Annotated in this window: 63 protein-coding genes and 3 tRNA genes (2 of these 66 only partly in view); 41 read left to right on the top strand and 25 right to left on the bottom strand. The window is 66.8% G+C overall.

Annotation, left to right across the window (positions count from 1 at the left end; translation table 11 throughout):
* Positions 1-155: the 5' portion of a GNAT family N-acetyltransferase gene (locus tag HGK58_RS01895; protein WP_168625852.1), read on the bottom strand. The gene continues 130 nt to the left of window position 1, outside the view; only the first 155 of its 285 coding nucleotides appear in the window; it begins with the start codon at positions 153-155; the stop codon falls past the left edge of the window.
* Between the two features lie 55 nt (positions 156-210).
* Here HGK58_RS01895 and HGK58_RS01890 point away from each other — a divergent pair, with 55 nt between their 5' ends.
* On the top strand, positions 211-1,086 hold the full coding sequence (locus HGK58_RS01890) for a site-specific DNA-methyltransferase (RefSeq protein ID WP_168625851.1): 876 nt from the start codon (positions 211-213) through the stop codon (positions 1,084-1,086).
* Positions 1,087-1,095: 9 nt separating this feature from the next.
* On the top strand, positions 1,096-2,034 hold the full coding sequence (pheA, locus tag HGK58_RS01885) for a prephenate dehydratase (RefSeq protein ID WP_168625850.1): 939 nt from the start codon (positions 1,096-1,098) through the stop codon (positions 2,032-2,034).
* 8 nt (positions 2,035-2,042) lie between these two features.
* Here the strand turns inward: pheA and HGK58_RS01880 are convergent, their stop codons facing one another.
* Complete coding sequence (locus tag HGK58_RS01880) at positions 2,043-3,029, bottom strand: diacylglycerol kinase family protein (RefSeq protein WP_168625849.1); 987 nt, start codon at positions 3,027-3,029, stop codon at positions 2,043-2,045.
* 42 nt (positions 3,030-3,071) lie between these two features.
* Between HGK58_RS01880 and serS the strand changes: the two genes are divergently transcribed.
* Positions 3,072-4,334 (top strand): serine--tRNA ligase, encoded by a 1,263-nt coding sequence (gene serS, locus HGK58_RS01875; protein ID WP_168625848.1) that lies wholly within the window; start codon positions 3,072-3,074, stop codon positions 4,332-4,334.
* A gap of 3 nt (positions 4,335-4,337) precedes the next feature.
* Positions 4,338-5,150 (top strand): HAD hydrolase family protein, encoded by an 813-nt coding sequence (locus tag HGK58_RS01870; RefSeq protein ID WP_168625847.1) that lies wholly within the window; start codon positions 4,338-4,340, stop codon positions 5,148-5,150.
* A 14-nt stretch (positions 5,151-5,164) separates the two neighbouring features.
* Here the strand turns inward: HGK58_RS01870 and HGK58_RS01865 are convergent, their stop codons facing one another.
* The gene (locus tag HGK58_RS01865; RefSeq protein ID WP_168625846.1) at positions 5,165-6,253 is read right to left on the bottom strand and encodes an HNH endonuclease signature motif containing protein; all 1,089 of its coding nucleotides are present in this window, start codon (positions 6,251-6,253) and stop codon (positions 5,165-5,167) included.
* A 179-nt stretch (positions 6,254-6,432) separates the two neighbouring features.
* Between HGK58_RS01865 and HGK58_RS01860 the strand changes: the two genes are divergently transcribed.
* From HGK58_RS01860 to HGK58_RS01845, 4 genes are all read left to right on the top strand, one after another.
* Positions 6,433-6,517 (top strand) — tRNA-Ser (locus HGK58_RS01860).
* A gap of 25 nt (positions 6,518-6,542) precedes the next feature.
* Positions 6,543-7,796, top strand: coding sequence for an LCP family protein (locus HGK58_RS01855; protein WP_168625845.1), 1,254 nt, complete (start codon positions 6,543-6,545; stop codon positions 7,794-7,796).
* A 50-nt stretch (positions 7,797-7,846) separates the two neighbouring features.
* Positions 7,847-7,938 (top strand) — tRNA-Ser (locus tag HGK58_RS01850).
* Positions 7,939-8,101: 163 nt separating this feature from the next.
* A complete protein-coding gene (locus tag HGK58_RS01845; RefSeq protein WP_349236096.1) occupies positions 8,102-9,658 on the top strand; it encodes an FAD-binding dehydrogenase in 1,557 nt (518 codons plus the stop codon).
* Between the two features lie 16 nt (positions 9,659-9,674).
* Here the strand turns inward: HGK58_RS01845 and HGK58_RS01840 are convergent, their stop codons facing one another.
* Complete coding sequence (locus HGK58_RS01840) at positions 9,675-10,103, bottom strand: hypothetical protein (protein WP_227411713.1); 429 nt, start codon at positions 10,101-10,103, stop codon at positions 9,675-9,677.
* A gap of 127 nt (positions 10,104-10,230) precedes the next feature.
* Positions 10,231-12,816, bottom strand: coding sequence for a LuxR C-terminal-related transcriptional regulator (locus HGK58_RS01835; RefSeq protein ID WP_168625843.1), 2,586 nt, complete (start codon positions 12,814-12,816; stop codon positions 10,231-10,233).
* A gap of 125 nt (positions 12,817-12,941) precedes the next feature.
* Here HGK58_RS01835 and HGK58_RS01830 point away from each other — a divergent pair, with 125 nt between their 5' ends.
* Genes HGK58_RS01830 through HGK58_RS01815 form a run of 4 tightly spaced genes read left to right on the top strand, consistent with a single transcriptional unit; the run spans position 12,942 to position 14,473 of the window.
* Entirely contained in the window at positions 12,942-13,199 is a 258-nt protein-coding gene (locus HGK58_RS01830; RefSeq protein ID WP_168625842.1) for a hypothetical protein, read from the top strand.
* Between the two features lie 49 nt (positions 13,200-13,248).
* On the top strand, positions 13,249-13,659 hold the full coding sequence (locus tag HGK58_RS01825; protein ID WP_168625841.1) for an SHOCT domain-containing protein: 411 nt from the start codon (positions 13,249-13,251) through the stop codon (positions 13,657-13,659).
* Positions 13,660-13,686: 27 nt separating this feature from the next.
* Entirely contained in the window at positions 13,687-14,106 is a 420-nt protein-coding gene (locus HGK58_RS01820) for a DUF6325 family protein (protein WP_168625840.1), read from the top strand.
* Between the two features lie 13 nt (positions 14,107-14,119).
* On the top strand, positions 14,120-14,473 hold the full coding sequence (locus HGK58_RS01815) for an SHOCT domain-containing protein (RefSeq protein ID WP_168625839.1): 354 nt from the start codon (positions 14,120-14,122) through the stop codon (positions 14,471-14,473).
* 17 nt (positions 14,474-14,490) lie between these two features.
* On the opposite strand, the gene HGK58_RS01810 is transcribed toward HGK58_RS01815, so the two are convergent.
* Both HGK58_RS01810 and HGK58_RS01805 read right to left on the bottom strand, forming a co-directional pair.
* Positions 14,491-14,970 (bottom strand): hypothetical protein, encoded by a 480-nt coding sequence (locus tag HGK58_RS01810; protein ID WP_168625838.1) that lies wholly within the window; start codon positions 14,968-14,970, stop codon positions 14,491-14,493.
* A gap of 179 nt (positions 14,971-15,149) precedes the next feature.
* Positions 15,150-15,656: a VOC family protein gene (locus HGK58_RS01805; protein WP_349236095.1), complete on the bottom strand. Its 507-nt coding sequence runs from the start codon at positions 15,654-15,656 to the stop codon at positions 15,150-15,152.
* 201 nt (positions 15,657-15,857) lie between these two features.
* On the opposite strand from HGK58_RS01805, the gene HGK58_RS01800 reads away from it, so the two are divergent.
* The gene (locus HGK58_RS01800; protein WP_168625837.1) at positions 15,858-16,205 is read left to right on the top strand and encodes a metalloregulator ArsR/SmtB family transcription factor; all 348 of its coding nucleotides are present in this window, start codon (positions 15,858-15,860) and stop codon (positions 16,203-16,205) included.
* A 6-nt stretch (positions 16,206-16,211) separates the two neighbouring features.
* Here HGK58_RS01800 and HGK58_RS01795 read toward each other — a convergent pair whose 3' ends face one another.
* On the bottom strand, positions 16,212-16,871 hold the full coding sequence (locus tag HGK58_RS01795) for an O-methyltransferase (RefSeq protein ID WP_168625836.1): 660 nt from the start codon (positions 16,869-16,871) through the stop codon (positions 16,212-16,214).
* A 135-nt stretch (positions 16,872-17,006) separates the two neighbouring features.
* Here HGK58_RS01795 and HGK58_RS01790 point away from each other — a divergent pair.
* Positions 17,007-17,079: transfer RNA gene (locus HGK58_RS01790), tRNA-Arg, on the top strand.
* Positions 17,080-17,233: 154 nt separating this feature from the next.
* Here the strand turns inward: HGK58_RS01790 and HGK58_RS01785 are convergent.
* The 3 genes from HGK58_RS01785 to HGK58_RS01775 form a co-directional block, all read right to left on the bottom strand.
* Complete coding sequence (locus HGK58_RS01785; RefSeq protein WP_210422579.1) at positions 17,234-18,610, bottom strand: FAD-dependent oxidoreductase; 1,377 nt, start codon at positions 18,608-18,610, stop codon at positions 17,234-17,236.
* Between the two features lie 193 nt (positions 18,611-18,803).
* Complete coding sequence (locus HGK58_RS01780; RefSeq protein ID WP_210422578.1) at positions 18,804-19,808, bottom strand: DUF1524 domain-containing protein; 1,005 nt, start codon at positions 19,806-19,808, stop codon at positions 18,804-18,806.
* A gap of 186 nt (positions 19,809-19,994) precedes the next feature.
* Positions 19,995-20,315: a hypothetical protein gene (locus HGK58_RS01775; RefSeq protein ID WP_168625835.1), complete on the bottom strand. Its 321-nt coding sequence runs from the start codon at positions 20,313-20,315 to the stop codon at positions 19,995-19,997.
* Between the two features lie 97 nt (positions 20,316-20,412).
* Between HGK58_RS01775 and HGK58_RS01770 the strand changes: the two genes are divergently transcribed.
* Together HGK58_RS01770 and HGK58_RS01765 are read left to right on the top strand one after the other, a co-directional pair.
* A complete protein-coding gene (locus tag HGK58_RS01770; protein WP_168625834.1) occupies positions 20,413-21,330 on the top strand; it encodes a pseudouridine-5'-phosphate glycosidase in 918 nt (305 codons plus the stop codon).
* 5 nt (positions 21,331-21,335) lie between these two features.
* Complete coding sequence (locus HGK58_RS01765; RefSeq protein ID WP_168625833.1) at positions 21,336-22,220, top strand: PfkB family carbohydrate kinase; 885 nt, start codon at positions 21,336-21,338, stop codon at positions 22,218-22,220.
* Here the strand turns inward: HGK58_RS01765 and HGK58_RS01760 are convergent.
* The 3 genes from HGK58_RS01760 to upp all read right to left on the bottom strand — a co-directional run bounded on the left by HGK58_RS01760 (position 22,217) and on the right by upp (position 24,601).
* Positions 22,217-22,681, bottom strand: coding sequence for a MarR family transcriptional regulator (locus tag HGK58_RS01760; protein WP_168625832.1), 465 nt, complete (start codon positions 22,679-22,681; stop codon positions 22,217-22,219). The two genes, HGK58_RS01765 and HGK58_RS01760, sit on opposite strands and share 4 nt — an antisense overlap.
* 267 nt (positions 22,682-22,948) lie before the next feature.
* A complete protein-coding gene (locus HGK58_RS01755) occupies positions 22,949-23,653 on the bottom strand; it encodes a winged helix-turn-helix domain-containing protein (RefSeq protein ID WP_168625831.1) in 705 nt (234 codons plus the stop codon).
* A 312-nt stretch (positions 23,654-23,965) separates the two neighbouring features.
* Positions 23,966-24,601, bottom strand: a complete 636-nt coding sequence (gene upp, locus HGK58_RS01750) for a uracil phosphoribosyltransferase (RefSeq protein WP_168625830.1) — start codon at positions 24,599-24,601, stop codon at positions 23,966-23,968.
* An 87-nt stretch (positions 24,602-24,688) separates the two neighbouring features.
* Between upp and tadA the strand changes: the two genes are divergently transcribed.
* Positions 24,689-25,120 (top strand): tRNA adenosine(34) deaminase TadA, encoded by a 432-nt coding sequence (gene tadA, locus HGK58_RS01745; protein ID WP_210422655.1) that lies wholly within the window; start codon positions 24,689-24,691, stop codon positions 25,118-25,120.
* On the opposite strand, the gene HGK58_RS01740 is transcribed toward tadA, so the two are convergent.
* Together HGK58_RS01740 and HGK58_RS01735 are read right to left on the bottom strand one after the other, a co-directional pair.
* Complete coding sequence (locus HGK58_RS01740; protein ID WP_168625828.1) at positions 25,092-25,811, bottom strand: gamma-glutamyl-gamma-aminobutyrate hydrolase family protein; 720 nt, start codon at positions 25,809-25,811, stop codon at positions 25,092-25,094. The genes tadA and HGK58_RS01740 overlap by 29 nt on opposite strands.
* Positions 25,808-26,770: a cation diffusion facilitator family transporter gene (locus HGK58_RS01735; protein ID WP_168625827.1), complete on the bottom strand. Its 963-nt coding sequence runs from the start codon at positions 26,768-26,770 to the stop codon at positions 25,808-25,810. Before HGK58_RS01735 ends, HGK58_RS01740 begins: the two co-directional genes overlap by 4 nt.
* Positions 26,771-26,816: 46 nt before the next feature.
* Between HGK58_RS01735 and proC the strand changes: the two genes are divergently transcribed.
* A complete protein-coding gene (gene proC, locus HGK58_RS01730; protein ID WP_168625826.1) occupies positions 26,817-27,653 on the top strand; it encodes a pyrroline-5-carboxylate reductase in 837 nt (278 codons plus the stop codon).
* A 5-nt stretch (positions 27,654-27,658) separates the two neighbouring features.
* Here the strand turns inward: proC and HGK58_RS01725 are convergent, their stop codons facing one another.
* Both HGK58_RS01725 and HGK58_RS01720 read right to left on the bottom strand, forming a co-directional pair.
* Positions 27,659-28,330: a TrkA family potassium uptake protein gene (locus tag HGK58_RS01725; RefSeq protein ID WP_168625825.1), complete on the bottom strand. Its 672-nt coding sequence runs from the start codon at positions 28,328-28,330 to the stop codon at positions 27,659-27,661.
* Positions 28,323-29,747: a potassium transporter TrkG gene (locus HGK58_RS01720; protein ID WP_168625824.1), complete on the bottom strand. Its 1,425-nt coding sequence runs from the start codon at positions 29,745-29,747 to the stop codon at positions 28,323-28,325. Before HGK58_RS01720 ends, HGK58_RS01725 begins: the two co-directional genes overlap by 8 nt.
* An 83-nt stretch (positions 29,748-29,830) precedes the next feature.
* Between HGK58_RS01720 and HGK58_RS01715 the strand changes: the two genes are divergently transcribed.
* The 3 genes from HGK58_RS01715 (at position 29,831) to HGK58_RS01705 (ending at position 30,917) form a co-directional block, all read left to right on the top strand.
* Positions 29,831-30,367: a metalloregulator ArsR/SmtB family transcription factor gene (locus HGK58_RS01715; protein WP_168625823.1), complete on the top strand. Its 537-nt coding sequence runs from the start codon at positions 29,831-29,833 to the stop codon at positions 30,365-30,367.
* A 130-nt stretch (positions 30,368-30,497) separates the two neighbouring features.
* Entirely contained in the window at positions 30,498-30,704 is a 207-nt protein-coding gene (locus HGK58_RS01710) for a helix-turn-helix domain-containing protein (protein ID WP_168626836.1), read from the top strand.
* A 114-nt stretch (positions 30,705-30,818) separates the two neighbouring features.
* Positions 30,819-30,917, top strand: a complete 99-nt coding sequence (locus HGK58_RS01705; protein WP_003792170.1) for an AURKAIP1/COX24 domain-containing protein — start codon at positions 30,819-30,821, stop codon at positions 30,915-30,917.
* A gap of 51 nt (positions 30,918-30,968) precedes the next feature.
* Here HGK58_RS01705 and HGK58_RS01700 read toward each other — a convergent pair whose 3' ends face one another.
* The gene (locus HGK58_RS01700) at positions 30,969-31,715 is read right to left on the bottom strand and encodes an HAD family hydrolase (RefSeq protein WP_246865361.1); all 747 of its coding nucleotides are present in this window, start codon (positions 31,713-31,715) and stop codon (positions 30,969-30,971) included.
* A gap of 43 nt (positions 31,716-31,758) precedes the next feature.
* Between HGK58_RS01700 and HGK58_RS01695 the strand changes: the two genes are divergently transcribed.
* A complete protein-coding gene (locus tag HGK58_RS01695) occupies positions 31,759-32,022 on the top strand; it encodes a glutaredoxin family protein (protein ID WP_168625822.1) in 264 nt (87 codons plus the stop codon).
* 85 nt (positions 32,023-32,107) lie between these two features.
* Here the strand turns inward: HGK58_RS01695 and aspS are convergent, their stop codons facing one another.
* Positions 32,108-33,418, bottom strand: a complete 1,311-nt coding sequence (aspS, locus tag HGK58_RS01690; protein ID WP_168625821.1) for an aspartate--tRNA(Asn) ligase — start codon at positions 33,416-33,418, stop codon at positions 32,108-32,110.
* A gap of 45 nt (positions 33,419-33,463) precedes the next feature.
* Between aspS and HGK58_RS01685 the strand changes: the two genes are divergently transcribed.
* From HGK58_RS01685 to HGK58_RS01660, 6 genes are all read left to right on the top strand, one after another.
* Entirely contained in the window at positions 33,464-34,102 is a 639-nt protein-coding gene (locus HGK58_RS01685; RefSeq protein ID WP_168625820.1) for a histidine phosphatase family protein, read from the top strand.
* Between the two features lie 8 nt (positions 34,103-34,110).
* Complete coding sequence (locus HGK58_RS01680) at positions 34,111-34,692, top strand: TlpA disulfide reductase family protein (RefSeq protein WP_168625819.1); 582 nt, start codon at positions 34,111-34,113, stop codon at positions 34,690-34,692.
* A gap of 9 nt (positions 34,693-34,701) precedes the next feature.
* Complete coding sequence (locus tag HGK58_RS01675) at positions 34,702-35,433, top strand: cytochrome c biogenesis protein CcdA (RefSeq protein WP_168626834.1); 732 nt, start codon at positions 34,702-34,704, stop codon at positions 35,431-35,433.
* Positions 35,417-37,057, top strand: coding sequence for a cytochrome c biogenesis protein ResB (locus HGK58_RS01670; protein WP_168625818.1), 1,641 nt, complete (start codon positions 35,417-35,419; stop codon positions 37,055-37,057). The genes HGK58_RS01675 and HGK58_RS01670 overlap by 17 nt, the downstream gene beginning before the upstream one ends.
* Before the next feature lie 59 nt (positions 37,058-37,116).
* A complete protein-coding gene (gene ccsB, locus HGK58_RS01665) occupies positions 37,117-38,025 on the top strand; it encodes a c-type cytochrome biogenesis protein CcsB (protein WP_168626833.1) in 909 nt (302 codons plus the stop codon).
* A gap of 74 nt (positions 38,026-38,099) precedes the next feature.
* Positions 38,100-38,663: a GNAT family protein gene (locus HGK58_RS01660; RefSeq protein WP_168625817.1), complete on the top strand. Its 564-nt coding sequence runs from the start codon at positions 38,100-38,102 to the stop codon at positions 38,661-38,663.
* On the opposite strand, the gene HGK58_RS01655 is transcribed toward HGK58_RS01660, so the two are convergent.
* Positions 38,660-39,649: an o-succinylbenzoate synthase gene (locus HGK58_RS01655; protein ID WP_168625816.1), complete on the bottom strand. Its 990-nt coding sequence runs from the start codon at positions 39,647-39,649 to the stop codon at positions 38,660-38,662. The two genes, HGK58_RS01660 and HGK58_RS01655, sit on opposite strands and share 4 nt — an antisense overlap.
* A gap of 36 nt (positions 39,650-39,685) precedes the next feature.
* Here HGK58_RS01655 and HGK58_RS01650 point away from each other — a divergent pair, with 36 nt between their 5' ends.
* From HGK58_RS01650 to HGK58_RS01635, 4 genes are all read left to right on the top strand, one after another.
* Entirely contained in the window at positions 39,686-40,072 is a 387-nt protein-coding gene (locus HGK58_RS01650; RefSeq protein WP_168625815.1) for a hypothetical protein, read from the top strand.
* A 113-nt stretch (positions 40,073-40,185) separates the two neighbouring features.
* Positions 40,186-41,109, top strand: coding sequence for a 1,4-dihydroxy-2-naphthoyl-CoA synthase (locus HGK58_RS01645; RefSeq protein ID WP_168625814.1), 924 nt, complete (start codon positions 40,186-40,188; stop codon positions 41,107-41,109).
* Positions 41,110-41,117: 8 nt separating this feature from the next.
* Positions 41,118-42,233: an AMP-binding protein gene (locus HGK58_RS01640; protein ID WP_168625813.1), complete on the top strand. Its 1,116-nt coding sequence runs from the start codon at positions 41,118-41,120 to the stop codon at positions 42,231-42,233.
* 10 nt (positions 42,234-42,243) lie between these two features.
* A complete protein-coding gene (locus HGK58_RS01635) occupies positions 42,244-43,227 on the top strand; it encodes a 1,4-dihydroxy-2-naphthoate polyprenyltransferase (protein ID WP_168625812.1) in 984 nt (327 codons plus the stop codon).
* A gap of 15 nt (positions 43,228-43,242) precedes the next feature.
* Here the strand turns inward: HGK58_RS01635 and HGK58_RS01630 are convergent, their stop codons facing one another.
* Complete coding sequence (locus tag HGK58_RS01630; protein ID WP_168625811.1) at positions 43,243-43,845, bottom strand: TetR/AcrR family transcriptional regulator; 603 nt, start codon at positions 43,843-43,845, stop codon at positions 43,243-43,245.
* A 285-nt stretch (positions 43,846-44,130) separates the two neighbouring features.
* Between HGK58_RS01630 and HGK58_RS01625 the strand changes: the two genes are divergently transcribed.
* From HGK58_RS01625 to HGK58_RS01615, 3 genes are read left to right on the top strand one after another with little or no spacing between them, the layout of a single operon-like run.
* Complete coding sequence (locus tag HGK58_RS01625; RefSeq protein ID WP_168625810.1) at positions 44,131-44,298, top strand: DUF4175 domain-containing protein; 168 nt, start codon at positions 44,131-44,133, stop codon at positions 44,296-44,298.
* 11 nt (positions 44,299-44,309) lie between these two features.
* Positions 44,310-44,594 (top strand): hypothetical protein, encoded by a 285-nt coding sequence (locus HGK58_RS01620; RefSeq protein WP_168625809.1) that lies wholly within the window; start codon positions 44,310-44,312, stop codon positions 44,592-44,594.
* A gap of 13 nt (positions 44,595-44,607) precedes the next feature.
* Positions 44,608-44,775: a hypothetical protein gene (locus HGK58_RS01615; RefSeq protein ID WP_168625808.1), complete on the top strand. Its 168-nt coding sequence runs from the start codon at positions 44,608-44,610 to the stop codon at positions 44,773-44,775.
* 10 nt (positions 44,776-44,785) lie between these two features.
* On the opposite strand, the gene HGK58_RS01610 is transcribed toward HGK58_RS01615, so the two are convergent.
* Complete coding sequence (locus HGK58_RS01610) at positions 44,786-45,052, bottom strand: DUF4229 domain-containing protein (RefSeq protein ID WP_168625807.1); 267 nt, start codon at positions 45,050-45,052, stop codon at positions 44,786-44,788.
* Positions 45,053-45,133: 81 nt separating this feature from the next.
* On the opposite strand from HGK58_RS01610, the gene HGK58_RS01605 reads away from it, so the two are divergent.
* The 3 genes from HGK58_RS01605 (at position 45,134) to HGK58_RS01595 (ending at position 48,110) form a co-directional block, all read left to right on the top strand.
* Entirely contained in the window at positions 45,134-45,469 is a 336-nt protein-coding gene (locus tag HGK58_RS01605; RefSeq protein ID WP_168625806.1) for a PLD nuclease N-terminal domain-containing protein, read from the top strand.
* The gene (menD, locus tag HGK58_RS01600; RefSeq protein ID WP_168625805.1) at positions 45,466-47,139 is read left to right on the top strand and encodes a 2-succinyl-5-enolpyruvyl-6-hydroxy-3-cyclohexene-1-carboxylic-acid synthase; all 1,674 of its coding nucleotides are present in this window, start codon (positions 45,466-45,468) and stop codon (positions 47,137-47,139) included. Before HGK58_RS01605 ends, menD begins: the two co-directional genes overlap by 4 nt.
* Before the next feature lie 110 nt (positions 47,140-47,249).
* Complete coding sequence (locus HGK58_RS01595; protein ID WP_168625804.1) at positions 47,250-48,110, top strand: polyphosphate kinase 2 family protein; 861 nt, start codon at positions 47,250-47,252, stop codon at positions 48,108-48,110.
* Here HGK58_RS01595 and HGK58_RS01590 read toward each other — a convergent pair.
* Positions 48,103-49,323, bottom strand: a complete 1,221-nt coding sequence (locus tag HGK58_RS01590; protein ID WP_349236094.1) for an isochorismate synthase — start codon at positions 49,321-49,323, stop codon at positions 48,103-48,105. The genes HGK58_RS01595 and HGK58_RS01590 overlap by 8 nt on opposite strands.
* An 86-nt stretch (positions 49,324-49,409) precedes the next feature.
* Here HGK58_RS01590 and ubiE point away from each other — a divergent pair, with 86 nt between their 5' ends.
* Genes ubiE through HGK58_RS01575 form a run of 3 tightly spaced genes read left to right on the top strand, consistent with a single transcriptional unit; the run spans position 49,410 to position 52,601 of the window.
* The gene (ubiE, locus tag HGK58_RS01585; protein ID WP_168625803.1) at positions 49,410-50,153 is read left to right on the top strand and encodes a bifunctional demethylmenaquinone methyltransferase/2-methoxy-6-polyprenyl-1,4-benzoquinol methylase UbiE; all 744 of its coding nucleotides are present in this window, start codon (positions 49,410-49,412) and stop codon (positions 50,151-50,153) included.
* Positions 50,154-50,155: 2 nt separating this feature from the next.
* Positions 50,156-51,217, top strand: a complete 1,062-nt coding sequence (locus HGK58_RS01580; RefSeq protein ID WP_168626831.1) for a polyprenyl synthetase family protein — start codon at positions 50,156-50,158, stop codon at positions 51,215-51,217.
* A gap of 25 nt (positions 51,218-51,242) precedes the next feature.
* Positions 51,243-52,601, top strand: a complete 1,359-nt coding sequence (locus HGK58_RS01575; protein WP_168625802.1) for an FAD-dependent oxidoreductase — start codon at positions 51,243-51,245, stop codon at positions 52,599-52,601.
* A gap of 42 nt (positions 52,602-52,643) precedes the next feature.
* Here the strand turns inward: HGK58_RS01575 and cls are convergent, their stop codons facing one another.
* Positions 52,644-53,329 carry the 3' end of a cardiolipin synthase gene (gene cls / locus HGK58_RS01570; RefSeq protein WP_168625801.1) on the bottom strand. Its footprint extends 781 nt past the window's final position, so only the last 686 of its 1,467 coding nucleotides appear in the window; the start codon falls outside the window, past its right edge — the gene reads right to left on this strand; the stop codon is at positions 52,644-52,646.

Raw genomic sequence — 53,329 nt, 5'->3', positions numbered from 1 at the left:
TCGACACCCTGGCCACGCAGCTGCGGCCTCACCTCGGTGTGTACCAGGCGCAACTCGTTCGGTGTCCGTTGGAAGTCGACCAGGGCAACCTCCTCGCCATCACGCAGGTACAGAACGCGGTCCTGGCCGGGCAGCCACTTGAGTTCGGTCGACATGCGGTCAGGCTAGGGACGGATTCTGGGAGGTTGCTCGAACTGCCAGAATTGGCGCATGCCGATCGAGTGGAGTGCCGAGGGTGAGAACCTGGTCCTCCACGGCGACAACCTTGCGGCCATCGCCCAGTTGCCGGATGCCGCGTTCACGGTGATCTACCTCGACCCTCCGTTCAACACTGGGCGCAGCCAGGCCAGGCAAACCACGACCAACGTGCGCAGCGCATCCGGGACCGTGATCGGCTTCCAGGGGCAGCGCTACGAGCGCATCAAGGGCGACCTCGTGAGCTACGACGACTCGTTCGAGGACTACTGGATGTTCCTCGAGCCGCGGCTGACCGAGGCGTGGCGGCTGCTCGCCGACGACGGCACCCTGTACCTGCACCTCGATTACCGCGAGGTTCACTACGCGAAGGTGCTGCTCGACGCGTTGTTCGGCCGGGAGTGCTTCTTGAACGAGATCATCTGGGCCTACGACTACGGCGGCAAGTCGAAGCGGCGCTGGCCGTCAAAGCACGACACGATCCTCGTCTACGTGAAGAACCCGGACCGCTACTTCTTCGACTCCGAGGCGGTCGACCGGGAGCCGTACATGGCGCCGGGACTGGTGACGCCGGAGAAGGCCGAGCGGGGGAAGCTGCCGACGGATGTCTGGTGGCACACCATCGTGTCGCCGACCGGTAAGGAGAAGACCGGCTACCCGACCCAGAAGCCGGAGGGAATCCTGCGGCGGATCATCCAGGCGTCGAGCCGGCCGGGGGACTGGGTACTCGACTTCTTCGCCGGCAGCGGAACGACAGGTGCGGTGGCGGCGGCGCTTGGTCGCCGGTTCGTGCTCGTGGATGAGAACCCGGAGTCGATCAGCGTCATCGACCGCCGGCTCACGGCATCCGCCACCGCCTTCCGACATCTTCCGCACCCGGGCGGGCAATAGAGTTGAGGCATGCCGGAGCCCGTTTACAGCTATCTGGGGCCGCCGGGCACGTTCACCGAGATGGCTCTCGCGCAGGTTCCGGAGGCCGCGGGTAAGCAGTGGCGGCCGGTCAACAACGTCGGCGAAGCGTTCACCGACGTGGTGAGTGGCCGTAGCGTCGCCGCGATGATCGCGATCGAGAACTCGGTCGAGGGCGGCGTGACGGCCACGCAGGATGCGCTCGCCAACATCCCCGGCCTGCGGATCAGCGGCGAGTACCTGGTGCCGATCGACTTCGTGCTGGTGGCCCGCCCCGGCACGACGCTGGCCGACGTGCGCACCGTGAACGCGCATCCGGTCGCCTACGCACAGACGCACCAGTGGCTGGAGCAGACCATCCCCGGCCACCTGCACATTCCCGCGTCGTCGAATGTGGCGGCCGCCGCGTCCCTGCTCGAGGGCAGCGAAGCGGATGCCGCAGTCGCGCCCCCCGGGATCGACCGCAGGCATGACCTCGCGGTGCTCGCCGAGGAGATCGGCGACAGCCGGAACGCGGTCACTCGGTTCGTGCTGGTCAGCCGCCCGAAGGCGCTGCCGGAGCGCACCGGCGCGGACAAGACGAGCATCATCGCCGAATTGCCGACGGATGCGCCGGGTGCGCTGCTGGAGATGCTCGAGCAGTTCGCGACCCGCGGGGTGAACCTGAGCCTGATCCAGTCTCGGCCGATCGGCGACACCCTCGGCCGGTACCGGTTCGTGATCGACATCGACGGGCACGTTGAGGACGAGCGGGTCGCTGACGCGTTGCTCGGTCTCAAGCGGTTCAGCCCGCGGGTGATCTTCCTCGGTTCGTACCCGCGGGCCGATCGGGTGAAGACCACCGAGGTGCACGATCGCTACGGCGATGAGGCATTCGTCGACGCGCGCGACTGGCTGCGCGGGCTGGTGGCGGGCGAACCCTCCGACTGACTGGTTACTTACGTCTTGTCTTCGAGTGAGGCGACCATCACACCGAGTGCGCCGGGGTCGGCCGCGCAGACCACCGACGCCACCTTGCCGAACTCGTCCCCGTCGAGCTGGAACTCTTGCGCCGCATCCAGCTCCAGCTCCAGCTTCCGGGCTTGAAAGTAGGCGACGTCCCGCACGTCCTTGGTGAGGCCGATGATCTTCCGCCCGGCCGCGCTCTTGCGCAGCACGCCGTTCTCCCAGCCGATCTTCTGCCATACGCGCAGCCAGCCGAACGGTCCGCGCGGGCGCAGTGCGGCGATGTCGAGGATGCCGTCATCCGGTTCTGCTTCCGGCATGAGCAGGATGCCGCCGGGCAGCGCGCCGCAGTTCCCGATGATCATGGTGTGCGCGGTGAGCGGCCGGGTCGGGCCGCCGTTGATGCGGTAGCGCAGTTTTAGGGGGCCGACCTCCGGCAGCGCCCGCATGGTGCCGTCGATGTAGGCAAGCCACCCGACATGCTTTTTGAGCTTCGAACTCGTCTTGGCGATCATCTTCGCGTCGAGGCCGATGCCAGCCATGACGAGGAAGGCGTGCTCCTCGGTGTCGCCGTTCTCGCGGACGATCTCGGCGATGCCGAGGTCGATCTTGCGCACGACGCCGGTGAACGCGATCCGGATCGACTCCTCGAGCTGCAGGTCGAGGTCGAGGTTGCGCGCGAGCAGGTTGCCGGTCCCGGATGGCAGCACCGCCATCGGGATGCCGCTGCCTCGTAGCGTCTCTGCCACCGCGCGCACGGTTCCGTCGCCGCCCGCGGCGAGCACGACCGCTGCGCCGGCCGCGATCGCCGCCCGGGTCGCCTCGCGGCCGAAGTCTTCCTCCGCGGACGCGAACCAGGTCGTCGGCTGGAATCCCGCGTCCTTCTCGCCGGCCTCCACCGCTTCGCGCAGTTTGTCCAGCTCAACCTTGATCGGGTTGTACACGACGGCAGCCATTCCGGTGCGAGACGTCGACGCCATGATCCAACGGTACGACACGAACCGACGAATAGACTGGAGCGTGTGATTGACCCCCAACTGCTGCGCGAGAATCCGGATGCCGTCAGGCGCTCCCAGCGGGCGAGGGGTGATTCGGTCGAGCTGGTTGACGCCGCACTGCAGGCGGATTCCGAGCGTCGCTCCGCGATCACCGAGTTCGAGGCCCTGCGCGCCGAGCAGAACCAGTTCAGCAAGACCGTCGCGGCAGCGCCGAAGGATGAGAAGCGCGAGCTGGTGGCCAAGGCTCAGGAGCTTGCCGCCCGTGTCAAGGAGGCCAACCAGCGCGCATCCGACGCCGAGGCGGAGTTCAGTCGGGTCGTCGGTTCGATCTCAAATCCGATCATCGACGGGGTTCCGGCCGGCGGCGAGGACGACTTCCTCACCCTGAAGACGGTCGGCGAGCCGGCCGCCTTCAACTTCGAGGCGCGCGATCACGTCGAGCTCGGCGAGCTGCTGGGGGCCATCGACATCACCCGCGGCACCAAGGTGTCCGGCAGCCGCTTCTACTTCCTGACCGGCATCGGCGCGCGGCTCGAGATCGCGCTCATGAACATGGCGCTGAACACCGCGCTAGAAGAGGGCTTCACACCGCTCATCACCCCGACCCTCGTGCGGCCGGAGGTCATGGCCGGCACCGGTTTCCTCGGCGAGCACTCCGACGAGGTGTATTACCTGCCGGCCGACGACCTGTATCTCACCGGCACGAGCGAGGTCGCGCTCGCCGGGTTCCACGCCGACGAGATCATCGACCCGGCCGAAGGGACGCGTTACGCCGGCTGGTCGACCTGCTACCGCCGGGAGGCAGGCTCAGCAGGCAAGGACAACCGCGGCATCCTGCGCGTGCACCAGTTCAACAAGCTGGAGATGTTCAGCTACGTGCTGCCGGAGAACGCGGAGGCGGAGCACGAGCGGCTGCTGGCGCTGCAGGAGCGGATGCTGCAAGCGTGCGAGCTCAGCTACCGCGTGATCGACGTCGCCGCCGGCGATCTCGGCACCAGCGCGGCCCGCAAGTTCGACATCGAGGCGTGGGTGCCGACGCAGGGCCGCTACCGCGAACTGACGAGCACGAGCAACTGCACGACGTTCCAGGCCCGGCGGCTCGACATCCGGTACCGCACCGACAGCGGCAAGACCGCACCGGTCGCGACCCTGAACGGCACGCTCGCCACGACCCGCTGGATCGTCGCCATCCTCGAGACGCACCAGCAGGCGGACGGTTCGGTGCGGGTGCCGGAGGCGTTGCGCCCGTATCTCGGCGGGCTCGAAGTCATGGAGCCGGTGAGATAGCTCGTGTCCTTCCAGCAGTGGCTTGTCGCCCTCGACATCGATGGCACGATCATCCACGAGGATGAGACGCTGACGCCGGCGGTGCACGATGCCGTCGGCCGGGTGCGGGACGCGGGCCACTGGGTGACCTTGGCGACCGGTCGGTCGTGGGAGATGACGCTGCCGTTCCTGCGCAGGCTGGAGCTGAACCCGGAGTACGTCGTGTGCGCCAACGGTGCGATCACCATGATGCGCGACGAGCACGCACCGGATGGGTACCGGCGCGAGCTGGTGGAGACCTTCGACCCCGGGCCGGTGCTCGAGCAGATTCGGTTCGGGCTGCCGGAGGGCAGGTTCCTGGTGGAGGACCCGACCGGCTTCCGGCTGTACACCAAAGGCATGCAGGACTGGAACCTCGACAACGCGCGGCAGGTGGAGTTCGAGGAGCTGTCGCACACGCCGGTGACTCGGCTGGTCGTCGTCTCGCCCGATCATGAACCGGATGCCTTCGTCGAGCTCATCGATTCGCTCGGGCTGCACCAGGTGAGCTACGCGATCGGCTGGACGGCTTGGCTCGACATCGCACCGGAGGGCGTGAACAAGGGCACCGCGCTGGAGCGCGTGCGCGGGATCATTGACATCCCACGCGATCGCGTGCTCGTCGCCGGCGATGGTCGCAACGACATCGAGATGTTCGAGTGGGCGAGCGTCGAGGGCCGCGCTGCGGCGATGGGGCAGGCGCCGGATGAGGTCAAGGAGGTGGCCACGGAGGTCACCTTGGACGTGTGGTCGGACGGCCTGGTGCCGGTGCTCGACTCGCTGATCGCATCCGGCTGACTGAGCGGTGCCGCTCAGTTCCAGCGGGCGGGGTGGTCGGTGGCGGTGACCCCGTTGGGGCTGGTCCACTCCAGCACCCCGGGGGTGACCTGCTTGACCTTCCAGGCGCCGATCGACTTCAGGGTGTGATGGCCGCGGCACAGGTTGGCCAGGTTGTCGATCTCGGTCTTCCCGTCGTGCTGCCACTCTTCGGTGTGGTCGAGGTCGGTGCGCCACGGCGACGCGTTGCAACTGGGGAATCGGCAGCGGCCGTCTCGCCAGCGCAGGTAGCGTCGCATCTTCGCCGACGGCCGGTAACTGTCCACCGCCACCGTCATCCCGGACACCGGGTGGGTGATCAACCGCACCAGCTGGTCCGCATCCCCCGCCAGCCGTCTGGCGGTGTCCATATCGATCGGACCGCGCCCGGCCATCGACGCCGGCCCGGCGCTCTCGTCGCCGGCCAGCGCCAGCGCCGGGATCACAATGGCGACCTCGGCGCGGATGCCGACCCCGGCCCGGTGCGGGGCATCCGGATCGCCGTCGGGTTGTCCGGTGAGCAGCAGCTCGCTGAACAGGTCGGCGCGGGCCTCCGGGGTGCCGAGGTTCAGGCCGCGGTCCAGGATCACCCGGGCGTGCCCGAAGCCGATCGCGCCGCACTGCAACGCATCCAGGGTGGCCGGGAACTGGTGCACCAGCGAATAGGCGGTGCCCACCCGGGCGTCCACGGTGCGGTCGGCCAGCCGCAGCATGACCGCCAACTCGCTCACCATCCCCCGCAACGCCAAATCCCGACTCGCATAGGTCGGACCACCATCGGCCTCGGCCAGTGCCGCCAGCTCCGCCAGCGCCCGCTGCTGCTTGGCCAGCGCCCGATCCTGCTCGTATTGGAACCGCATGACGTCATCCATCAGCGACCGGCGATGCCGCTCCTCACCCTCCGTGCCGGGCGCGAATCGGTCCGACTCCGCAGCAAGAATGTAGGGGTCCTCGAAGGGACCACACACCGCCAGATACGCCTCTTCGATATCCGCGGTGCGATCCCGACCCAGCCACCCCTCCCAGTCCTCGTAAGCCCGAGCATCACGCTCCGTAGGCTCCGGATAGGCGGTCGTGATCTTCATATTTCCACTGAACAACCAACCACCGACATTGCGAACGCTATGGCCGCAGGGGTGTGGATAACTCTTCCGGGAGATGATCTCGATGGGCTCGACCCCAAAGAACGAGCGACCTTGGAGACCTTGACAACCCTGCGATTCGGCCCGATTCGGCTACAATCGCAGGCGGCGTGCACAATCCGGGAGGGCTGTCCGAGCGGCCGATGGAGCCAGTCTTGAAAACTGGTGGGCAGAAATGTCTCGTGGGTTCGAATCCCACGCCCTCCGCGTACTGACACTTTGGGGGCAGTGAATGAGTGACATCTCGCGGCGTACACTGCGCCAGAAGCATGGCTCGATCGCGCGGCACGGGCGGCTGAAGCGAGGCAACGCGTGGCTCGTGATGGCGAAGATCCTCGCGGCCACCCTGTCGGTTGTGCTGGTAAGCGGCGTATCGGTTGCCGGTATCTGGGTGTGGCAGCTCGACCGGAGCATCAAGACCGTGACGCTCGTCGGCGAGACCAACGGGCCGCCGCCCGCGCTTGGCTCGTTTGAGGGTGGCTTCAACATCCTGATCGTCGGCAGCGACGAGTGCGAGGACCCGAACGGCTGCAAGGACCGCTCGGGGGTGCTCAACGACGTGACGATCCTGCTGCACGTCGCTCAGGATCAGAGCAACGCGGTTGCCGTCAGCTTTCCACGTGACTTGGTCGTTCCAATCCCGTCGTGCCCTGCTGAGGACGGCGGCAGCTACCACGCCATGTCGGCGCAGCCGATCAACGTGACGCTGTCGTACGGCGGTCTGCCGTGCACCGTGCTGACGGTTGAGAAGCTCACCGGGCTGGACATCCAGTTCGCCGGCATGGTGACGTTCTCCGGGGTGGCACAGCTCGCAAGCGCGGTGGGCGGCGTTGACGTGTGCATCAACTCCCCGATCATCGACAAGTACAGTGGCCTCTACCTTCCGGAGGCTGGCGTGCACAAGCTTGAGGGTTGGGATGCGCTCGCGTTCCTGCGCAGCCGCCACGGCGTTGGCGACGGCAGCGACCTGGGTCGCATCAGCAGCCAGCAGGTGTACATGTCGTCGCTTGTCCGCACGCTGAAGGCGGATGGCGTGCTGAACGATTTCGGCAAGCTGTTCAACATCGCCACGGTTGCGAGCCAGACGATGACGCTCTCCAACAGCCTGAAGAACGTCAACACGATGGTGTCGATGGCGCAGGTGCTGAAGAACCTGCCGCTCGAGCGGGTGATGTTCGTGCAGTATCCCGGCGTGACCGGGCAGGATGGCGTCTACAGCGGCAAGGTTGCTCCGGTGAAGTCCGCCGCGGAGGCGCTGTTCGCGAAGATCCGCGCCGACGAGCCGTTCGCGCTGAAGGCAGACAACACCGGCCGAGGCTCTGAGGTCAATGCGGATGCCCCACCGGTCACTCCGGTTGAGCCGTCGTCCGACGCATCCGCTGGTCCGTCGGCGTCAGCCGAGCCGGCGCCGGAGGTAGAGGTGCTGCATGGTGTCCAGGGCCAGAGTGCCGCCGATCAGACCTGCTCGAAGGCGTACGGGACCTGACCCGTTCGGAACGCGCACCCGCGTGCCGCTATGATGGCTGACGAGCAACTGGAGACGTCGCATAGTCAGGCCTAGTGCACCACCCTGCTAAGGTGGAGTCCCCTTATGGGGACCGAGGGTTCAAATCCCTCCGTCTCCGCCAATGAAAAACCCGCCTTTTCAGGCGGGTTTTTTGTATGCATTCATGCCCGAGCTGCTGCGGTAGCATCATGGAAACCGCGATATTGCATGCAATTCTGGGGATCAAGCTAGCGTGGTCATTCAGAGTCCGCATAGTCGCAGCGGAGAGCCACCGGGGGATGTCGATGAAGAGTCCGGAAGTGATCGTCGTGGGCGTTGGGCTGGCCGGTCTGGTGACCGCCTCAGAATTAACCCGGGCCGGCAAGCGGGTACTCCTGCTTGACCAAGAGCCCGAGAACTCGCTCGGCGGGCAGGCGCACTGGTCCTTCGGCGGCGTGCTTATGGTCGGCACTCCGGAGCAGGAGGCGCTGGGCATCGAGGACAGTCATGAACTCGCCTTGCGCGACTGGCTCGTCACGGCGGACTTCAACCAGAATGACGACCTACCGCGCCAATGGGCCGAGAGGTACATCTCGTTCGCGGCAGGGGAGCTGGGCGACTGGCTACGTGAACACGGTGTGCAGTTCGTTCCCACGGTGACTCACCCCGAGGCGGCACCCCCTGGGGGAGGGGTGGGCAGTTCCGTTCCGCGATTCCACGTCGCCTGGGGAATGGGTCCCGGCCTGCTCAGGCCGTTCACCGAGAGACTGCGCGCGGCCTCGAGCGACGAGCCGGTCGACGTGCGATTCCGTCACCGAGTTGATTCTCTAATTGTGGAGGACGGCCGAGTTCGCGGAGTGCGCGGCAGCGTGCTCGCTCCGGATGACGTTCCCCGCGGGAGGGCAAGCAACCGCACGATCGTGGGGGAGTTCGAGCACCGCGCGGGCGATGTCGTCATCGCATCCGGGGGATTCGGCGGCAACCTCGAGCTGACGCGCGAGGTTTGGCCCACTGAACGGCTGGGCGCCGTGCCCCGGAGCCTGCTGCGGGGTGCGCCGGAACACGTCGACGGCCGGATGCTCACCATCGCAAGTGACGCCGGAGCGGCTGTCGCCAATCTCGATCGCCTGTGGCCCTACGCGGAGGGAGTGTCTCACCACACTCCGCTCTGGAGCGATCATGGCGTTCGTCTCATCGCCGGACCGCACGGTCTCTGGCTGGACGGGCGCGGCGACCGGCTTGGTGACAATCTCGTATCCGGTCGGGATTCCCAGGCGGGCCTCGCCGCTGTCCGCGCCACCGGCCTGGACCACAGCTGGCTGGTGATAACCCAGCGGATCGCCGAGACCTCGGTCGTCATCGCAGGCCAGGACCAGAATCCGCAATTCGCGAGCGTGGACGCGTTCGCCGCTCGCCCGGCCGTCAATCCGGCCGTCACTGCCTTGCTGACTGGCGGTGGGGACGTACTCATCGCCGACAACGTCGACGAGTTGATCACCAAGATGCAGACGATCGCCCCAGCGGTCGAGGGTTTGCGCGTCCGTGCGGCGGTCAGACAGTGGAGCGCTCAACCTGTCGAGGGCAACCCCACTCCGGACCTCCTCGACCCGTCCGCCGCCCCACTTGTTGCCATCCGTCTCCAAACGCTGACCCGGAAGAGCCTTGGCGGCATCGTCACCGACCTGCGCTCCCGGGTACTGGATGCGTCGGGGCAGCCCATCCCTGGACTGTATGCCGTTGGAGAGGCTGCCGGATTCGGGGGCGGCGGGATGCACGGACACCGCGCGCTGGAGGGTGGATTCCTGGGTGGCTGCATCTTCACCGGCCTCACGGCCGCTCGCGCCCTGATCGGTACGACCTGAGCGACACCGCGGTCGGTCACATCCCTGACATCCCCTGCGCCGCCTTGAGTTCGCGGCCGTGCACGGTGAGTGCGTAAATCACGAACACATCGAGGGCCAGCAGGATCAGCGACCACCACGGCTGCACCGGCAGCAGGGTGATCTGGGTGAGCGCGTTCAGGGCAACGAGGATGATCGCGACGACACGCGCCCACGTTGCACCCTGCATCAGCGCCAATGCGACCACGAGCAGGGTGATGCCGGAGATCACGTGCCACCATCCCCATCCGGAGACGTCGAGGAGGAAGAGACTCCCCTCCGTGGACACGAAGTATGCGCTGTCCGGTCCGATGATCGCGAACAGGCCGAAGACTACGTCGAAGACCCCGGCGATGAGCATCATGATCGAGGCGAAGACCGCCCAACCTGTCCAGCCGGTAACAGTCGTTTCACGCATTTCCGTCATGGCGACTCCTCGTTCTCTCATCGACCTCGCTGGATCGCGTGTGCGAGGTTACGGAGCAGAATCACCGGTCGTCCTCACCCGGCAGGGGTGATTCTGGCTCAACCGGGTCGCGCGGCTAGGCGGCAGGTCAATACAGGGAGTATGGATCCGAGGTCTCTATGAGCCCCAGTTCCACAGCACGGGTGATCGCTGCGCTGCGGTCCGGGACTTCGAGCTTTCGATAGATGTGCGCCATGTGTGTCTTGATGGTGTTGACCGACACGTAGCAGCGAGCGGCGACTTCGGCGTTCGTGAGCCGCGTCGGAAGGTAGTCGAGTATCTCCAGTTCCCTTGACGTGAGGGGTTCGATCAGGTCGCCAGAGCGTCGACGCCCCACGTTTTCGGATGACTGCACAATGGTGCGGCGGAACCGGTTCGGCAACCCGGGGATCGCATCGATGATATGCGAGACCACTGGGCCGGCTCGAAGGAACGGATGCACGAGCCACTCCGGCTCGGCAACGTCGAGCGCCACGGAGAGGTCCTCTCGGGCCCGTCCGCCGCGCCCCTCAAGGGAATGAAGCCAACCCTCGAGGATCCTGTGCTCGGTTGCGGGCACGGGAGCACGTGGATCAGGGTGGAAGGGGATGTCCGCGAGTCGCTGCCGTGCGGCCCTAACATCGCCGCCTTCCAACGCGGCTGCGATTTCCTCGAACGCGAGCCCCGACCATTCACCTTGCGGCTCGATCGGCCGCGCCTCGCCGTCAAAGCGCGCCAGCCGGTGGCTCAGCGCGAGAAGGGACTGCCTGACTATCGGCGGCGGCGTGCCCGTCGGTTGAATAGCTGATGGGTCCGTGCCGAGAGGGTCGGTCAGCTTGGAGCCTAGGTGTGCCAACCAGAGGAGCGGGTTGCGCTGGTCCGCCGCGGCTCGCAGGCTCCCCTCGTGGAGCGCGATCGCCCCGGACTGCGGCTCTCCCTTCTGGATCGCCACGAATGCGCGAGCCAAGTATGCGTCCCCTGGTGCCGGTTGGCTGAGAAGGGATAGCTCGCGCGCGAGATCCAGTGCCTCATCGGCGTGTTCGGTCGCGGCGCGAAGGCATCCGCTCCACGCTTCTGCGAGCGCCAGGCTTCCCAGCCCATGCACACGGTGAAGTCCGTAACGCCCGCCCATCGACGCGAGACCTCTCTCCAGCCACTCTCGCGACTGCTCGAGCTGATTCATGAACAGATACGCGCGACCTGCTGAGACCGCGGCCAAGGCAGCCAACTGATCCCGGTCGGTCAGTTGGAGGAGGTCGGGAATTGGAGTGTCCGGCTGCGCGTCAAGGAGCTCTATGGTGCTCAGTGCGTCCGCGAGGTAGATCTCGGGATGCGGACGGAACTGGACGACCCCTGCGACATAGGTGGAGACCACAAGGCGGTAGCCGTCGCCAGTTCGTGAATCCGACAAGAGCGCTCGGAAGATGTCTTCGCCCTCGGCCGCCCGCCCAGTCATACTGGCCAGGATCCCGTAGAGCGCTTCGGCACCTGGGCGCGCGAGGCGCACTTCGCGCGGCACGATCGACAGCCAGCGGGCGATCGTCGCGAAGCCGCCGCGTTCCCAGACGGCCCGCCCGTGTTGGAAGATGAGGTCGAGGGCGACGGGCCACATTCGCCCCCGCAGGAAGCACTCGATCGCAGAGGCGGGATCATCCGCAGCGAGATACCAATCCGCGGCAGCCTGCCGAAGCCGGGTCTCGGCTTGGGCATCGGTCGCACGCAGACGGTAGCGGAGCAGATCGCGGAACAGGTGGTGGAACCTGTACCAGTCCCTGCGTCCCGGCAAGGGCACGACGAACATGGACTCTTGCTCGAGGTCCCGCAACAGCGCTGCACCATCGGTGACGTCGGTGAGAGCCTGTACGAGCCCCGCGCTCATCTCGTCCAGCACGGACAACGCCAGAAGCGCGCGTCGTCGACTCGGCGTCTGGGCGTCTAACACCTCCTGGCTCAGGAAGTCGACGATGAGTCGATCGGTTTCAGCGAGCGTGTCGACGAGCACTTCGGGGTCAGCGTGGAAGCGAAGCGTGAGTCCGGCTAGCTGGATGCCCGCGGCCCACCCCTCCGTGTGACGCATGACAGAGACCGCGGTGATCTCATCGACCGGACGCCCGGTGATCTTCGTCAGGACGGCCCCCGTGTCGCGTTCGTCGAATGCCAGTTGAGCCTGCCGAAGCTCGACGAGACCGTGCTGCAGCCGGTGTCGGCTCCATGCGAGCCGGAGGTCGGCGCGCGAGGAGAAGACGAGGTGCGCGTTAGGTGGCAGGCGGTCGGCGAGGGCCCACAGGTCTTCGACAGTGGAACGATTCGTCAAGTTGTGCAGATCGTCGAGGATGACGACCACTTCACGACTGACATGCCCGAGCGCAGTGCCGAGCGCTTCGACCATGGCGGCGCCAAGGCCGCCCCCCGGCTCACCTAGTGGAACGATTTCACTGAGCCGGGAATCAAGCGCGCCAAGCGCGTGAACGATGCGCCGTGCGAAGTGCACTGAGTCGTCATCGGCGGATGTGACATCCAGCCATGCGACGGCAAGTTCGGGTCGCGTCGGCACCCATTGCGAGAGCAACACCGTCTTGCCCGCGCCTGCGGGTGCGACGAGCAGAGTGAGCGGGGCGGCCAGCCCGGTGTCGAGCTGATGTCGCAGTTCGGGTCTATCAACGGCGTGCGGCGGAATTCTCCGCGTCTGGGCCAAGGCAACTGCCTTCCGTGATTAACGCAATCATCCCACGGGGGTGACGGCGGCGAAAGGGTCGTGCCGCACCCTGTTGGAGAGGTGCGGCGCGGTGCCCCAGCGTCGGCCGGGGAGAAGGGCCTGACATGAGCCCTCACGTCGTAGAACTGGTCGTCCGTGGCCGTCTCGGACATGAGTTGATAGCCGCCTTGGACGGCTTCGAGGTCGCTACCGACGAGCACGGGCTCACGCACATCGTCGGGCACGTGGCGGATCAGGCCCGCCTGTTCGGTCTCCTCGACATGTTCGACGAACTTCATATCGAGGTCGTGTCGATGAACCCGGTCGACCCGGAGGGCTTCTCACCCGACGCGGGTGACGCGCAAGACACGTCCGACTCGTAGCTTGGCTCAGTGGCGAGCGTGTGGCCCGCCCCCGACGATTGGGGTCGACATGGACCTGTGGAGTTGGATCTCCTGGTTCTTCTGGAGCTTTGTCTTCATCGCCTACCTGATGGTGCTCTTTTCCATCCTCGCCGACATCTTCCGCGATCACGAGCTGAACGGATGGATGAAGGCGCTGTGGATTCTGCTGTTGGTCTTCGTCCCGTTCCTGACCGCGCTGGTCTACCTCATCGCGCGCGGCGACGGTATGACTCGTCGCTCCATGTCCCAGGCTCGCTCGATGCAGGCGGCACAGGATGAGTACATCCGGCAGACCGCCGGCTCCACCAGCTCGGTGAGCGACATCGCTACCGCGAAGTCACTGCTGGACTCCGGGGCGATCACTCAGGCGGAGTACGAAGCGCTCAAGGCTGAGGCGCTGCGGTCGCAGGGCTCGCGGCCAGCGTCAGCGATGAGCTAGCCGGTCCCCGGCTAGAGGAGGTATCCCATGACCACGTTCGACTACGGTCCCATCGAGTTCTACGCAATCGGCTTCGACGGTGATCGGCCCGGTCCCGGTGTCCTCAAGGCACTGCATGACCTTGTCGCTTCGGGCACGGTGAACGTTCTCGACCTCGTCTTTGTTCGGCGCTCTGAGGATGGCGAGCTCACCACCATGGAACTGTCGGACACGATTGATGACCCCAACGTGCCGAAACTTGATCTGGCAGGGCTCGCGGGGGAAGAGGACATCGCGGATCTCGCCGCGAATGTTCCGCCCGGGGCATCCGCGGCCATTCTCACAGTCGAACTGCTCTGGGCCAAGGCGTTCTCGGCTGCGCTATTCGATGCCGGAGGGTTCGTGGTGGCGCGGCAGGGTGTACCCGCGCCGCTGGTCAACGCGTACTTGGCCGAGCACGCAGGGTGAGAAGGAGAAGACCATGCTTCGTAGAGGTGGACGCCCGGGACTCGTCGGCATGGCGGCGCGCACCGCTGTTGTCGCCGGAACCGCAACCGCGGTCTCCGGTCGGGTCGCCGCACGCCAGGAGGGGAAGGCGCAGGACGCCGCCCAGGAGCAGGCGTGGCAGGCGCAACAGCAGCAGGATGCGATGGACGCCGCCGCGGCACAGGCCGTTGCAAACGCGCAGGCTGCCGCGCCCGCACCGGCGGCTCCGGCCGCAGCGGGCGGCGGCGACGACCTCATGGGCCAACTGAACCAACTGGGTGCCATGCACGCGCAGGGCATCCTCTCGGACGCTGAGTTCGCTGCGGCCAAGGCAAAACTGCTCGGCTGAGCACGGGTGCCCCGGTCTCAGTGCAGGAGCACCTTGAGGGCGACCATGATGAGGCCGAAAGCGGCGGTCCCGACGGCGCCGAGGAGGCAGACGGCGAGTCGTGAGCCGCGGCGCCGGAATGCGACGAAGCCGAGTATCGCCAGCACGCCGACGCACACCCATAGCGCGGCCCACTGGGCCGCATCATCTGGAACGGCCTTCGTGACTCCTAGCAGCAGGATCGCTGCGGGAATCAGCGCGGAGACCAGCAACCCCCAGGATGGCCGCAGCGCCGCGACGAACGACTCGCTCAGGCCGATCATCCGACCGCCCACCTTTCGGTGGTTAGCGACCGTTCCGGCGTAGACGTGAGCCGCCCAGAAAACGACGACGGTGGTGACGACCGTGACGAACGCCGTCAGCGCGGGCTCCGACCCGCTCACGACCACCAGGCCGGCGACGAGGATGACGCCGTACACGCCCTGCTCCGTTGCGAGATAATCGCCGACGGCGGCCATCCTCGAGCGCCTGCCCGTAGGGCCGGAGCCACCGTTCGGCCCGGGAGAAGCTTCTGTGGGTGTGGTCATCGAGGTGTCGTAGTCATCGTGGGCTCAGGGGGCGGGGGACGCCACGCTCACCATCCTCCGGTTCGGTCCTCGAGAGCGCAAGCGCTCACCAGGGAGCTTCGCGGCGCTTGTCAGCGCTCGTCGCTCGTGCCGAAGCCCTCGCGTTGGCGGCGCTCCTCGGAGTCCTCGAGCTCCTCGAACACGGTGATCTGCTGGCCGGTGGGGCTCTCCAGCCGGGAATTGAGCGAGCGCCACGGGGTCTCTCGTGGCTCCCCGATGATCGTCGCGCCGGCCGCTTCGAGGCGCCGCGTGGTTCCGCGCCCATCCGTCACCTCGAACGCGAGACGGATGCCACGGCCCTGTCGCTCACCGGTCTCGATGGTGTCGATCAGGTCCTTCTGGGCGTGGTTGGCGAGCTCGAGAGTTGCCCTGCCGGCGTCGAGGATCGCGACCCGAGCGTCGCCCTCGCCCTCGAAAGCGAGCTGCTCGTCCAGCCCGAGTGTGTCTCGGTAGAAGGCGAGTGCAGCCTCGAAGTCGTCGACCTCCATGACCACCCGCAACTGGAGGACGGGTCGTTGCTCAGCCATCAGCAGCACGCCATGGATGCTGCCGGTGCGGCGACCAGCGCGGCCGGACACGGAGTGGATGTCACCGAACTCGGGCGGCGTCCGCGGGGTGTTCTTTCCATCAGCACTCCGCGCTCCACGGCGTGAAGTCGAAGGAACCCGTTGGGGTTCAGTCCTGCCAACATCTTCGTTTCCCTTCATCGACAATGATCAATGGAAGCAGTTTCTGACATCCATCGATGTTTGTCAATGAATTGGACTAGGATTCTTTTCATGACCGATACGCGCACGCTCACCGTCGTGGATGCTTGCTCGAGCTGCGAGCCGCTGACGCGCGAGACGCTGAGCGCGGAGTCGGCTGTCGAGCTGGCGCGGGGACTCAAGGCCCTTGCCGACCCTGCCCGACTGCGTCTCATCTCGATCGTGGCCGCATCCGAGAACCAGGAAGCGTGCGTGTGTGACCTGACCGAGCCGCTCGGTCTCAGTCAGCCCACCGTGTCGCACCACCTGAAGGTGCTGTCCGACGCCGGTTTTCTCTCGCGCTCGCAGCGCGGAACCTGGGCTTACTACTCGCTCGTGCCCGGGGCACTTGACTCGGTATCGAAGTTCCTGCTCACCTGAGCGGACTTACACGACGCGGGCGATGGCGAAGCCGTCCCAGCCCTTGATACCGACGGTCTGGATGGCGGTGCCGTCGAGGCGGGGGTCGCTGGAGATGAGTTCGATCGCGGCGCGCGTGCCGACAACGGATGGGTCGCCGCCATCCTCGGACAGCACAGCGCCGCCGCGCACGACGTTGTCGATCACGATGATCGATCCCGAGCGAGTGAGCATGAGCGCCCACTCGACGTACTTCGCGTTGTTCGCCTTGTCGGCGTCGATGAAGACCATGTCGAAACGCTCGGCGCCTTCGTTGACCATCATCGCAAGCGTCTCGACCGCCGGCGCCAGTCGCACCTCGATGCGGTCGGCGAATCCGGCGCGGCGGATGTTCGCACGCGCGACCTCCGCATGCTTCGGCATCGCCTCGAGCGAGATCACCCGGCCCCCCGGCTGCAGCCCCTTGGCGAGCCAGATCGAGCTGTAGCCGCCGAGCGTTCCGATTTCGAGCACTCGGCGTGCACGGCAGATCTGCGCGAGCAGCATCAGAAACTTTCCGTGCGCCGGTGACACGTCGATCATCGGCAGGTCGGCGGATTCATTCGCCTGGAGGACGCCGGCAAGCGCCGCATCCTGCTTCACGAGTTCGCGGTTGATGTAACGGTCGACGTCGTGCCAAGTGGACATGGCCCCATTGTGTCCCGGCTAGGCGAGAGCAGGGTGAGAGTTGCTTGCGGTTCCGGATGCGGGTGGCCGGCGACCGGGGACGGCATTCCCCCAGTCGAGTCGCTGGTATAGTCATTGGGTTGGTTCTGCCGACATGCGCCCGTAGCTCAATGGATAGAGCATCTGACTACGGATCAGAAGGTTGGGGGTTCGAGTCCCTCCGGGCGCGCGTTGTGGAAGCCCCGTAGTTCGCTGGTCGAACGCCGGGGCTTCCTGCGTTTTCGGGGTGATGCAGCTCGGGTGGCTGACCCACCAGCCCGCGAAACTGCAGAGAAGTGCCCTTAGAGGCGCGTAGCTGCCGGTGTGTGCAGTCTCGGCGATGGTCAGAGCGGCCGCAGGTCGGTCAGCACCTCGTTGAGAGCTTCCGTGCTGGACGGATGCGTCCAGATCCCATCTCGCAGTTCGCTCGCTGTGACGCCTGCGCGCATCGCGAGCGCCAGTAGGTTGATCACTTCTTGCGCGTCGATCGAGAACACGGTCGCCCCGAGCACCAGATCGGTTTCCGCGTCCACGATCACCTTGATCAGCCCGTGGGTCTCGCCGACGATCTTCGGCCGCGGCATCGCCGCGATATCCGCGATCGCCTTCTTCGCCATGAGCACAGACCGACCGCTCTCGCGCGCCCGCGTCTCGTTCCACCCCACCCTGGCCAGCGGCGGGCTCAAGAAGATGGTGCTCGGCACCGCGACCCGATCGGCGGTGCTTCGCGAGCCGCCACCATTCAGTTGGCCCAGCACAATGCGGTAGTCGTCCAGCGACACATACGTGAACTGCGGCCCGCCATTGATGTCGCCCACCGCGAACACGCCGGGCACGGATGCGCGCAGGAACTCGTCGACGACAACGAAGCCGCGCTCATCCACCGCGACCCCCGCAGCATCGAGTCCGAGGGCATCCGTCGTCGCACGGCGCCCGGTTGCGAGCAGCACCCCATCCGCCTCGAGCGTCCTGGTCCTGTCGCCGATTCTCACGGTGACGGATGCCGCATCAGGGCGGTGCTGGATGCGCTCGGTCTCTGCGCCGAAGACGAACTCGACCCCCGACCCCTCGAGGAGCGCGTGGACCGCCGCCGCGACATCCGGATCCTCGCGCCGCATCAGGCGGTCGCCGCGGTCGACCAGCGTCACACGTGACCCGAAGTTCGCGAACATGCCCGCGAATTCCAGGCCGACGTATCCGCCGCCGACGATAATGAGCCGCTCAGGCAGCGGCTGCACATGCTGAATCGTGGTGGAATCGTGCACTCGCGGGCCATCAGCACCGGAGATGTCGGGGCGCGCCGGGACGGTCCCGGTGTTGATGATGATCGACTTGGCAGTGACCGCCAGCCGGTCGTCGCCTGCCGTCACCTCGATCTGGTTCGGCCCGGCGAAGCGGGCTTCGCCGTCGATGAGGGTCACGGTGTCGATGGCAGCGAGCATTGCGTGGTTCCGGGCTCGAAGCTTGTCGATCAGAGCGTCGCGCCCGGCGACCGCTTCGGTGAACCAGGACTGCGGATCGTCGCCGTCGCGCCGTGTCTCGGCGCTGTGCACGAGATCCTTCGTCGGGACGCAGTTGATGTTGATGCAGCTTCCGCCGTACATCTCGCTCGACCGCTCGACTACCGCGACGGTGCGACCCTGCCTGCCGAGTGCGCCGGCGAGCGTCTTGCCGCCCTTGCCCCAGCCGATAACGAGAGTGTCGACGTCGATTCGCTCCATGAGGTGGTCCCGCCTTCCGTCCGCCCTCAGCATCACACGCGAACCTTCGCAGGGCGGCCGCCTACCGCGCCGGAGCGCCCGCCACCCGCGCCCGCTCCGGACATCCGCTACCGGCGCAACCTAAGCGGTTGTCCGGAACTAGCGCGGGTGTCCGGAACAGGGGCATGCTGGGGCCTTGAGGCAGGCGGATCGCCTACTCGCAGCCGACGCCGTCCTTGTCGCGATCGAACTTTTCGTGCCAACCGGGCTGCCCGGGGTAGATGGGAGCAGCACCCGCTGCGCGGACCTCAGTGCAGTTCGCGTAGGAGACGGTGGGCGGAGCTGGTTCCGGAGCGGGAGCTGGTGCCGGGGCTGCCGCGGGGGGCGCCGGCTCGGGCGCCGGCTGTGCGACAACCGGAACGGGCGCGGGAGCGAACGGTGACGTGTAAGCCTGCTGGTCGGGGCAATCGGCGAGGACCGCCGCAATCTGTTCCTTCTCCGCCGCGGTGACCCACAACCCGTAGGTTGCCTTCACCGACACCTGACGCGCGACGTACTCGCACCGGAACGACTTCTGCGGAGGCAGCCAGGTCGCCGCGTCACCTGCGCCTTTTTGAGAATTCGTAGGACCGTCGGTGGCAATCAGGTTCATCGGGTCGTTCGCGAATGCGATCCGCTGCTCCTGGGTGAGTTGCTGCGCACCCTTCTGCCAGGCATCGAGCAGCGGGACGACGTGGTCGATCTGCACGAGCGTGGACGTGGTGTCGCCGCGTACGAAGTTGATCGTTGTGCCGGTGTAGGGGTCGTTCAGGATGCCCGTGAGCACCTTGCAGGCACCCGACTTCGTCTCGTCGACCAGGTCGCGATCGAGGATGTCGTTGCGGGTGTCGCAACCGTTGCGGTCGACATCCAGCCAGGCGGTGCCGAACTGGCCGGCGCGGTCGTAGCCGGTCTTCGGTGCGCGGCCCTTCACGTCGAGGGTGCCGAGCAGCTCAATCGCGCTGGTCTGGGTTGCGGAACTGTCCTCAATGACGACCGCGGGATCGGTGAGCGGTTCCGCCGCCACGTTCGCCGGCGCGTCCGGTTCCTGTTGCGGTGCGCCGCTGACGCTGCAGCCGACCAGCATGGCAGTGACGGCGACGCCGGTGACGAACGCCGCGATCATCCTGGTTCTGACGGAGGGCTTGCGGAGGGTGGGCGTTTCGCGGCTCTTATCCATGGCACCTGCGAACCTAGCGGCGAACCCGGGTCGGTCGTCCGCCCCACACCGAGGGTCACGCACCTGTTCCGGACATCCGCTACAGGCGGAACGGGCGCGGATGTCCGGAAGACCTGCGGCGGTCCGGAAGCGCCGCGGATGGCCGCAAACGAGCGCGGCTGCTCCAAACCGCGAAGCGGCAGCCGCCTACCGCCCGTTCGCCGAGCCGGCGCGCGAGTGCGAACGCACGTGGTGCAGGTGCGTCTCTCGCGCCGCGGTACGCAGCGTGCGGTAGTACCCGATCAGCTCCCGGTCCGCCGACCGAGCCGCCCAGGTCACCGCTCGGTATCCGCGCTCGCCGCCGATCTCCAGCATCCGGATGACGCCGTAGCACTCGCCGAGAGGGCTCACCATCCTCCACACCCCTGGCTCGTCCTCGACCGCAGCCAGAATCGGGTGCCACGGTCCGGCGTTGCCGCGGCGCGCGCGGGCGGCGGCGTCGATGCCGTCCTGAACACGGTGTGACATGGCCATTTCGGTGGTGCTCCAAGATCGAGCAGCCGGCCCTGCGAGAACGATTCTAGACGGCGTCGGGGACAACCAACCCCGGTAGTCTGAGGGTCTTATGTCTCAGCCATTCCACGTCTCAGAACCCGTCGCCGCGGCTCTCAACGAGGGCCGCCCGGTCGTCGCCCTCGAGTCCACGATCATCTCGCACGGACTGCCGCGGCCCCGTAACTTCGAGGCCGCCCAGGAGTTCGAGCAGCTGCTCCTCGACCGCGGCGTCACGCCCGCGACCATCGCCGTGCTCGATGGCGTACCGCAGGTCGGCCTCGACGCGGAGGGCGTCCGCCGGATCGCCGACGAGGAGATGGCGAAGGCCAGCGTCCGCGACCTTCCGATCCTGGCTGCGGCCGGCGCATCCGGTGCCACCACGGTCGCCGCAACCGCACACATCGCGGCCCTCGCAGGTGTGCGCGTCTTCGCCACCGGCGGTCTCGGCGGCGTGCACCGCGGCGCGAGCGACACCTTCGACGAGTCGGCGGACCTCACGACTCTCGCGGTCACCCCGATCACCGTTGTCAGCGCTGGCGTGAAGTCGGTGCTCGACATCGCGGCGACCCTCGAGCGGCTGGAGACCCTCAGCGTGCCGGTCGTCGGCTTCGGCACCCGGGTGTTCCCGAGCTTCTGGCTCACCGAGTCCGACTTCGACCTCGACTGGTCGGTCGAGTCCGCCGACGAGGTCGCGCGCATCATGAAGTCGCAAGACGAGCTTGGCCACGGCCAGGGCATCATCGTCGCGAACCCGATCCCGCGGGAGCAGCAGTGGGACCCTGCCGAACACGATCGGGTGCTCGCACGCGCGTTCACCGCGGCGACCGAGGCGGGCGTGCACGGCAAGGCCGTCACCCCGTTCCTGCTGAGCTACATCGTCGAGGCATCGGATGGGCGCAGCCTCGAGGTGAATCTGGATCTCGCCCGCAACAACGTCAAGCTCGCCGCGGAGATCGCAACTGCCTGGTCCTCGCTGAGCACCCGGTAGCCACGGTGGCCAAACGGATCGTCGTCTTCGGTGACGTGATCGATGACATCGTCGCTGTGCCGTCCATCCCGGTGCGCCCCGACACCGACACACCGAGTCAGATCCGGCATCGCGCCGGTGGTTCGGCGGCCAACGCGGCGGCCTGGCTCGGGCACCTCGGCGCTCAGGTCGACTTCGTCGGCCGGGTCGGAGCCGGCGACGAACTCAAGCACGCCCAGCACCTCATCGACGCAAAGGTCACCCCGCGGCTGACGGTCGACGCCGAGCTGCCGACCGGAACCATCGTGGTCATCGTCGATGGCGACCGCCGCACGATGTACACCGACCGCGGCGCCAACGCCAACCTGACCGCTGACGACGTGACCGACGAGCTCCTCGACGCCGCTGCGGTGGTGCATTTCACCGGCTACAGCGTGCTGCAGGCGCCGAGTCAGGATGCCAACCGTCGACTGATCGCGCGAGCCAACGAACGCGGGGTCGCCGTCTCGGTCGACCCGGCCTCCGCCGGCTTCATCGAGGATTTCGGCGCCGAGAAGTTCCTGTCAGCGATCGAGGGCGCGACGATCCTGTTCCCGAACCTCGACGAGGGCCGGGTGCTGACCGGCCGCGACGATCCGCTGCAGATGGCCAGCGAGCTCGGCAAGCGATTCCCGATCGTCGCGCTCACCCAGGGTCACGAGGGTGTCGTGCTCGCCCACGCTGGATTCGAGCCGATCGCCCTGGAGGCCGTCCCGGCTCGCCTGGTCGACCCGACCGGCGCGGGCGATGCGTTCTCTGCCGGCTTTCTCGCCGCCTGGGTCGAAAACGGCGACCCGCTCTCTGCCGCGGAAAGCGGAGTTCGCGCCGCCGCCCGGGCGGTCACCAACGTCGGGGCGCGGCCTCCCGTCTAGTCCGCGGCATCCGGGCTCGTATGCCCGGAAACGGATGCGCGCAGCTTGGTGGTCAGCTCGGTCAGCTGGCGCAACTCGTCAGCGCTCAGCGCCGAGGTGAGCCTCGACACGATGCCCTCCATGTGACGCACCGCAGCGCGCCGGAAAACGTCGTAGCCGTGCGGGGTCAGCTCGACGATCACGCCGCGGCCGTCCTCAGGGTCAGGCAGCTTGTTGACCAGGCCGCGGGAGGCGAGCCGCTCGATCAGCCTGCTCACACTTGGCTGGGTGAGGAGCATGTTCTCAGCGAGGTTCTTGATCCTCAGCCGCCGGTTCTCGGCCCGCGACAGCGTGAACAGCGCGTCGTAGTCGCCCATCGTGACTTCACCGGAGGGGAACTCGGCCGTCAGTTGGCGCATCACGACGACCTGCGTGCGGAACAGTGACTCCCACGCGTCGACCGCCAAGGCCGCGTCGCTCATGTCGACCCCCTTCGTGCGATCCACCTTACAAACAAGAAGAGGGTGTTAACGGATTGAGGGCCCGTCGCAGAGGCTAGCGACGGGCCCTCTTCCCTTGCACCAAGAGTGTCCTGCAATCACATTCCGCAAGAACTGCCACAGCAAACAATTCCTGCTGAGACCGACTATATAACGGACCGGTAACGAACGCTAGTTACCTTTTCGTTATTTTTGATGCGAGTTTGCCGTGAACGCCAAAAGCCCTGATCAGACGGGTTTCGAGTGGCCTCAGAAGGCGTCGGGCGAGCGTGTCGTGGCGTGGCGCAGCGAGACATCCGCGTGCCGGTCGAACCGGTAGCCGACGCCGCGCACGGTCCGCACGATGTCCTCGTAGCCGCCGAGCTTGGCGCGCAGCCGACGCACGTGCACGTCGATCGTGCGCTCGTTCGGTGCGTCATCGTCGCCGGCGCGCCACAGACCCGCGATCAGCTCGGAGCGGGCGACCGTCTTGCCGACGCGCAACACCAGGAACTGCAGCAGCTCGTACTCCTTGAACGTGAGCGGCGCGACCTCACCGTCGATCGTCACCCGCTTACGCGACAGGTCGACGATGACGCCCTCGTCGATCGGCTTCTCGTCCTCCTCGACGGTGTCCTGCTGGCGGAACTTCGCAAGTGCTGACGGGTCCTGCAGCGCGAGCCGCACGACATCGACGTCGCGGCCACCGGCACCACGTGGTGCGAGCGCCACTGCAGCGTGAGTCTGCGCGCGGGGAGCGAGTTCCGCGGTGAGGTTCTTGAGCGCGGTGACGAGCTGGCTCAGCTCGATTCCGGATGCTGCTGCGCCGGCTTCGTCGAGCCCGACGTACAGCACGAAGCCGCGCGCCTCAGTGCCTTCCGGCACCGGCCGGACGTGCGGTGCTGCCGGCCGAGCCGGTGCGGCTTCGACGGGACGTATAGGGGAGATGGGTCGGTCAAGGGTTGCGAGAGACATTGAAGGAAGTCCTTGTGTAGCGAGTGCCCGAGAGGGCCATGAGGTGAAGGCCTCTAATGAGGAGTTAATGCCTTCGTGTTGCGCGTGTGACGGATGAACGACCGGGATGAGGGCCGGCATCCGGGAACTGCAAACTCACTGTTTCAGGAGTGCAGTTCGGCGAAGGAAGCCGTTAGGCACACATTCGACAACACATGACCGCACTGACCGGCATCATGGTGCCGGCAACCCAAGAGGCCTCGCGGGAGGTCAGGGTGTGCGCGTTCAGAGTCATACCGGAATCATACGCGGCGGGGCGCGACGGCTGTCAAATCAGCCGACCGTGCCGTACAGGCGGTCGCCCGCGTCGCCGAGGCCGGGCACGATGTAGGCGTGCTCGTTGAGGCGTTCGTCGAGCGCGCCCAGCACGATGGTGACCTCGCGGCCCTCCGTGGCCTTCTCGACCGCCTCGAGTCCCTCCGGTGCGGCGATCAGGCAGATCGCGGTGACGTCCACCGCGCCGCGCTCGAACAGGTACTCGATGGCGGCCAGCAGCGATCCGCCGGTGGCGAGCATGGGGTCGAGCACGAAGCACTGGCGGTTGGAGAGGTCCTCAGGCAGGCGCTCGGCGTAGATCGCCGGCTGCAGCGTCTCCTCGTCGCGCACCATGCCGAGGAAGCCGACCTCGGCGGTGGGGACCAGCTTCACCATGCCCTCGAGCATCCCGAGCCCGGCGCGCAGGATCGGCACGACAAGCGGCCGCGGGTTGGCGATGGCGAGTCCGGTCGTCGCAGAGACGGGCGTTTCGATCTGCACCGGCTCGACACGCACCTGGCGGGTCGCCTCATAGGCGAGCAGCGTGACCAGCTCCTCGGTGAGAGCCCGAAACGTTGGCGACGGTGTGTTCTTGTCCCTCAGCACCGTGAGCTTGTGGGTGATTAGCGGATGGTCGGCAACGTGGACTCGCATAGGCTCAATCTACTTGTGCACCGGTCAACCCGGCGAGCGGAGAGGAGGCGAGGCGTGACCAAACCGCCCGCACGCTTCTCCGACTGGATGCGGTCAGCCCTGACACTCGCCGAGCAGTGCCTCGCTCACGACGATGTGCCGGTGGGCGCGATAGTCGTCGACGCGGATGGCCGAGTGATCGGCGAGGGCCGCAACGAGCGCGAGCTGCGCCAGGACCCCACCGCACACGCCGAGGTGCTCGCTCTGCGTGCGGCCGCTACGACGACCGGCGACTGGCAGCTGACGGATGCGACGCTCGTGGTCACCCTTGAGCCGTGCCCGATGTGCGCGGGCGCGATCCTCGCAGCCCGCGTGCCGACGGTCGTCTTCGGCGCGTGGGACGACAAGGCGGGGGCAGCCGGCAGCGTCTACGACCTGCTGCGCGACCGCAGGCTCCCGCACCGGGTCGAGGTGTACGGCGGCGTCGACGCCGAGCCGAGCAGCGAACTGCTCAGGGAGTTCTTCGCAGGACGTCGCTGAGCCACGCGGTGAACATCAGGCGACTCGCCACCTGCATGTGCCCGTTGTTCTTCTCCCGCTCGGCGCGCCACCAGTCGAGGTCGACGCCCTCCCGCTCGAGTTGGTCGCGCGTGTCGCCGATCCACGCCTCGTGCATCTCGTCGGTCACTTCCGGGTGGAACTGCACCGCGAGCGCGAAATCCCCAATCGAGAACGCCTCGTTCGGGTAGGCAGCGGAGCTCGCGAGAAGGGTGGCCTCGGCCGGCAGCTCGAAGTGGTCGCCGTGCCATTCGAGCATCGGGACGCCGCGCGCAAGGCCGAGCGCGGACTCGATCCCGGCATCCGTCAGCTCTAGGTCGCGATAGCTGATGTCGGGCTTGTCGCCGCGGTAGTTGCGCGCGCCGAGCGCGCCGGCCATGAGCTGCGCGCCCAGGCAGATGCCGAGCAGCGGCTTCTCGGCGTCGATGCGGGCCCGGATGAAGCGGCGCTCGTCCTCCAGGTACGGCCACTTGTCGAGGCGGTAGGCCGCCTCATGGCCGCCGAGCACGATGACCAGGTCGGCGTCCTGCGGATCCAGCCCCTCGACCTGCCCGGCCGTCGGGTCGACAACGCGCACGTCGTACCCGAACGTGTCGAGGACGGGAGCGAGATTGCCGAGCGAGATGTTGGGGTGGTGTTGGAAGACGACCGCCTTCCGCTCCGGCGCGCTCAATCCGACCCCTTGATCACGATCTTGTCTGTCGGCGGGTTCTCCGCGCCCGGCCGCACATAGACATCCGGTTCGATGTAGATGATCCGCGCTACCGGTACCGCCTCGCGCACCCGAACCTCGAGCTCGTCGATCAGGGCGGCGACGTCGCCGAGCGTCCTGCGGCTGTTGAAGGCGACCTTGGCGCCGACGAGCAGCTCCTCCGGCCCGACGTACAGCGTCTTCATGTGGATGAGCGCTTCGACATCGGGGTCGGCGTTGATGGCGTCGCGGATGCGTTCGGTATCGATGGCCGACGCGCCCTCGCCGACCAGCAGGCTCTTCGTCTCGATGCCGAGGACGATCGCGACGAGCACGAGCAGGGCGCCGATGAACAGGGTGCCGATCGCGTCCCACACCGGGTTGCCGGTGATGATGGTGAGGCTCACACCGAGGAACGCGAAGATCAGCCCGACCAGCGCGGCGATGTCCTCGAGCAGCACGACCGGGAGCTCGGGCGACTTGGAGTGGCGAACGAACTGCACCCAGGACTGCGTGCCGCGAACGTGGTTCGATTCCCGCACGGCGGTGCGCAGCGAGAACGACTCGAGGACGATCGCGATCAGCAGCACGACGATCGGCAGCCACAGTATGTCGAGCTCGTGCGGGTGCCGCAGCTTGTCGATGCCCTCGTAGATGGAGAACAGCCCGCCGACGCTGAACAGGATGATCGAGACGACGAACGCGTACACGAAGCGCTCGCGGCCGTAACCGAAGGGGTGCTCGGCGTCCGCCTGTTTCTTGGCGACCTGGCCGCCACGCAGCAGCAGGAGCTGGTTGCCGGCATCCGCCACCGAGTGCACCGCCTCCGCCAGCATCGAACTGGAACCGGAGAACGCCCACGCGATGAACTTCGTGATGGCGATGCCGGTGTTGGCGAGAAGTGCCGCCACCACTGCTTTGGTGCCGCCGCTTGCGCTCACAAGAATCTCCCTCTGGCTTCGGTGGCAACAATCCTAGGATGGTCGGATGATCACCCTTCCCGCCGTGGCGATTCTCGGAACCGGTTCCATGGGGGGAGCGATACTCGGCGGGCTGCTGAATCCGGAGGTGACGGTGAGCGGCGGGATCCGGGTCACCAACCGGACCGAGCGGAAGGCGGCTGTGTTGCGCCGAGACTCGGTGACGAGCTACTCGACCGACACCGACCCGAACGCCAACCTCGCCGCGGTCACCGGAGCGCGGGTGGTGATCGTCGCGGTCAAGCCGCCGATGGTGCCAGACCTGCTGCGCGAGATCGGGCCCTCGCTGGAGCCGGGCTCGGTGCTCATCAGTGTCGCGGTCGGTGTGACCACAGCCGCGATGGAGGCGCTGGTGCCGGACGAGGTGGCGGTGATCCGAGCGATGCCGAACACGCCGTCGCTTGTCGGTCGGGGGGTGACCGGACTGAGCGAGGGGTCGCGCGTCGGGCCGGAGCAGCTGGCGCTCGCCGAGCAGCTGTTCGCGACCGTTGGGACCGTGATCGTGGTGCCAGAGGAGAAGCTCGACGCGCTCAGCGCGATCTCCGGATCCGGCCCCGCCTACGTCTTCTATCTGGTCGAGCAGCTCACCGCGGCGGCCGTCGAGCTGGGCTTCACCCCGGATGAAGCCGCGCAGATGGTCGGGGGAACATTCGCCGGTGCGGCCGAACTGCTGAGCGCATCCGGGACCGAGCCGGCGGAACTGCGCCGCCAGGTGACCAGCCCGGGTGGCACAACAGAGCGTGCGATCGCGGAGCTGGAAGCCGCAGACCTCAAGGGACTCTTCGATCGTGCCGCGGCCGCCGCGATGGCGCGTGCTGCCGAACTGGCCGCCTCGACCCGCTAGGCGGCTCAGGCCTGCAGGCTCGCGAACTCCTCGATCTTCTGGGACTTGCCGCTGACGATGATAAGGTCCCGGTTGGTGATCACCGTCTCGGCGGTCGCGTAGGTGAAGTCTTGTCCGGGCGACTTCACACCGACAATGGTGATCCCGTACTTCTTCCGGATATTCGACTCGGACAGCGGCATGCCGCGGACAGGCTTGGGCGGGTACATCTTGACCATCGCGAAGTCGTCGTCGAACTCGATGAAGTCGAGCATCCGACCGGACACCAGGTGCGCGACGCGCTCGCCGGCTTCCGCCTCCGGATAGATCACGTGGTTGGCGCCGATGCGCGCCAGAATCTTGCCGTGACTCTGGCTGATCGCCTTCGCCCAGATCTGCGGCACCCGCAGGTCCACCAAATTCGCTGTGATGAGCACGCTCGCCTCGATCGATGACCCGACCGCGACGATCGCGACGGAGAAGTCCTGCGCGCCGATCTGGCGCAGCGATTCGATCGACCGCGCATCCGCTTGCACCGTGTGCGTGACCCGGTCGGCCCACTTCTGCACGAGGGCAGCGCTTTCGTCCACAGCCAGCACCTCGCGGCCGAGCCGATCGAGCTGGCCTGCGGCGCCTGCTCCGAACCGTCCCAGCCCGATCACGAGCACTGGGGCGTTGTGGGGGATTCTCTCAACCAACGATTGGCCTCTCTTCCGGGAGAGTGTAGAGCTGCCTGCGCTGGCTCGCCGCCAGCGCGGCGGCCAGAGTCACTGTACCAACGCGCCCCGCCCACATCGTCGCGGCGAGGATGTACTTTCCGGCATCGGGCACCTCGGCGGTGACGCCGGTGGACAGGCCGCAGGTCGCGAACGCGGAGATCACATCGAACAGCACACGGTCCATCGGCTCATCGGTCACCACCAGCAGCGCGATGGTGGCGACCGCCACGATGGTCGCGCCCCACAGCACGACGCTCACCGACAGGCGGAGCACATCCGAAGGCAGGCGCCGGTTGAACGCCTGCATATTCTCATCACCGCGCGCCTCGGCAAGCGCCGCCAGGAACAGCACCGCAAGCGTTGTCACCTTGATGCCGCCCGCGGTCGATGCCGACCCGCCACCGACGAACATGAGCATGTCCATGATCAGAAGCGTCGAGCCGTGCATCTCGTTGATGTTGACGTTCGAGAAGCCGCCGGACCTGGTCATGATCGACAAGAAGCCAGCCGTCATCGGCCGGGCCGCCGGATCCTGCGCTCCGATCGTCGCCGGATTCGCCCACTCGAGCGCGTAGATCGCGATCGCGCCGAGCACGAACAGGATGGTGGTCGTCACCAGCGTGAGCTTCACGTGAACACTCAGGCGCCCCTCGCCCCGGCTGAGCCGCGCGAGCGCGAAGATCACCGGAAAACCGAGACTGCCCAGGATCACGGCGATGCTGATAGACCCGAGCATCCACGGGTCTGTCTCGAACGGCTCGAGCCCTTCAGGGTTCGGCATGAAACCGGTGTTCGTGAAGGCGGATGAGGCGTAGTAGAAGCCCTGCCAGGTCGCCGCCCACGGGTCGAACCCGGCGAGCATGAGCCGCGGTGTGATCAACACCGTCACCGCCAACTCGATGGCGAGCACGCTGATCGCCACCGTTGAGAGCAGCCCGCCGATGTCGCCGAGCTTGACTGTCTGGCTTTCCGAGACCGGGCCGGCGTGGATGCGCTGCAGGTTCGTGTCACTTGCCGCCATCAGCTTGGCGCGCAGCCCCAGCCGGCGGGAGACGATGAGACCAAGCATGCTCGCGAGTGTCAGCACGCCGATCCCGCCGACCTGCAGGCCGATCAGGATCGCGACAGTTCCGAAGGTTGACCAGTGCGTCGCCATGTCGACGACAGACAACCCGGTGACGCAAATCGTGGAGACCGCGGTGAACAGCGCGTCGGCGAGCGGCGTTGCCGAGCGTTCGACGGTGGCGATGGGGAGCGCGAGCACCGCGGTGAGCACCAGCACCAGCGACGTGAAGATGACGGTCGCGAAACGGGCCGGAGAGGCGACCACCGCGGTGTCGACGAAGGTCCGGATGCGACGGAGCACGGGACGGCTGACTTCAGCCTGTGTGCGCATCCTGCTCCCTCGTGTCAGACCGGCGGCCCAAACAGCGACGAGTCGTCATGGTACTCCGTACCGAGGCCAAGTAGCCTGTTGCCATGGCAGACATCTTCGACGTAGTGGCCGACCCGACGCGAAGGGATCTGTTGCAGCTTCTGCTCGACCGGTACGTTTCGTCGGCTTCCGAGTCGGGCGACGTGAGCGTCGGTGAGATCGTGAATACTCTCGGGCTGAGCCAGCCGACCGTGTCGAAGCAGCTCAAGGTGCTGCGGGATGCCGAGCTGGTCACCGTGCGTGAGGTCGGCCAGCACCGTTACTACAGGCTCAACGCCGCGCCGCTCGAGGAGCTCGAGGACTGGATCATCCCGTTCCTCAGCGCCGACTTCGAGGATGATGACGCGAGCCAGACGGTGTTCGCGGCGTGGTCCGGTTCCGAGCTGCCGGGGCCGATCCGCAGGGTCGCGGACTCGATCGAGCATTCGGCGGATGCCGGTGCCGCGGTGGGACGCAGTGTCGCCGACGCATCACACCAGGTGCGCACCGCGTTCGAGGGCGCATCCGCCACCGTGGAGAAGCGTGTGATCGAGCCGCTCCGCGAGCGCCTCGGGCGCAAGGACGCCTCCCCAGCGGAGTAGACAGATCGTCAGGGTTAGCCCTAAAGTGACTCCAACGCGGAGTATCACCAGTCACAGCAGTTACAAAGCGACACTCCGTTAACATTGGCTTCAGGCGTCGGGCGTGACGCCTCTTCCCGAGGAGTTCGCGATGGCGAAGGAACTGTCTGACGTGAGGTTCCTGACGGTGGCCGAGGTTGCCGACATGATGCGCGTCTCCAAGATGACCGTCTACCGGATGGTGCACGCGGGCGATCTGCCGGCGATCCGCTTCGGCCGTTCGTTCCGGGTGCCGGAGTCGGCGGTGCAGGCAGCGATCGACACCACTGTCGCCGATCGCGGCACACAGGCCGGCTAGCCCCGCACGGACTCACGGACGGCGCACAGTGGCCGATCCGCTACACTTACCCGAGGCATTTTTTCCGCGGTTCTGAACGGACCCGGTGTCCGTAATCAGATCAGTGAGGTCCCTATGGGTTCTGTCATCAAGAAGCGCCGCAAGCGCATGGCGAAGAAGAAGCACCGCAAGCTGCTTCGCAAGACTCGTCACCAGCGTCGCAACAAGAAGTAGCGCGCGAACAACCTGAACGCCAGGCCGAAAGGTCTGGCGTTTTTGTTTGCGCTAGCGTCGCCGAGCGGCTCGAGCTTCGCGTCGCACGCGCCGCTGCGCTTCACGGATGCTCGCCGGTCGGAGCCGCAGAGTCGCCCAGCCTCGGGCATCGGCGTAGCGTTCCAGCGCGGCATCCGGGTTCACCACCACCCGGTTGCCGACCAGGTTCAGCAGCGGGATGTCGTTGCGGGAATCCGAGTACGCCCAGCAGTCGGCGAGGTCGGCGCCGAGCCGCGCCGCCAGGTCGCGGGCGGCGGATGCCTTGAGCTCGCCGTGTAGGACCTGGCCGTTAAGGCGGCCGGTCAGCACCCCGTCGACGGCTTCGATCTCGGTACCGAGTGCCCCGGTCAGCCCCAGCCTGGTGGCGATCACGCGCGCGATGTGCACCGGAGTGGCGGTGACCAGCCACACCTCGTGGCCCTTGGAGAGGTGCTCCCGGGCGAGGTCCACGGTCTCCGGCCACAGCTTGGGTTCGATGTAACGGTCGTAGACCTCCTCGGCGAGCTGGGTGAGCTCAGCCTCGGAGCGTCCGCCGGCCAGCTCGAGCGCGCGCTCGCGGGCGCTTGCCATGTGCTCGCGGTTCTCGCCGACCGCGATGAACCGCAGCTGCTGCCAGCCGAACCTGGCCAGATCGCGAAACCCCAGCATCCGGCGCCGGAACGCGCCGCGACCGAGATGGTAGATGCTTGCGCCGCGGAGGAGCGTGTTGTCTACGTCGAAGTAGGCGACGATGGCACTGGCTGTTGGCGCTTCGGGCATCCGCTCCATGCTAGCCACCCGGTGCGGCCGTTAAGCTCGACGTGTGTCTGTTCGTCTCACCATCATCGGCAAGCCCGAGTGTCACCTCTGCGACGTCGCCAAGGACGTGATCCAGGACGTGATCGGCGAGCTCGCGACCGTGCCGGCTGCGCCGGAGGTGACCGTCGAGCACAAGTCGATCCTCGACGACGACGCGCTGTACGAGCAGTACTGGGAGCAGATCCCGGTCGTGCTCGTGAACGACACGAAGCACGCGCAGTGGCGGGTCAAGCCCGAGAAGCTGCGCGCGGCGATCCTGGACGCCTGACCCTTCCATCGCCGAGCGCCGCCCAAATGTGCGAACGCACGGGATATTGCGCGCGCTCTCGCACATTTGAGCGGCGCCGGCGCGCCTACGGCAGCAGCCGGTTCGGTCCGCGGAACAGGTAGGTCGTCTCGCGCAGCGTCGACAGCCCCAGCATGAGCATCAGCACTCGGGCGAGACCCATGCCGAACCCGCCGTGCGGCGGCACGCCGTAGCGGAAGAAGTCGAGGTAGAAGTCCAGCTCCTCCGGGTCGAGTCCCTTCTCCTTCGCCTGCTCGACCAGCACATCGATGCGGTGCTCGCGCTGAGCGCCGGTGGAGATCTCGACGCCGTTGTAGATCAGGTCGTAGCTGTTGGTGAGTGTCGGGTCGCCCTCGTGACGCATGTGGTAGAACGGCCGGATGCTTGAGGCATAGTCGGTGACGAACACGAAGTCGTGCCCGAGCTCCTCCTTCGCGTACGCGGAGATCCGACGCTCGCCCTCGGGGTCCATGTCCTCATCCGCGCGCGGGATTTCGTAGCCGCGCTCCGCGACGATGCGCTTGGCCTCGGCCAGCGGGATGCGCGGGAACGGTGTCGACGGGATCTTCAGCTCGATGCCGAACGCCTCGCGCAGCGCGTCGCCATGCTTCTCCTTCACAGCTGTGATGCCGGCGACCATGAGCTGCTCGTGCATCGCCATGACATCCTCGTGGCTGGTGATCCAGCTGATTTCGGCGTCGATGCTCGTGAACTCTGTGGCGTGGCGGCTCGTGAAGCTCGGGTCGGCGCGGAACGCAGGGCCAATCTCGAACACCCGACCGAACCCGGCCGGCTGCGCCATCTGCTTGAAGAACTGCGGGCTCTGCGCGAGGTAGGCGGTGCCCTCGAAGTAGCCGACCTCGAACAGCTCCGCACGCGACTCCGACGCGCTGGCCATCAGCTTCGGGGTGTGCAGTTCGATGAAGTCACGCTCGACCCACCAGGTGCGCCACGCATGCTCGAGCGTCGTCTGCACGCGGAAGATCAGCTGGTGCTCCGGCTGGCGCAGGTCGAGGAAGCGCCAGTCGAGGCGCTTGTCGATGCTGCTGTCGTCCGCAATCGGCGTCTCCGCGATCGACTCAGTCACGACATCGAGCGTCTCGATGAGCACCTCGATGCCGCCCAGCTTCACTCGCTCGTCATGCTTGAGCTGCCCGGTCACAGTGATGAAGCTGCCGTGGGTGAGAGCAGAGATGGTGTCGGCCAGCGGATCTTCTTCAGCCGAGCGAGGGTGCACCAGCTGCAGCGCGCCCGACTCGTCGCGCAGCACCACGAACTGCACCTTCTTCTGATCGCGTACCGTGTCCACCCATCCGGAAACAGTCACGGGGCCGTCAGTCAGGGCGGCGAGGGCGTTGATCAGGGTGCGTTCAGTCACCCTGCGAGTTTAGCGACGGGTAAACGGCTACGTAGACTGGATGCCGTGTCCGCCGCCTTGATTCACCTCGTGCGCCACGGAGAAGTCCACAATCCCGAAGGCATTCTCTATGGTCGCCTGCCCGGGTACCACCTGTCCGGGTTAGGCCTCAAGATGGCGCAATCCGCAGCGGAATCCATGGACGGGCGCACCATCGAGCGGGTCTTCGCGTCGCCACTGCAGCGCGCGCAAGAGTCAGCAGAACCGTGGGCGGAGAAGTTCGATCTCGAGATCATCACCGACGAGCGGCTTATCGAGCCGACGAACCGCTTCGAGGGTGGACGCTTCGAGTTCGGCCCGCAGGTGCTGCTCAAGCCGAAGAGCTGGCCGTGGGTCGTGAACCCGTGGCTGCCCAGCTGGGGCGAGCCCTACCAGAGCGTCATCAAGCGGATGATGGCCGCGATCGAGGCGGCCTGGCACTCGGCAGACGGCGGCGAGGTGGTCATGGTGAGCCACCAGATGCCCATCGTCATGGTGCAGCGTCATGTCGCTGGACTGAAGCCGTTCCATGACCCGCGCAAGCGCCGCTGCAGCCTGTCCAGCATCACGACTTTGACCTACGACGGCACCCGTTTCGTGCAGGTCGGCTACACCGAACCTGCCGCTGCGCTGCTTGCCGAATCGATCGACCAGGGAGCAGTGTGAAATTCCGGATGACGGCAGCGGCGCTCGCCGCAGCCGCCCTCGTACTGACCGGCTGCGCAGCGAACGACCCACTCGCCCAGCAGTACCGGGACGGCAGCGACAAGAACTACATCGCCGGCGACGGCAGCGTTATGGAGGTCACCCCGGAGAACCGGGACGCTCCGATCACCTTTGAGGGCACGACAGAACTCGGTGAGACGGTGTCGAGCGAGGACTACCTCGGTGAGGTCCTCGTCGTGAACTTCTGGGCGAGCTACTGCGGCCCGTGCCGGGTTGAAGCGCCGGACCTGGAGAAGGTGTCGCAGGACTGGGCCGGGAAGGGCGCCTCGTTCATCGGCATCAACACGTACGACGGCGCCGAGCAGGCGCTCGCGTTCTCGCGCAAGTATGGCGTCAGCTACCCTTCGGTGCTCGATGCGAAGTCCGGCGAAGCGCAGCTCGCGTTCGCCGGCAAGGTCCCGCCGAGTGCGCTGCCGACGACGCTCGTGCTCGACCGCGAGGGCCGAGTCGCAGCGCGCATCCTGGGTCAGGTGCAGGCGGCGTCGATCCTTGACGCGCTGATCAAGACCGTCGCCGCAGAGGAAACCTAAGTGAACCCGATCGGCGAGATCGTCCTCAGCGGCAACCTGTTACTCGCCCTGCCGATCGCGCTGCTCGCCGGGCTGATCTCGTTCGCGTCGCCATGCATACTGCCGCTGCTCCCCGGGTACCTCGCCTACATCGGCGGGTTCGCGGGCGAACCGGACCGCGGCCAACGGCGCCGGCTGCTGCTCGGGGTCGTGTTGTTCATCGCCGGATTCAGCGTCGTCTTCATCACGCTCAACATCCTGCTCGCCACACTCGGATTCGCGCTCAAGCCATGGCTCGACCTGATCATCCGGATCGCCGGTGTCGTCGTAATCCTCATGGGTCTTGTCTTCATCGGCCAATTCAGCTTCATGCAGCGCACGTTCAAGCCGCGCTGGCGCGTCGCGACCGGTCTCGGCGGTGCGCCGCTGCTCGGTGTCGTCTTCGCTCTGGGCTGGACCCCCTGCATGGGGCCGACGCTCATCGCGGTGTTCTCACTCAGCCTCGATAGCGGCTCCCCGTGGCGCGCAGCGATCATCGGGCTTGCTTACTGCATCGGACTCGGGGTCCCGTTCCTGCTCGTCGCACTCGGTCTCAACTGGGTCACTGGTGCGGTCTCCTGGCTCAAGAGCCACATCCGGGTCATCAACGTCGTCGGCGGCCTGTTGCTCGTGCTCATCGGCGTGCTCATGGTCACCGGCCTCTGGCAGGCCATGATGTCGGCCTTCGGGGCGGTGATCGAGAGCTATGTCACGCCCCTCTGATTACGTCGACGCCGCAACCCCGGACACCGCGCGCCGCCCCGAGATCACCCAACCGGGCCTGGGGCCGCTCGGTTACCTGCGCTTCTTCTGGCGCCAGCTCACGAGCATGCGCACCGCGCTGGTACTCCTGCTGCTGCTCGCGATCGCCGCGGTGCCGGGCTCGATGTGGCCGCAACGCTCGAGCGACCCGAATGGAGTCATCCAGTTCTTTGCCGACAACCCGGATCTCGCGCCGGTGCTGGATTCGTTCCAGCTGTTCGACGTCTACACGTCGGTGTGGTTCTCGGCCATCTACCTGCTGCTGTTCGTCTCGCTCATCGGCTGCGTCATCCCGCGCACGACGCACCACCTCAAGGCGCTGCGCGCCAGCCCGCCGAAGACGCCGGCACGGCTAGAGCGTTTGCCCGGCTTCACCAGCCGCATCGAGCCGAACCTCGACGCCGCGACCGCCATCGACTCCGCGCGTGACCTGCTGCGGAGCAGCGGCTACCGAGTGCAGCTGTTCAACGGCAAGGACCTCTCCGCCTCCGCCGAACGTGGCTACCTGCGTGAGACCGGCAACCTGGTGTTTCACTCCGCGCTCGTCGGCATCCTCGTCGCTGTCGGAATCGGCGGCGGCTTCTCGTTCAGCGGCCAGAAGGTCGTCATCGAAGGTCAGCCCTTCGTCAACGTGCTCGCGGGCTACGACTCGTTCAACCCCGGCCGCTTCGCCGGTGAGCATTCGCTGGAGCCATTCCGGATGACGCTCGACGACTTCAGCGTCGTCTACGAGGAGGAGAACCTCAGGGCCTACGGAACGCCGACCGACTTCACCGCATCTGTCACCACCTACCTCCCCAGGGAGGAGGGGCAGCCCGGCGAGGTCAAGGTGAACCACCCGCTGGCGGTCGCCGGCACCAACGTGTACCTGCTCGGCAACGGCTATGCACCCACCATCACGGTGCGCGACGGTGAGGGCAACATCGCGTTCGACTCGAGCGTTCCGTTCCTTCCGCAGGACCAGAACCTCACCTCGCTCGGCGTGATCAAGGTCCCGGATGCGCTGCCGGAGCAGCTGGGGATGATCGGCTTCTTCTATCCGGCTGCGGGCGAACTGCACAGCGGTGCGCTGACCTCCGTGCACCCCGACCTGGTCAACCCGGTGCTGACGCTCCGCGTGTACACAGGTGACCTCGGGCTGGACTCGGGCGCGCCGAAATCGGTGTACTCGCTCGAAACCGACACGCTCACGGAGGTCGTAGGCGGCGACAGCGGCGTCGACACGATCGAACTGCGGCCGGGGGAGAGCGCCGAACTGCCGAACGGCCTGGGCACTGTGACTTTCGAGTCGAAGGACCCGGATGCGGGGCCGAACAACTGGGCCGACTCCGTTCCCCGCTTCGCATCGTTCGACATCCACCATGTGCCGAGTCAGGGATGGGTGCTGGTGTTCGCGATCCTCGTCCTCGGCGGATTGCTCGCGTCGCTGTTCGTGCCGCGCCGACGCATGTGGGTGAAGGCGGTCGAGTTGCCCGATGGCGGCATCCGGATCGAATACGCGGGTCTCGCCCGTGGTGAGGACCCGACCCTCGAAGACGCTGTCGCGGACATTGCCGAGCGGCACGCTCGCAAGTTGACGACGTAGGCTGGTGTGCCGTGACCGAAACGCTTGCGACCTATTCGCTCGTCGCCATTTACTCAGCGATGGCGGTGTACGCACTCGCCTTCGTGTTCTTCACCGTCGACCTGGCGAAGCGCGCGTCGCTGGCCCCTGAGCCGGTCGCCGCAACCGCTGCGACCGGCCAGCTGACCGCTGCCCGTGGGGGCACGACGACGCTCGAGCGCACCGAGACGGTGACCACCCGCAAGCGCGGACGCTTCGAGCGCGCGGGCTTCGCGTTGACCGTGATCGCCTGGCTGCTGCACCTCGGCGGTGCCGTGCTGCGTGGACTCGCCAACGGCTACGTGCCCTGGTCGAACATGTTCGAGTTCTCGCTCATGATGTCGCTCATTGTCGTGCTGGTGTTCCTGGTCATCCAGTTCTGGCTCGACCTCGGCTACCTGGGCGCGTACATCACCGGTGCCGCGCTGATCGTGCTTGGAATCGGCACGACCAACTTCTACGTCGACGTCACTCCGCTCGCCGTTCCCCTGCAGTCGGTGTGGCTGGTCATCCACGTGTTCGTCGCAATACTCGGCACGTCGTTCTTCGCGCTCGGCGCTGGGCTGTCGCTGCTGCAGCTGCTGCAGTCTCGTCGCGAGGCGAGCGGGAAGACCGACGGCTTCCTCTCCACGGTTCCGGATGCCGACAAGCTGGAGACGCTCGCGTACCGCGTCATCGTGATCGGCTTCGTATTCTGGACATTCACCCTCATCGCCGGCGCCATTTGGGCCGAGCGCGCGTGGGGACGCTACTGGGGCTGGGACACCAAGGAAGTCTGGACCTTCATCATCTGGACGATCTACGCCGGCTACATCCACGCGCGCGCGACTCGCGGTTGGCGCGGGACCCGCTCGGCGGTGCTGTCGCTCATCGGCTTCGGAGCGGTGATCTTCAACTACACGGTCGTGAACCTGTTCATGAAGGGCCTGCACGCCTACTCGGGCCTGTAGTCCTGCCGCTCGGTGGTCGAGACCCGTGGCCTTTTCGGTGGTCGAGCTAGTCGAGACCCCTTACGATCAGCAACGTGATTCCCTTTGAGCTCACCGAGCCGATCGAGACCGAGCGCCTGCGCCTGAGGCTGATGACCGAGGCCGACATCGACATCGTGCACTCGTACCAGTCGCGCGAGGATGTCTGCCGCTACCTTCTCTTCGACCCGCGCGATCGCGACACGGTCGCCGCGAAGGTGGCCGAGCACATCCGGCACACTCGGCTCGAGAGCGATGGCGACTACCTGCAGCTCGCGGTTGAGCGCAAGGACGACGGCCAGATGATCGGCGACCTGTACATCACCGTCAAGAGCGTCGAGAACGACACGGCCGAGCTGGGCTGGACCTTTCACCCCGACCACCACGGGCAGGGCTACGCGACCGAGAGTGCGAAGGCGCTGCTGGCGCTCGCATTCGACACAGTGGAGTTTCACCGGGTGATCGCCGAACTCGACCCACGCAATGACGCATCCGTGAACCTGTGCCTTCGGCTCGGGATGCGCCGCGAGGCGCACTTCGTCGAGGACCTCTGGTTCAAGGGCGAGTGGGCCGACACCGGCAGCTACGCGATGCTCGCGCGCGAGTACCGGGCAAGCTAGGCAGAGGCAAGCAGCTCGTAACAGCGGGTGAGGCGGTCGCGCCACCACTGGTCACGACCGGGGTTGGCCGCGTGCCGCTCCAGCAAGGATCGGCTGACCTCGACTCGGTGAACGGGAATCGCGCCGGCGGTCGGAACGAGCGGTTCGTCCGTCACATCGGCTGAGAGCAGCGCAGCGGTACCGAGCCCACAGTCGTACTCGAGCTCTGCAATTGATGCGGCAAGGTGGGCGCCCATGCTGATGCCGACCGACGTGTCGAGCGCGCTCGAGACAACGACCGGCAGCCCGGCCTCGGCGACGATGTCCAAGGCCGCCCGGATGCCTCCGAGCGGTTGCGCCTTGATCACCAGCAGGTCGGCGGCGCCGGCGCGGGCGACGGCGAGCGGGTCCTCCGCCTTGCGCACACTTTCATCGGCCGCAATCGGCACACCCATGTGCTTCACGCGCGAGCGGATCTCGGCGAGCTCCTCGACGCTCCCGCACGGCTGCTCGACGTACTCGAGGTCGAACTCGGCCAGCGCGTGGATCGCCCGCTCGGCCTCGTCCACGTTCCAGGCCCCGTTGGCGTCGATCCGGACGCGGCCTTCCGCGCCGAGGAATGCCCGGGCGGCCCGCACGCGGGCCACATCCTCGGCGAGTTCCTGGCCACGCTCGGCCACCTTGACCTTGACCGTCCGACAGTGGCCGAAACGCTCAAGCACGCGGGCAACCTGATCCGGGCCGACCGCAGGCAGGGTCGCGTTCACCGGGATGCTGTCGCGCAGGCGGGACGGCGCCGCCGACCAGCCGAACTCGATAGCGGCACGCAGCCACGCAGCCGCTTCGGCATCCGGGTACTCCACGAATGGTGAAAACTCTGTCCAGCCGTGCGGGCCGCGCAGCAGCATCGCCTCGCGCGAGTCGACGCCGCGGAAGCGCTGCGCCAGCGGCAGCGCGACGACGTGTGCGTCGGCGAGCAGTTCGTCGAGCGGCGGAGGAACTGTCATCCGACCAGTGTCGACGGTGGCCTATCCTTGGAGCAAATGTCGACCGGAGAAACCGCCCTGTACGAGTCGGCCCAGCCGCCGGATGGCCCCTCCCCGGATGCCCAGTCACCGGATGCCGAGTGGCCGGATGCCGAGCCCAAGCGGCGCCGCCCGTTCCCATTCGGGCTCGTGGCGCTCGTGAGCGTGCTCGTGCTCATCGCGCTCGAGGTGACCGGTGTGCTGCTCGCGGTCAGCGGTGCATACGCAGCCGCGACGTTCATCGGCCAGGCGATCATCGTGCTGACGTTCGTGCCGTTCGTGCTCGGGATCGTCGGTGTCATCCTGAACCGCGGCCGACTGACCGGCGCGATCGCGATCGTGCTCGCGGTGCTGACCAACCCGCTCGTGCTGAACACGGTGCTCGGCTTCTTCGGCGGCCGCTGACGTCCGACGCTGCTGCCGTTTGTTATCGATGCGGCGTCCACAGCACCCGCATCGATAACAAGCGGCCGCAACGTTCGCCGGGTGGGTTAGTCGGCGACGATTAGGCTGAGCGCATGGCGGAAGTCTCGGAGCTTTTCGATGCGCGGGAGTGGTCCGGCGTCGCCGGATTCGACTCACTCACCGACATCACCTATCACCACGACCGTGACGGACGCGTCGCGCGGGTCGCGTTCAACCGGCCGGAGGTGCGCAACGCCTTCCGCCCGCACACCGTCGACGAGCTCTACGCGGTACTCGATGACGCCAGGCAGAACCCGCGCATCGGCGTGGTGCTGCTCACCGGCAACGGGCCCAGCCCGAAGGACGGAGGCTGGGCGTTCTGCTCCGGCGGCGACCAGCGGATCCGAGGGCGGGCGGGGTACGAGTACGAGGGCGACGGGGTCTCGACAGCCCCGACCACCGAAAGCGGCGGCGCCGCGCGCCTCGGCCGCCTGCACATTCTCGAGGTGCAGCGCCTCATCCGCTTCATGCCCAAGGTCGTCATCGCGGTGGTGCCCGGCTGGGCGGCCGGCGGCGGCCACTCCCTCCACGTCGTATGCGACCTGACCATCGCCTCCGCAGAGCACGGCAGGTTCAAGCAGACGGATGCCGACGTCGGCTCGTTCGACGCCGGCTACGGCAGCGCCTACTTCGCGCGCCAGGTGGGGCAGAAGTTCGCGCGTGAGGTGTTCTTCCTCGCCGAGGAGTACTCCGCGCAGCGTGCCTACGACATGGGCGCCATCAACGCGGTGGTCCCGCACGCAGACCTCGAGTCGACCGCGCTCGAGTGGGCGCGCACCATCCTCACCAAGTCGCCGACCGCCATCCGGATGCTCAAGTTCGCCTTCAACGCGGTCGACGACGGACTCGTCGGTCAGCAGGTGTTCGCCGGTGAGGCCACCCGTCTCGCCTATGGCACCGACGAAGCGGTCGAGGGCCGCGACGCCTTCCTCGGCAAGCGCGACCCCGACTGGTCGCCGTACCCCTGGCAGTACTGAGCGACAAGATGCGCGACCTGCAGCCCATCGCTGGTGACGCCGCCACGGTGTTCCCCGCGCTCAGGGCTGCGCTCAGCGGTGACGGCCCGGCGATCCTGCCGCTCGCTCCCGACATGCACACCGATGGTGTGCCGGCCCGTGTGCCGCAGCGCATCGCGCTCGTGGTGCAGACCAGCGGCTCGACCGGGCGGCCCAAGCGCGTGGCGTTGAGCGCGGATGCCTTGCTCGCCGGCACCGCGGCGACCGAGTCGGCGCTCGGCGAGCCCGGCCAGTGGCTGCTCGCCCTCCCGGCTCACTACATCGCGGGCATCAACGTGCTCACCCGATCCATCGCCGCCGACACCGTCCCGGTCGTCCTCCCGCCCGGGTCGTTCGACCCCATTGTGTTCGGTGACGCGGCGTCGCGCATGGAGCATCCGGTGCGCTTCACATCCCTGGTCCCCGTCCAACTCGCGCGTCTGATGGACGAATCGGAGGTGCTCACCGAACTGCGCCGCTTCGACCGCATCCTGGTCGGCGGGCAGTCGACACCGGATGCCCTCCTCGCGCAAGCGCTCGAACTCGGCCTGAACGTGACCCGCACCTACGGATCGAGCGAGACCGCGGGCGGATGCGTCTACGACGGCATCCCGATCAGCGGCGCACGTGCGCGCGTGACCGACGGGCAGATCGAACTCGCCGGGCCGATGCTCGCGGACGGCTACCTCGACGACCCGGAACGCACCGCCGCTGCCTTCTACGACGACGCCGGTGAGCGCTGGTACCGCACCGGCGACCTCGGCGAACTAGCCGACGGCGTGCTGACGGTGACCGGGCGACGCGACGACCAGATCGTCTCGGGGGGCGTCAACGTGTCACTCGGCGCGGTCGAGCGGGTCGTCCGGGGCCTTCCGGGTTTGGCGGATGCTGTGGTGCTGTCCGCCCGCAGCGCGCGCTGGGGGGACGTGCCGATTGTCGTCAGCACGCGCAGACCCGCGCTCGATGACGTGAGGCAGGCGGTCAGCGCGCAACTCGGGCAAGCGGCCGCGCCCGCAGCGCTCTACCACGTCGGCCGGATCCCGCTGCTGGCCAGTGGCAAGCCCGACAGGGTGGCGCTTGCGCGCCTCGTGCCGGAAACGGTCTAGATTCTCTTTCGTGGCGAAGAACACCAGACCCAAGCAGCAGCGCATCGACCCGAGGACCGTGCGTCGCTCCGGGCACCCCGGTCGGAAGGTCGGTTCGCCGGTACCCGTCGTCAAGAAGGCAGGCGTCGGCGACTGGATCGCCGGCGCGCGCATCCGCACCTTGCCGCTCGGCATCGCGCCGGTCGCGCTCGGTACCGCGACCGCCTACGCAGCGAACGGCTTCGAAACCTTCGACCTCACCCTCGCGCTGCTCTGCCTGGCCGTCGCGGTCTTCCTGCAAATCGGCGTCAACTACGCCAACGACTACTCCGACGGCATCCGTGGCACCGACTCCTACCGGGTGGGACCGTCTCGGCTCACCGGGTCCGGAGCAGCCAAGCCCAGAACGGTGCTCGCGGTCGCGCTGGTCTTCTTCGCGCTGGCCGGGGCGGCCGGGCTGGCGATTGTCATCCTCACCGGCTACTACTGGCTGATCGCGGTCGGCGTCGCGTGCATGATCGCCGGCTGGTTCTACACCGGCGGCAGGCGGCCGTACGGCTACTACGGCCTCGGCGAGGTGTTCGTCTTCGTCTTCTTCGGCCTGGTCGCCACCGCGGGCACGACGTTCGTGCAGGCCGGCATGGTCACCCTGGACAGCTGGCTCGCTGGCGTTGCCACCGGCCTGTTCGCGTGCGCAGTGCTCGTGTCCAACAACCTGCGCGACCTCGAGCAGGATCGTGCAGCAGGCAAGCGGACGCTCACCGTGCTGATCGGCGACCTGCCCTCGCGCATCCTGTTCGCCGTGCTGGCGCTGGCGCCGTATGTCGTGCTGATCTACTTCGCGACCCTGTACGCCTGGGCGCCATACGTCTACTTCGTGCTGTTCCTCACCGTGCCGGCCGTGCTGATTGTGCTGACTGCCAAGACCGCGAAGGAGTTCCTGCTCGCACTGGGGCTCACCAGCCTGTCGGCGCTCGTCTTCGGCATCGGACTCGCCGCCGCAATCGCGTTCTAGGGTGTGCGGCTGGAGCTAATGCCCCGGCAGCGGTGAACTGTGCCGGTCGATGAGCATGCCGGCCATGTCGCGCGCCACCCTGGCGGCGTTCTTGTCGCCCTCAGCCGCGAGCACGATCGAGCCCTTCATCAGGATGTGCCACGCGCGCGTGAATTCCTCGACCGCGTACAGGCCGGCCTCGATCGCGAACTGCTTCACGATCGATCGGATGCGCGCGAGATGTTCGACGGATGCCTGGCCCAGCGGGTGGGTCGGGCCCATCTCCAGGAGCACGTGCACGAACGAGCACGCTTCGTAGTCGTCGCGGTGGAACCAGTCGTCGTAGATGTCGAAGATCGCAAGCAGTCGCTCGCGAGGTGACTCGCCGCGCCGGCGGGCCTCCTGCTCGACCGTTCCCAGCGTGAAGAGCTGCTCGCGGCGTTCGAGCACGGCGAGCACCAGTTCGTCCTTGGAGTGGAAGTGCCGGTAGAAGGTCGCATTGGCGACCCCAGCCGTCTGGATCAGCTCGTCGACGCCGACATCTCTGATGGCTCGATGGGTGAAGAGCTCGTACGCGGTCGCCAGGATTCTCTCGCGGGCACCGGACGGTGGGGGACTCTGCTGATCTGTTTCGAACATGACCGTAAAACCATACGCCCTTAGGACTTGCATCGGTAGAGTGATCGCTCTCTCCTTTAAGAGCTTCTATCAGTAACGAAGAAATGAATCAACCCCTTGTTCGCGTGTGGCAAAGTATGCTTACATTCAACAAGAGTGATCGTTCTCCCCACGGAGAGTGATCGTTCTTCCCCAACTCGGGGATTGTGCAGGATTGCTGTTCAAGAGCACCAACCGACACAAGAGAGATCGTTCTTCCCATCGGGGAGCTGCGACTCGAGACAGTGGAAGGAAAGGTAGGAACCAATGTCTTCACTGCTGATAATCCTGGCGCTTGTCGCCATCGTGCTTCTCTTCGTAGGCGGCTTCGTCCAGGCGGTCCAGTGGCTGCTGTGGATCGGAGTCATCCTCCTGATCATCGCCGCCATCATGTGGCTCGTTCGCTACATCGGCGGCCGTAGCACGAAGGTCTAGAGGAACCGACCATGAGCGCGCATCGGGGGACGCCTAACGGGACGCACTCGATTGAACCGCTCTCTACTGATATCTGGAGAGTCAGCGACCTTCGCTTCAGCGAGAACGATCCCCGCCGGCTGCTCGGCTTCGTCGAGCTGAAGGGCGAGGAGTTCGAGGCGATGAGTCTGGGTCGCCGTTTCTCCTGGTCGAGATTCGGCACGTTGGAGGAGGCGGCCGCCCACCTGGCCGCCGACTCCTCCGACGCACCGACTCCGGAAGAGCACGTCCTGTCCTGGATGTTGACGAACGCATGAAATGAGGTTGGACATGTATGACACAGCAGTACAGCCCAACGATGGCTTCGCCGAGCACACACCGGAACCAATTCCGGCACTGAGAGCGCCCATCGAGGAGAGGCTGGCCGACGCGCAGTCGAGCGTCATCAAGGGATGGCTCAGCGGCTTCGGCGTGGGATCAGGAACACGTCGTCACTGAAATGAGTGACCTAGCGGTCGGATGAATCGGCCGCACCGTCTTCGACCGACTCGTCCGACGAGTCGGTCGAAGTCTTTGTGCGGGTGTTCCTGGCCTGAAGCTCGTGAGCAATCGCTTCACGCTGCTTCGACAGCGCCAGGTAAGAGACGCAGACTCCGATGATCGCGGCGATGATGGCCGACAAGAGCCAATCCAAGCCGATGAGCATGAGCAGCGCGAGGGCGACTAGGAAGATGCCGATCCGAAGGACCGAGTAGAGGACGAGCTGGCGGGTCACTCATCAAGTGTAGGCCGGTTGCCGTTGCCACGATTCGGTATCGGCCAGTGCGCTCTCAGGGCTTCGGCCTACAATTCATACATGGCACGGCTCTTGATCATCCTCGCTGTTGCGGCGGTGTTCTTCACCATCTTCGCCGTTGTCGACTGTGCGATGACGGACTCCAACCGGGCGCGCGGGATCTCCAAGCCAGTGTGGGTCATCGTGATTCTCCTTCTCCCGGTGATCGGCGGCATCCTGTGGCTCACCATCGGCAAGGACCGCAGTGAGGGCAGGGGCGGGAGCCGTTTGCAGACGCCTCCGGATGACGACCCGACCTTCTTGCGCAGGCTGGGAACCGACCAAGAGCGTGAGGAGCGGATCCGTCGGCTCGAGCAGGAGCTCGCCGACCTGGATGACGATCCCAAAGACACATGAGTCTGGCCAGCGGGGCCAGTGACTTCTCGGTTGCACTGCTTGGTGAACTGATCCAGCTCGGGGTCGGCGATGTCGTGCTCGCCCCCGGGTCCCGGTCGCAGGCGCTCGCGCTCGCCGCGGCGGAGTATGAACGAGCCGGCGCCATCCGGTTGAGTGTCCGGATCGATGAGCGGGATGCCGGTTTTCTCGCGCTTGGCCTGGCCATGGAGACCGGCAGGCCGGTAGCGATCATCACCACATCGGGCACCGCCGTAGCCAACCTGCACCCGGCGGTCCTCGAGGCGCATCACGCGGGCGTGCCGCTGATCCTGCTCACCGCTGACCGCCCCGCAGAGCTGCGCGGCATAGGCACCAACCAGACCACCAACCAGCTCGGCATCTTCGCCGACGCAGTGCGCGTGCTGCGTGACGTGCAGGCGCCCGCTGTCGGCAAGTTCGACGCGGGAGAGGTGCGCGAACTGGCGCGGGAGGCGTACTCGGCGGCAGCCGGCCACTCGTCCGCTCCCGGTCCTGCGCAGCTGAACGTCGGCTTCCGCGAACCGTTGTCGGGGGCCGTCGGGGACCTCCCGGTGCTCGAGCCGCATCCGCTGCCCACCGTCGGGGCGGCGGTTCCTTTTGTCATCGAGCCGCGTTACGGCACCGTCGTCGTTGCCGGAGCGGGCGCGGGGGAGCAGGCAGAAGAGGTCGCTCGCGCACTGGGCGCTCCCCTCCTCGCCGAGGTCGCCAGCGGTGCCCGGTTTGGACCCAACCTGGTCGTCGCCTACCGCGAACTGCTCGACGACGAGGCGTTCGGCGGACAGGTGTCGCGTGTTGTCGTTTTCGGCCATCCCACGCTCAGCCGCCAGGTGCCAGCGCTCAGCGCTCGCGAGGATGTCGAAACCATCGTCGTGCGCGGCACCTCGGGCGAGGACTACAACCCGGCGCACCGTGCGCGGCACATCGTCGACGCCATCCGGGTGGGCGACGGAACACCCCCGGATCGGTCGTGGGCAGGCAGCTGGGTCGCCGCGAGTCGCGCTCTGCTCGACGACGGCGTCGCATCCGAACCGGTGAATGCGCGCACCGACGACCCTGCGGCGGTGGCCGAGTTCGGCCGCGCGCAATTGGCCGTGTTCCGTCAGCCGGTGGACCGGCGGATGCTTGTCGACGCGGTCTGGAAGGCGACCTGGCCACACGACCGGCTCGTGTTCGGAGCGTCCCGGCTCATCCGGGAGGCCGACCGGCGAGTGACAGGCAAAAAGATCCGGGTGCTGTCCAACCGCGGTTTGTCGGGCATCGATGGGACGATCTCGACCGCGGTCGGGGTGGCCATCGCGAGCCAGGGCGGCGCCGATGCCGGCGGTGTCACGCGCGTTGTGCTCGGGGATCTGGCGTTCCTGCATGATGTCGGCGGCTTGCTGTTCGGCTTCGGCGAGGACCGGCCGCGCATCCAGCTGATCGTTGGCAACGACGGTGGCGGAACGATCTTCGACGCGCTCGAGGTCGCCCAGACGGCACCGGCCCCCGACATCGACCGGGTGCTGTACACGCCGCAGCGCGTGGACATCGAATCGCTCGCGCGCGCGTACGGCTGGGAGTACGTGCACGCACCCAACCGCGGCGAACTCGATGAGGCGCTCACCGCATCCGCCCGCCCGCGCATCATCGAGGTTCCGCTGCTGCGCGCCTGACGGCGGCCGAGCGCCGCCGGAATGTGCGAGCGCTCGCGATATTGCACGCGCACTCGGAAAATTGGTCGGCGCTCGCCGCAACGAGCAACTTCGGGACGTACCATTCGCTCATGACTGCGAAGGCGTGGACCGATGACCCCGCCGACCTGCTGCGCGTCCGCGAAGGCTTCCGGATCGCCGACGTCGACACCGGGTCGACCCCCGGATTCGCGGGAGGCAAGGCGGAAGCGGAGGCCGTGTTCGCGAGGTCGGCCGACGAACTGTCTGAACTGCAAGAGCGGCTGTTCGCCGAGAGCCGCTCCGGCGGGACGAAGCGGATGCTGCTGGTGCTGCAGGCGATGGACACAGGCGGGAAGGGCGGCATCATCCGCCACGTGGTCGGTGCGGTCGACCCACAGGGCGTCAAGGTGCACGGCTTCAAGGCGCCGACCGAGGAGGAACTGAAACACGACTTCCTCTGGCGGGTGCGCCGGCAGCTTCCCGGCCCCGGCATGATCGGCGTCTTCGATCGGTCGCACTACGAGGACGTCCTCATCCAACGCGTGCGCCAGTTGGCGCCGGAGGAAACTATCGAGGAGCGCTACAGCCTGATCCGCGCGTTTGAGGATGAAATCGTGGCTGACGACACCGTGCTGATCAAGGTCATGCTGCACGTCAGCGCCGCCGAGCAGAAGAAGCGACTCACAAAAAGGCTCGAGCGGCCCGACAAGCACTGGAAGTACAACCCGGCGGACCTCGACGAGCGGCAACTGTGGCCGCAATACCAGCACGCGTATCAGTTGATGTTCGACCGCACCGCCACCGCCGATGCACCCTGGTTCGTGGTGCCGGCCGACCACAAGTGGTACGCACGGCTCGCGGTGCAGCGGCTGCTGCTTGACGCGCTTCGAAACCTGGACCCGCAATGGCCCAAGGCAGACTTCGACGTGAAGGCGGAGAAGAGGCGGCTGGCCGCCGACACGATCAGCTGAAGGCGTCCACGATCGGACGGAACTTCATGCTCGTCTCCGCGAGCTCGTGCGCTGGCACCGAGTCGACGACGATGCCCGCGCCCGCCCACGCCGTAAGCCGGTCGCCGTTGAGCTGGGCGCAGCGCAAGGCAATCGCCCACTCGCCATCGCCATCGGCGCCCACCCAGCCGACCGGACCGGCGTAGCGCTGCCGGTCGAAGGGCTCGAGACGCTCAAGCTCGGCGATCGCGTCCGCGGTCGGAGTGCCAGCCACCGCCGCGGTGGGATGCAGCGCACCGATCAGGTCGAGCGAGCTGGAGGTGTCGTCGAGGGCGCCCTCGACGTCGCTCGCCAGGTGCCACAGATTCGGCAGCTTGAGCGTGAACGGCACCTCGCTCGAGCGCACCGACGCGGAGTGCGGGCGCAGCGCGGCCATAACGCTCTGCACCGCGAACTCGTGCTCGTCCTGGTCCTTCTGCGAGGTGGCGAGGGCGACGGATGCCGCGACATCCGACGCCGCATCGGTGCCGCGCGCCGCGCTGCCGGCGAGCACGCGGGCAGAGACGGTGCCGCTGTGCACGCTCACGAGAGTCTCCGGGCTGGAGCCGATGAAGCCGTCGACCGCGAACGTCCACGTGTCCGGGTAGCCGTGGGCGAGTGAGGCGATCGCGACCCTCGGGTCGGCACCCGGCTGCAGCGTGCCGACCAGATCGCGCGCCACCACCACCTTGCTCAACCCGTTGTTGCGGATTCCGTCGATGGCAGCCTCGACCGCCTGAACGTAGCCGTCGGGCGTGAGGCTGCCTGGATGCAGGGTTGCCCGGCAGGAGCCGTCGAGCTGGTCGGGAGCGGGCAGCGCGGCTTCGGAGTTGATCCGGGTGACCCAGGAGTGACCGTCCCGGCGCCCGATGATCATCGAGGGCACGATCAGCACGCTGGTCGCGCGCGACCGGTCGGAGAAGGCAAACGTCGCGAACGCGACCAGACCGGTCCCAGGGACCGCCAGCGGGTCGGACACCGCGGCCGCTGCGGCGAGCTGCCGCCAAGTGCGTGCCGCATCCGTGAACCGGGACGCGCCGGTGAACTCGAGCCGCAACGCCTCGCCGATGCCGACAATGCCGTGCCCGCGCCGCTGCCAGAGCAGCTGGCGCTCGCGATCGAGCAACCCGATGAGTGAACCGGGATCGTCGATCGGGTGAGTCACGACGTTCAGCGCCGGCACCGGTGAATCCACGACTTAACCCTACCGACGCGTTGCCGGCGTCTGCCGCTCGCGGTACCCGGTGAGTGCCCATGTTCGTGGCGAATAGACTTGTCATCATGGTTCGAGCGGATAGCTCCAAGCAGCCTGCTGAGGTTGCGGCGATGTTCGATGAGGTCGCGAAAAAGTACGACCGCACGAACAGCGTGCTCTCCGTCGGCAACGCCTGGCTGTGGCGGTGGCACACCGTGCGCGCGATCGCGCCGCAAGACGGTGAGCGCATCCTCGATGTCGCCGCCGGCACGGGCACCTCGTCAGCGGCTGTCGCAAAGTCTGGCGCCGAAGTGGTTGCACTTGACTTCTCGGCGGGCATGATCGAGATCGGCCGCACCCGGCATCCGGATGTCGACTTTGTGCAGGGCGACGCGACAGCGCTGCCGTTCCCTGACAACTCCTTCGACGCGGTCACCATCTCGTTCGGGCTGCGCAACGTCGACAAGCCCAAGAAAGCGCTGGGAGAGATGCTCCGGGTGCTGAAGCCCGGCGGCAGGATCGTGATCTGCGAATTCTCGACGCCGCCGCGCGCGCTGATCCGCGCCGGCTACGGCGTGTACCTGAAGTATGTGATGCCGACCGTCGTCGACGTCACGAGCTCGAACCCCGAGGCCTACACCTACCTCGCGGAGTCGATCAACGAGTGGCCGGACCAGGCGACTCTCAGTCAGTGGTTGCGCGGGGCCGGCTTCACCAGGGTCGCCTACCGCAACCTCACGTCGGGCGTCGTCGCCCTTCACCGCGGACGCAAGCCTGTTCGCAAGCCCAGTCAGACTTCGAAGGCACCAGCCGGATCGGCCCAACCGTGACCATGGACCCGCGGGCGAACATCGCCCGTCGCAGAGCAACAATCACTTCCAGCCTCGGCCTCGCGGAGCGGCTCTTCGCATCCGCTGATGAGCGCCGCTTCGCCCACGCGCTCGAGGAAGGTCTCGTCGCGGTTGAAGAAGGGTTGTTGAAGGAACTGCGCTTCGGCGACCCGATCGCGGATGCCGCCGGGCGCTACCTGCTTGAGGCAGGCGGCAAGCGCGTCAGGCCGGCCCTCGCACTGCTGACCGCGCAACTCGGAGACGGCAACACGCAGGAGGTGATCGTCGCGGCGCAGACCATCGAGATCACCCACCTCGCCTCGCTCTACCACGATGACGTCATGGACGACGCGGAGCTGCGCCGTGGCGTGCCCAGCGTGCAGACGGTGTGGGGCAACTCCGTCGCGATCCTCACCGGCGACCTGCTGTTCGCGCGCGCTGCGAAGCTGATCGCGAGTCTTGGACAGAAGGCCACCCGACTGCAGGCGGTCACGTTCGAGCGACTGTGCCTCGGTCAACTGCACGAGACGCTCGGGCCGCAGCAGGGGGACGATCCGATCGATCACTACCTCCAGGTGCTGGCCGACAAGACGGGGTCGCTCATCGCGGCGGCCGCGCAGGCAGGGATCGTCTTCTCCGAGGCGCCCGAGGAGTACGAGCAGCCGATGGTGGTCTTTGGGGAGAAGATCGGGGTGGCCTTCCAACTCATCGACGATGTCATCGACCTGGCCGCGGGAGCGGACGACACCGGCAAGGAGCCGGGCACAGACATCCGGGCGGGCGTGGCGACCTTGCCGCTGCTGTACCTGCGGCGTGAGGCACAGACTGATCCGGATGCGGCGGCGCTGCTCGCCCGGATCGACAACGCCGCGAAGCGGTCCGACGACGCGGAGTTCGCGAAGGCGGTCGCCGAGCTGCGTGAGCACCCGGTGACCCAGCGGACCCTCGATGAGGCGCACCGCTGGGCGCAAGAAGCGATCGATGCGCTCGCGGTTCTGCCGGACGGACCGGTGCGCACCGCGCTGACTCGCTTCGCGCAGAGCCTCGTCGAACGATCCAACTGAGAAGAAGCAGGAGGAGAAAACCTAAGTGAGTGTGCTGCGAGTGGCCATCGTCGGAGCCGGACCGGCTGGCATCTATGCCGCCGACCTGCTGCTGAAGGCCGAGCGGAAGTTCGCCGTGTCGATCGACCTGTTCGAGCAGCTGCCCGCGCCGTATGGCCTGGTGCGGTACGGCGTCGCGCCCGATCACCCGCGCATCAAGGGCATCGTGAACGCGCTGCGCGAGGTGCTCGACGGCGGTGACATCCGGCTCTTCGCCAACGTGCGATTCGGTGAGGACATCACGCTCGAGGACCTGCAGCGCCACTACCACGCGGTCATCTTCGCGACCGGTGCTGTGCGCGACGCGGATCTGACAATCCCGGGCGTCGAGTTGCCCGGCAGCTACGGTGCTGCCGACTTCGTCAGCTGGTACGACGGGCACCCGGATGTCCCCCGCGACTGGCCGCTCGAGCACCGCGAGGTGGCGGTGATCGGCAACGGAAACGTCGCGCTCGACATCGCGCGGATGCTTGCGAAGCATCCGGAGGACCTGTTGCCGACCGAGGTGCCGGACAACGTGTATCGCGTGCTGGAAGCCAGCCCGATCACCGACGTGCACGTGTTCGGTCGCCGCGGGCCCGCACGAGTGAAGTTCACGCCGCTGGAACTGCGTGAGCTCGGCGAGCTGCGCGATGTCGACATGATCCTGTACGACGAGGACTTCGGGGTCGACCCTGCTGCCGAGGAGCTCGCGAAGACCAACAAGCAGTTGCTGGTCATCAGCCGCATTCTGAACAGCTGGCGCGAGCGCGAGACCGGCGCGGCGAGTCGGCGGCTGCACCTGCACTTCTACGCGAAGCCGCTTGAGGTCCTCGGCGACGGCAAGGTTGAGGGCTTCCGGTACGAGCGCACGAAGCCGGATGGCCAGGGCGGCGTGGTCGGGACGGGTGAGATCCGCGAGCTGCCGGTGCAGGCGCTCTACCGGGCGATCGGTTACTTCGGTTCGCCGCTGCCGGGTGTTCCGTTCGATGAGCGTCGTGGGGTCATCCCCAACCGCGGTGGGCGGGCGATCGATGACAACGACAACGAGGTTGCCGGCGTCTACGCGACCGGGTGGATCAAGCGCGGGCCGGTCGGGCTGATCGGCGCGACCAAGAGCGACGCGATGGAGACGGTGCAGAACCTGCTCAACGGGCAGGCCGGATGGTGGACGCCGGCCGAGCCGGAGCCGGATGCGATCCGCGAGCTGCTGGCGTCGCGCGGGGTGCGGTACACGGACATCCACGGCTGGCACCGGCTGGACGAGCACGAGCGCTCGCTCGGCACTGGCCGCGGTCGAGAGCGCATCAAGGTCGTGCCGCGCGACGAGATGGTGGACATCTCGGTGGGCGAAGCAGCGTCCTGAGCGCCCGCCTCGGTGGGCGAGCCTGTCGAGACCTTGCCAGACCTACTGCACCGTCGCGGTCAGCCGTGCGAAGTTGTCCAGCACCTGCGACCCGAACGACCGCGCCAGCCACTCGTCGAGCTTCAGTTCCCTGCTGTTCGCGCGGTACTCCTCCTCGACCTCCCGCAGCCCCTGCACGAACGACTCCCCGTTGACCATGACCGAGATCTCGAGGTTGAGGCTGAACGAGCGCATATCCATGTTGCTGGACCCGATGACCGCGACCTGGTCGTCGATCGTGAAGTGTTTCGGATGCAGCACGGTCGGCTCCCGGTACAGCCAGATCCTCACGCCGGCCTTCAGCAGTTCCTCGTAATAGCTCCGCTGCGCGTGGTAGACGACGGGCTGGTCGCCGATCTCGGAAACGAACAGCTGCACGTCCAGACCCTTTTGCGAGGCGGTCGTGATCGCGTAGAGCATCGACTCATCCGGCACGAAGTAGGGGCTGCAGATGATGATCCGCTCCTGCGCTGCATAGAGCAGCGAGTTGAACATTCTCAGGTTGTTCTCGCCCTCGAACGCCGGCCCGCTGGGCACGACCTGCGCGTCGACCGGATGCTTGGTCTCGGCCGGCTCCGCACGCACGGTCTCGTCGAGCAGCAGCTGCTCATCCGTTTCGCTGTACCAGTCGGTGAGGAAGAGCGCGTTGATTCCCGCGACGACCGGACCCTCGAAGCGCACCATCAGGT

Source organism: Cryobacterium sp. BB307 (genome assembly GCF_012274275.1).
In the GTDB taxonomy this organism is placed as follows: Bacteria; Actinomycetota; Actinomycetes; order Actinomycetales; family Microbacteriaceae; genus Terrimesophilobacter.
Note: the sequence above shows the minus strand (reverse complement) of the source record. Positions and strands in the feature narration are given on the sequence as shown.

Excerpts from the sequence above, each read along its gene's own strand:
- HGK58_RS01680 (WP_168625819.1), top strand. The coding sequence starts at position 34,111 with ATGACGGCAGCGGCGCTCGCCGCAGCCGCCCTCGTACTGACCGGCTGC.
- HGK58_RS01645 (WP_168625814.1), top strand. The coding sequence starts at position 40,186 with ATGGCGGAAGTCTCGGAGCTTTTCGATGCGCGGGAGTGGTCCGGCGTC.
- HGK58_RS01865 (WP_168625846.1), bottom strand. The coding sequence starts at position 6,253 with ATGAAGATCACGACCGCCTATCCGGAGCCTACGGAGCGTGATGCTCGG.
- HGK58_RS01770 (WP_168625834.1), top strand. The coding sequence starts at position 20,413 with ATGTCTCAGCCATTCCACGTCTCAGAACCCGTCGCCGCGGCTCTCAAC.
- ccsB (WP_168626833.1), top strand. The coding sequence starts at position 37,117 with ATGGCGGTGTACGCACTCGCCTTCGTGTTCTTCACCGTCGACCTGGCG.
- HGK58_RS01630 (WP_168625811.1), bottom strand. The coding sequence starts at position 43,845 with ATGTTCGAAACAGATCAGCAGAGTCCCCCACCGTCCGGTGCCCGCGAG.
- HGK58_RS01595 (WP_168625804.1), top strand. The coding sequence starts at position 47,250 with ATGACTGCGAAGGCGTGGACCGATGACCCCGCCGACCTGCTGCGCGTC.
- HGK58_RS01620 (WP_168625809.1), top strand. The coding sequence starts at position 44,310 with ATGAGCGCGCATCGGGGGACGCCTAACGGGACGCACTCGATTGAACCG.
- HGK58_RS01640 (WP_168625813.1), top strand. The coding sequence starts at position 41,118 with ATGCGCGACCTGCAGCCCATCGCTGGTGACGCCGCCACGGTGTTCCCC.
- HGK58_RS01670 (WP_168625818.1), top strand. The coding sequence starts at position 35,417 with ATGTCACGCCCCTCTGATTACGTCGACGCCGCAACCCCGGACACCGCG.
- proC (WP_168625826.1), top strand. The coding sequence starts at position 26,817 with ATGATCACCCTTCCCGCCGTGGCGATTCTCGGAACCGGTTCCATGGGG.
- HGK58_RS01580 (WP_168626831.1), top strand. The coding sequence starts at position 50,156 with ATGGACCCGCGGGCGAACATCGCCCGTCGCAGAGCAACAATCACTTCC.
- HGK58_RS01705 (WP_003792170.1), top strand. The coding sequence starts at position 30,819 with ATGGGTTCTGTCATCAAGAAGCGCCGCAAGCGCATGGCGAAGAAGAAG.
- HGK58_RS01785 (WP_210422579.1), bottom strand. The coding sequence starts at position 18,610 with ATGGAGCGAATCGACGTCGACACTCTCGTTATCGGCTGGGGCAAGGGC.
- HGK58_RS01800 (WP_168625837.1), top strand. The coding sequence starts at position 15,858 with ATGACCGATACGCGCACGCTCACCGTCGTGGATGCTTGCTCGAGCTGC.
- HGK58_RS01760 (WP_168625832.1), bottom strand. The coding sequence starts at position 22,681 with ATGAGCGACGCGGCCTTGGCGGTCGACGCGTGGGAGTCACTGTTCCGC.
- HGK58_RS01810 (WP_168625838.1), bottom strand. The coding sequence starts at position 14,970 with ATGGCCGCCGTCGGCGATTATCTCGCAACGGAGCAGGGCGTGTACGGC.
- HGK58_RS01605 (WP_168625806.1), top strand. The coding sequence starts at position 45,134 with ATGGCACGGCTCTTGATCATCCTCGCTGTTGCGGCGGTGTTCTTCACC.
- HGK58_RS01830 (WP_168625842.1), top strand. The coding sequence starts at position 12,942 with ATGAGCCCTCACGTCGTAGAACTGGTCGTCCGTGGCCGTCTCGGACAT.
- ubiE (WP_168625803.1), top strand. The coding sequence starts at position 49,410 with ATGGTTCGAGCGGATAGCTCCAAGCAGCCTGCTGAGGTTGCGGCGATG.
- HGK58_RS01755 (WP_168625831.1), bottom strand. The coding sequence starts at position 23,653 with ATGTCTCTCGCAACCCTTGACCGACCCATCTCCCCTATACGTCCCGTC.
- HGK58_RS01710 (WP_168626836.1), top strand. The coding sequence starts at position 30,498 with ATGGCGAAGGAACTGTCTGACGTGAGGTTCCTGACGGTGGCCGAGGTT.
- HGK58_RS01780 (WP_210422578.1), bottom strand. The coding sequence starts at position 19,808 with ATGGATAAGAGCCGCGAAACGCCCACCCTCCGCAAGCCCTCCGTCAGA.
- HGK58_RS01700 (WP_246865361.1), bottom strand. The coding sequence starts at position 31,715 with ATGCCCGAAGCGCCAACAGCCAGTGCCATCGTCGCCTACTTCGACGTA.
- HGK58_RS01890 (WP_168625851.1), top strand. The coding sequence starts at position 211 with ATGCCGATCGAGTGGAGTGCCGAGGGTGAGAACCTGGTCCTCCACGGC.
- HGK58_RS01825 (WP_168625841.1), top strand. The coding sequence starts at position 13,249 with ATGGACCTGTGGAGTTGGATCTCCTGGTTCTTCTGGAGCTTTGTCTTC.
- HGK58_RS01815 (WP_168625839.1), top strand. The coding sequence starts at position 14,120 with ATGCTTCGTAGAGGTGGACGCCCGGGACTCGTCGGCATGGCGGCGCGC.
- menD (WP_168625805.1), top strand. The coding sequence starts at position 45,466 with ATGAGTCTGGCCAGCGGGGCCAGTGACTTCTCGGTTGCACTGCTTGGT.
- tadA (WP_210422655.1), top strand. The coding sequence starts at position 24,689 with ATGCGGTCAGCCCTGACACTCGCCGAGCAGTGCCTCGCTCACGACGAT.
- HGK58_RS01795 (WP_168625836.1), bottom strand. The coding sequence starts at position 16,871 with ATGTCCACTTGGCACGACGTCGACCGTTACATCAACCGCGAACTCGTG.
- HGK58_RS01715 (WP_168625823.1), top strand. The coding sequence starts at position 29,831 with ATGGCAGACATCTTCGACGTAGTGGCCGACCCGACGCGAAGGGATCTG.
- HGK58_RS01650 (WP_168625815.1), top strand. The coding sequence starts at position 39,686 with ATGTCGACCGGAGAAACCGCCCTGTACGAGTCGGCCCAGCCGCCGGAT.
- HGK58_RS01840 (WP_227411713.1), bottom strand. The coding sequence starts at position 10,103 with ATGACGGAAATGCGTGAAACGACTGTTACCGGCTGGACAGGTTGGGCG.
- pheA (WP_168625850.1), top strand. The coding sequence starts at position 1,096 with ATGCCGGAGCCCGTTTACAGCTATCTGGGGCCGCCGGGCACGTTCACC.
- HGK58_RS01775 (WP_168625835.1), bottom strand. The coding sequence starts at position 20,315 with ATGTCACACCGTGTTCAGGACGGCATCGACGCCGCCGCCCGCGCGCGC.
- upp (WP_168625830.1), bottom strand. The coding sequence starts at position 24,601 with ATGCGAGTCCACGTTGCCGACCATCCGCTAATCACCCACAAGCTCACG.
- HGK58_RS01655 (WP_168625816.1), bottom strand. The coding sequence starts at position 39,649 with ATGACAGTTCCTCCGCCGCTCGACGAACTGCTCGCCGACGCACACGTC.
- HGK58_RS01820 (WP_168625840.1), top strand. The coding sequence starts at position 13,687 with ATGACCACGTTCGACTACGGTCCCATCGAGTTCTACGCAATCGGCTTC.
- HGK58_RS01720 (WP_168625824.1), bottom strand. The coding sequence starts at position 29,747 with ATGCGCACACAGGCTGAAGTCAGCCGTCCCGTGCTCCGTCGCATCCGG.
- HGK58_RS01855 (WP_168625845.1), top strand. The coding sequence starts at position 6,543 with ATGAGTGACATCTCGCGGCGTACACTGCGCCAGAAGCATGGCTCGATC.
- HGK58_RS01615 (WP_168625808.1), top strand. The coding sequence starts at position 44,608 with ATGTATGACACAGCAGTACAGCCCAACGATGGCTTCGCCGAGCACACA.
- HGK58_RS01845 (WP_349236096.1), top strand. The coding sequence starts at position 8,102 with ATGAAGAGTCCGGAAGTGATCGTCGTGGGCGTTGGGCTGGCCGGTCTG.
- HGK58_RS01880 (WP_168625849.1), bottom strand. The coding sequence starts at position 3,029 with ATGGCGTCGACGTCTCGCACCGGAATGGCTGCCGTCGTGTACAACCCG.
- HGK58_RS01625 (WP_168625810.1), top strand. The coding sequence starts at position 44,131 with ATGTCTTCACTGCTGATAATCCTGGCGCTTGTCGCCATCGTGCTTCTC.